This is a genomic window from Streptomyces sp. NPDC004051, from assembly GCF_053604275.1.
The window spans coordinates 168,009-222,188 of record NZ_JBSGHG010000005.1 but is presented as its reverse complement, the minus strand read 5'-3'; the positions used below and the strand labels follow the sequence as shown (position 1 = coordinate 222,188).

Annotated in this window: 57 protein-coding genes and 1 riboswitch (2 of these 58 running past the window's edge); of the genes, 25 read left to right on the top strand and 32 right to left on the bottom strand. The window is 72.9% G+C overall.

Translation table 11 applies throughout. The features are described 5' to 3' along the window. The 5 genes from ACWEQO_RS09305 to ACWEQO_RS09285 form a co-directional block, all read right to left on the bottom strand. On the bottom strand, positions 1–134 hold the 5' end (the start) of the coding sequence (locus ACWEQO_RS09305; protein ID WP_452980712.1) for a class IV adenylate cyclase. It extends 454 nt beyond the left edge of the window; only the first 134 of its 588 coding nucleotides appear in the window; its start codon is at positions 132–134; the stop codon falls past the left edge of the window. A gap of 11 nt (positions 135–145) precedes the next feature. Beyond that, entirely contained in the window at positions 146–808 is a 663-nt protein-coding gene (locus ACWEQO_RS09300; RefSeq protein WP_452980709.1) for a class I SAM-dependent methyltransferase, read from the bottom strand. Further along, entirely contained in the window at positions 726–1,367 is a 642-nt protein-coding gene (locus tag ACWEQO_RS09295) for an AAA family ATPase (RefSeq protein WP_452980706.1), read from the bottom strand. The genes ACWEQO_RS09300 and ACWEQO_RS09295 overlap by 83 nt, the downstream gene beginning before the upstream one ends. Next, a complete protein-coding gene (locus tag ACWEQO_RS09290) occupies positions 1,360–2,262 on the bottom strand; it encodes a radical SAM protein (protein ID WP_452980703.1) in 903 nt (300 codons plus the stop codon). Before ACWEQO_RS09290 ends, ACWEQO_RS09295 begins: the two co-directional genes overlap by 8 nt. A gap of 106 nt (positions 2,263–2,368) precedes the next feature. Further along, positions 2,369–3,061, bottom strand: a complete 693-nt coding sequence (locus tag ACWEQO_RS09285) for an HAD family hydrolase (RefSeq protein ID WP_452980700.1) — start codon at positions 3,059–3,061, stop codon at positions 2,369–2,371. Positions 3,062–3,156: 95 nt separating this feature from the next. Here ACWEQO_RS09285 and ACWEQO_RS09280 point away from each other — a divergent pair, with 95 nt between their 5' ends. Continuing rightward, a complete protein-coding gene (locus tag ACWEQO_RS09280; protein ID WP_452980697.1) occupies positions 3,157–3,930 on the top strand; it encodes an XRE family transcriptional regulator in 774 nt (257 codons plus the stop codon). Continuing rightward, the gene (locus ACWEQO_RS09275; protein WP_452980694.1) at positions 3,917–4,384 is read left to right on the top strand and encodes an NUDIX hydrolase; all 468 of its coding nucleotides are present in this window, start codon (positions 3,917–3,919) and stop codon (positions 4,382–4,384) included. Before ACWEQO_RS09280 ends, ACWEQO_RS09275 begins: the two co-directional genes overlap by 14 nt. Here the strand turns inward: ACWEQO_RS09275 and ACWEQO_RS09270 are convergent. Next, entirely contained in the window at positions 4,372–4,935 is a 564-nt protein-coding gene (locus tag ACWEQO_RS09270; RefSeq protein WP_452980691.1) for an HD domain-containing protein, read from the bottom strand. The genes ACWEQO_RS09275 and ACWEQO_RS09270 overlap by 13 nt on opposite strands. Before the next feature lie 659 nt (positions 4,936–5,594). Further along, a complete protein-coding gene (locus ACWEQO_RS09265) occupies positions 5,595–6,677 on the bottom strand; it encodes a YeiH family protein (RefSeq protein ID WP_452980688.1) in 1,083 nt (360 codons plus the stop codon). A gap of 71 nt (positions 6,678–6,748) precedes the next feature. Between ACWEQO_RS09265 and ACWEQO_RS09260 the strand changes: the two genes are divergently transcribed. Both ACWEQO_RS09260 and ACWEQO_RS09255 read left to right on the top strand, forming a co-directional pair. After that, the gene (locus tag ACWEQO_RS09260; protein WP_452980685.1) at positions 6,749–7,741 is read left to right on the top strand and encodes a LysR substrate-binding domain-containing protein; all 993 of its coding nucleotides are present in this window, start codon (positions 6,749–6,751) and stop codon (positions 7,739–7,741) included. 453 nt (positions 7,742–8,194) lie between these two features. Then, positions 8,195–8,506 carry a hypothetical protein gene (locus tag ACWEQO_RS09255; protein WP_361451044.1) on the top strand — a complete coding sequence of 104 codons (312 nt, stop codon included), beginning with the start codon at positions 8,195–8,197 and terminating at the stop codon, positions 8,504–8,506. A 98-nt stretch (positions 8,507–8,604) separates the two neighbouring features. Here the strand turns inward: ACWEQO_RS09255 and ACWEQO_RS09250 are convergent, their stop codons facing one another. Together ACWEQO_RS09250 and ACWEQO_RS09245 are read right to left on the bottom strand one after the other, a co-directional pair. Then, complete coding sequence (locus ACWEQO_RS09250) at positions 8,605–9,585, bottom strand: aminoglycoside phosphotransferase family protein (RefSeq protein ID WP_452980681.1); 981 nt, start codon at positions 9,583–9,585, stop codon at positions 8,605–8,607. A 13-nt stretch (positions 9,586–9,598) separates the two neighbouring features. Next, complete coding sequence (locus ACWEQO_RS09245) at positions 9,599–10,573, bottom strand: zinc-binding dehydrogenase (protein ID WP_452980678.1); 975 nt, start codon at positions 10,571–10,573, stop codon at positions 9,599–9,601. A gap of 276 nt (positions 10,574–10,849) precedes the next feature. On the opposite strand from ACWEQO_RS09245, the gene ACWEQO_RS09240 reads away from it, so the two are divergent. Beyond that, the gene (locus ACWEQO_RS09240) at positions 10,850–11,545 is read left to right on the top strand and encodes a pentapeptide repeat-containing protein (RefSeq protein WP_452980675.1); all 696 of its coding nucleotides are present in this window, start codon (positions 10,850–10,852) and stop codon (positions 11,543–11,545) included. Between the two features lie 29 nt (positions 11,546–11,574). On the opposite strand, the gene ACWEQO_RS09235 is transcribed toward ACWEQO_RS09240, so the two are convergent. Next, the gene (locus ACWEQO_RS09235) at positions 11,575–12,075 is read right to left on the bottom strand and encodes a hypothetical protein (RefSeq protein ID WP_452980768.1); all 501 of its coding nucleotides are present in this window, start codon (positions 12,073–12,075) and stop codon (positions 11,575–11,577) included. A gap of 182 nt (positions 12,076–12,257) precedes the next feature. Next, positions 12,258–12,833 carry a TerD family protein gene (locus ACWEQO_RS09230; RefSeq protein WP_109379289.1) on the bottom strand — a complete coding sequence of 192 codons (576 nt, stop codon included), beginning with the start codon at positions 12,831–12,833 and terminating at the stop codon, positions 12,258–12,260. A 180-nt stretch (positions 12,834–13,013) separates the two neighbouring features. Between ACWEQO_RS09230 and arfB the strand changes: the two genes are divergently transcribed. Continuing rightward, positions 13,014–13,451 (top strand): alternative ribosome rescue aminoacyl-tRNA hydrolase ArfB, encoded by a 438-nt coding sequence (arfB, locus tag ACWEQO_RS09225; RefSeq protein WP_361451057.1) that lies wholly within the window; start codon positions 13,014–13,016, stop codon positions 13,449–13,451. A gap of 35 nt (positions 13,452–13,486) precedes the next feature. On the opposite strand, the gene ACWEQO_RS09220 is transcribed toward arfB, so the two are convergent. Together ACWEQO_RS09220 and ACWEQO_RS09215 are read right to left on the bottom strand one after the other, a co-directional pair. Further along, positions 13,487–13,960, bottom strand: coding sequence for a GNAT family N-acetyltransferase (locus tag ACWEQO_RS09220; protein ID WP_361451060.1), 474 nt, complete (start codon positions 13,958–13,960; stop codon positions 13,487–13,489). Positions 13,961–14,031: 71 nt separating this feature from the next. Then, the gene (locus ACWEQO_RS09215; protein ID WP_452980765.1) at positions 14,032–14,523 is read right to left on the bottom strand and encodes a flavin reductase family protein; all 492 of its coding nucleotides are present in this window, start codon (positions 14,521–14,523) and stop codon (positions 14,032–14,034) included. A 468-nt stretch (positions 14,524–14,991) separates the two neighbouring features. On the opposite strand from ACWEQO_RS09215, the gene cdgB reads away from it, so the two are divergent. Continuing rightward, complete coding sequence (gene cdgB / locus ACWEQO_RS09210) at positions 14,992–16,692, top strand: diguanylate cyclase CdgB (RefSeq protein WP_361451066.1); 1,701 nt, start codon at positions 14,992–14,994, stop codon at positions 16,690–16,692. Between the two features lie 117 nt (positions 16,693–16,809). Then, complete coding sequence (locus ACWEQO_RS09205; RefSeq protein ID WP_452980670.1) at positions 16,810–17,748, top strand: CBM35 domain-containing protein; 939 nt, start codon at positions 16,810–16,812, stop codon at positions 17,746–17,748. 91 nt (positions 17,749–17,839) lie between these two features. Here ACWEQO_RS09205 and ACWEQO_RS09200 read toward each other — a convergent pair whose 3' ends face one another. The 3 genes from ACWEQO_RS09200 to ACWEQO_RS09190 all read right to left on the bottom strand — a co-directional run bounded on the left by ACWEQO_RS09200 (position 17,840) and on the right by ACWEQO_RS09190 (position 21,037). Further along, complete coding sequence (locus ACWEQO_RS09200) at positions 17,840–18,769, bottom strand: 1-phosphofructokinase family hexose kinase (protein ID WP_452980667.1); 930 nt, start codon at positions 18,767–18,769, stop codon at positions 17,840–17,842. 148 nt (positions 18,770–18,917) lie between these two features. Then, positions 18,918–20,090: an N-acetylglucosamine-6-phosphate deacetylase gene (nagA, locus tag ACWEQO_RS09195; protein WP_452980664.1), complete on the bottom strand. Its 1,173-nt coding sequence runs from the start codon at positions 20,088–20,090 to the stop codon at positions 18,918–18,920. Further along, the gene (locus ACWEQO_RS09190; RefSeq protein WP_452980762.1) at positions 20,090–21,037 is read right to left on the bottom strand and encodes an ROK family protein; all 948 of its coding nucleotides are present in this window, start codon (positions 21,035–21,037) and stop codon (positions 20,090–20,092) included. Before ACWEQO_RS09190 ends, nagA begins: the two co-directional genes overlap by 1 nt. A gap of 170 nt (positions 21,038–21,207) precedes the next feature. Here ACWEQO_RS09190 and ACWEQO_RS09185 point away from each other — a divergent pair, with 170 nt between their 5' ends. Together ACWEQO_RS09185 and ACWEQO_RS09180 are read left to right on the top strand one after the other, a co-directional pair. Further along, entirely contained in the window at positions 21,208–22,476 is a 1,269-nt protein-coding gene (locus tag ACWEQO_RS09185) for an extracellular solute-binding protein (protein ID WP_361451396.1), read from the top strand. 63 nt (positions 22,477–22,539) lie between these two features. After that, positions 22,540–22,773, top strand: a complete 234-nt coding sequence (locus ACWEQO_RS09180; protein WP_361451081.1) for a DUF3263 domain-containing protein — start codon at positions 22,540–22,542, stop codon at positions 22,771–22,773. Between the two features lie 506 nt (positions 22,774–23,279). Here the strand turns inward: ACWEQO_RS09180 and otsB are convergent. From otsB to ACWEQO_RS09165, 3 genes are all read right to left on the bottom strand, one after another. Beyond that, positions 23,280–24,185: a trehalose-phosphatase gene (gene otsB / locus ACWEQO_RS09175; protein ID WP_452980660.1), complete on the bottom strand. Its 906-nt coding sequence runs from the start codon at positions 24,183–24,185 to the stop codon at positions 23,280–23,282. 84 nt (positions 24,186–24,269) lie between these two features. Continuing rightward, the gene (locus tag ACWEQO_RS09170; RefSeq protein WP_452980657.1) at positions 24,270–25,676 is read right to left on the bottom strand and encodes an alpha,alpha-trehalose-phosphate synthase (UDP-forming); all 1,407 of its coding nucleotides are present in this window, start codon (positions 25,674–25,676) and stop codon (positions 24,270–24,272) included. Between the two features lie 92 nt (positions 25,677–25,768). Continuing rightward, positions 25,769–26,743 (bottom strand): glucosyl-3-phosphoglycerate synthase, encoded by a 975-nt coding sequence (locus tag ACWEQO_RS09165; protein WP_361451090.1) that lies wholly within the window; start codon positions 26,741–26,743, stop codon positions 25,769–25,771. A 199-nt stretch (positions 26,744–26,942) separates the two neighbouring features. Next, a riboswitch (SAM riboswitch) is annotated at positions 26,943–27,144 on the top strand. Between the two features lie 18 nt (positions 27,145–27,162). Here ACWEQO_RS09165 and thrC point away from each other — a divergent pair. From thrC to ACWEQO_RS09140, 5 genes are all read left to right on the top strand, one after another. Next, positions 27,163–28,479, top strand: coding sequence for a threonine synthase (gene thrC / locus ACWEQO_RS09160; RefSeq protein ID WP_452980654.1), 1,317 nt, complete (start codon positions 27,163–27,165; stop codon positions 28,477–28,479). Between the two features lie 188 nt (positions 28,480–28,667). Beyond that, positions 28,668–28,943: a MoaD/ThiS family protein gene (locus tag ACWEQO_RS09155; protein WP_361451095.1), complete on the top strand. Its 276-nt coding sequence runs from the start codon at positions 28,668–28,670 to the stop codon at positions 28,941–28,943. 430 nt (positions 28,944–29,373) lie between these two features. Further along, the gene (locus tag ACWEQO_RS09150) at positions 29,374–29,577 is read left to right on the top strand and encodes a cold-shock protein (RefSeq protein ID WP_004929928.1); all 204 of its coding nucleotides are present in this window, start codon (positions 29,374–29,376) and stop codon (positions 29,575–29,577) included. 427 nt (positions 29,578–30,004) lie between these two features. Next, positions 30,005–31,627, top strand: coding sequence for a chaperonin GroEL (gene groL / locus ACWEQO_RS09145; RefSeq protein ID WP_202278356.1), 1,623 nt, complete (start codon positions 30,005–30,007; stop codon positions 31,625–31,627). 269 nt (positions 31,628–31,896) lie between these two features. Then, entirely contained in the window at positions 31,897–33,027 is a 1,131-nt protein-coding gene (locus ACWEQO_RS09140) for an NADH:flavin oxidoreductase (RefSeq protein WP_361451098.1), read from the top strand. A gap of 61 nt (positions 33,028–33,088) precedes the next feature. Here the strand turns inward: ACWEQO_RS09140 and ACWEQO_RS09135 are convergent, their stop codons facing one another. The 3 genes from ACWEQO_RS09135 to ACWEQO_RS09125 all read right to left on the bottom strand — a co-directional run bounded on the left by ACWEQO_RS09135 (position 33,089) and on the right by ACWEQO_RS09125 (position 35,629). Next, a complete protein-coding gene (locus ACWEQO_RS09135) occupies positions 33,089–33,658 on the bottom strand; it encodes a hypothetical protein (protein WP_452980650.1) in 570 nt (189 codons plus the stop codon). A 41-nt stretch (positions 33,659–33,699) separates the two neighbouring features. Continuing rightward, complete coding sequence (gene murQ, locus ACWEQO_RS09130; protein ID WP_452980647.1) at positions 33,700–34,641, bottom strand: N-acetylmuramic acid 6-phosphate etherase; 942 nt, start codon at positions 34,639–34,641, stop codon at positions 33,700–33,702. Positions 34,642–34,720: 79 nt separating this feature from the next. Beyond that, positions 34,721–35,629: a MurR/RpiR family transcriptional regulator gene (locus ACWEQO_RS09125; RefSeq protein WP_361451107.1), complete on the bottom strand. Its 909-nt coding sequence runs from the start codon at positions 35,627–35,629 to the stop codon at positions 34,721–34,723. A 55-nt stretch (positions 35,630–35,684) separates the two neighbouring features. On the opposite strand from ACWEQO_RS09125, the gene ACWEQO_RS09120 reads away from it, so the two are divergent. Together ACWEQO_RS09120 and ACWEQO_RS09115 are read left to right on the top strand one after the other, a co-directional pair. Then, the gene (locus ACWEQO_RS09120; RefSeq protein ID WP_452980644.1) at positions 35,685–36,089 is read left to right on the top strand and encodes a hypothetical protein; all 405 of its coding nucleotides are present in this window, start codon (positions 35,685–35,687) and stop codon (positions 36,087–36,089) included. Then, the gene (locus ACWEQO_RS09115) at positions 36,086–36,409 is read left to right on the top strand and encodes a DUF4031 domain-containing protein (RefSeq protein WP_452980641.1); all 324 of its coding nucleotides are present in this window, start codon (positions 36,086–36,088) and stop codon (positions 36,407–36,409) included. Before ACWEQO_RS09120 ends, ACWEQO_RS09115 begins: the two co-directional genes overlap by 4 nt. Here ACWEQO_RS09115 and ACWEQO_RS09110 read toward each other — a convergent pair. Together ACWEQO_RS09110 and ACWEQO_RS09105 are read right to left on the bottom strand one after the other, a co-directional pair. Then, entirely contained in the window at positions 36,391–37,458 is a 1,068-nt protein-coding gene (locus ACWEQO_RS09110; RefSeq protein WP_452980638.1) for a GNAT family N-acetyltransferase, read from the bottom strand. The two genes, ACWEQO_RS09115 and ACWEQO_RS09110, sit on opposite strands and share 19 nt — an antisense overlap. A gap of 10 nt (positions 37,459–37,468) precedes the next feature. Next, positions 37,469–38,131 (bottom strand): HD domain-containing protein, encoded by a 663-nt coding sequence (locus ACWEQO_RS09105; RefSeq protein WP_452980635.1) that lies wholly within the window; start codon positions 38,129–38,131, stop codon positions 37,469–37,471. A gap of 239 nt (positions 38,132–38,370) precedes the next feature. Here ACWEQO_RS09105 and ACWEQO_RS09100 point away from each other — a divergent pair, with 239 nt between their 5' ends. Together ACWEQO_RS09100 and ACWEQO_RS09095 are read left to right on the top strand one after the other, a co-directional pair. Further along, on the top strand, positions 38,371–39,249 hold the full coding sequence (locus ACWEQO_RS09100) for an alpha/beta hydrolase (RefSeq protein ID WP_452980632.1): 879 nt from the start codon (positions 38,371–38,373) through the stop codon (positions 39,247–39,249). Positions 39,250–39,289: 40 nt separating this feature from the next. After that, positions 39,290–39,970: a maleylpyruvate isomerase family mycothiol-dependent enzyme gene (locus ACWEQO_RS09095; protein WP_452980629.1), complete on the top strand. Its 681-nt coding sequence runs from the start codon at positions 39,290–39,292 to the stop codon at positions 39,968–39,970. A 142-nt stretch (positions 39,971–40,112) separates the two neighbouring features. On the opposite strand, the gene ACWEQO_RS09090 is transcribed toward ACWEQO_RS09095, so the two are convergent. Both ACWEQO_RS09090 and ACWEQO_RS09085 read right to left on the bottom strand, forming a co-directional pair. Then, complete coding sequence (locus ACWEQO_RS09090; RefSeq protein WP_452980627.1) at positions 40,113–40,652, bottom strand: hypothetical protein; 540 nt, start codon at positions 40,650–40,652, stop codon at positions 40,113–40,115. Beyond that, entirely contained in the window at positions 40,649–40,897 is a 249-nt protein-coding gene (locus ACWEQO_RS09085) for a helix-turn-helix transcriptional regulator (protein ID WP_452980624.1), read from the bottom strand. Before ACWEQO_RS09085 ends, ACWEQO_RS09090 begins: the two co-directional genes overlap by 4 nt. Positions 40,898–41,053: 156 nt before the next feature. Between ACWEQO_RS09085 and ACWEQO_RS09080 the strand changes: the two genes are divergently transcribed. Beyond that, positions 41,054–41,752: a copper homeostasis protein CutC gene (locus ACWEQO_RS09080; protein ID WP_452980621.1), complete on the top strand. Its 699-nt coding sequence runs from the start codon at positions 41,054–41,056 to the stop codon at positions 41,750–41,752. A gap of 20 nt (positions 41,753–41,772) precedes the next feature. On the opposite strand, the gene ACWEQO_RS09075 is transcribed toward ACWEQO_RS09080, so the two are convergent. Continuing rightward, positions 41,773–43,869, bottom strand: a complete 2,097-nt coding sequence (locus tag ACWEQO_RS09075; RefSeq protein WP_452980618.1) for a HelD family protein — start codon at positions 43,867–43,869, stop codon at positions 41,773–41,775. Positions 43,870–44,217: 348 nt separating this feature from the next. Here ACWEQO_RS09075 and ACWEQO_RS09070 point away from each other — a divergent pair, with 348 nt between their 5' ends. Next, on the top strand, positions 44,218–44,421 hold the full coding sequence (locus ACWEQO_RS09070; RefSeq protein ID WP_361451128.1) for a hypothetical protein: 204 nt from the start codon (positions 44,218–44,220) through the stop codon (positions 44,419–44,421). Here the strand turns inward: ACWEQO_RS09070 and ACWEQO_RS09065 are convergent, their stop codons facing one another. Continuing rightward, complete coding sequence (locus ACWEQO_RS09065; RefSeq protein ID WP_452980615.1) at positions 44,422–46,209, bottom strand: alpha/beta hydrolase; 1,788 nt, start codon at positions 46,207–46,209, stop codon at positions 44,422–44,424. 282 nt (positions 46,210–46,491) lie between these two features. Between ACWEQO_RS09065 and ACWEQO_RS09060 the strand changes: the two genes are divergently transcribed. Then, positions 46,492–46,779 carry a hypothetical protein gene (locus ACWEQO_RS09060; RefSeq protein WP_452980612.1) on the top strand — a complete coding sequence of 96 codons (288 nt, stop codon included), beginning with the start codon at positions 46,492–46,494 and terminating at the stop codon, positions 46,777–46,779. Positions 46,780–46,821: 42 nt separating this feature from the next. Here ACWEQO_RS09060 and ACWEQO_RS09055 read toward each other — a convergent pair whose 3' ends face one another. Then, positions 46,822–48,465, bottom strand: coding sequence for a DNA repair helicase XPB (locus tag ACWEQO_RS09055; protein ID WP_361451136.1), 1,644 nt, complete (start codon positions 48,463–48,465; stop codon positions 46,822–46,824). Positions 48,466–48,569: 104 nt separating this feature from the next. Continuing rightward, positions 48,570–51,200 carry a helicase-associated domain-containing protein gene (locus tag ACWEQO_RS09050; protein WP_452980609.1) on the bottom strand — a complete coding sequence of 877 codons (2,631 nt, stop codon included), beginning with the start codon at positions 51,198–51,200 and terminating at the stop codon, positions 48,570–48,572. A gap of 119 nt (positions 51,201–51,319) precedes the next feature. Between ACWEQO_RS09050 and ACWEQO_RS09045 the strand changes: the two genes are divergently transcribed. After that, positions 51,320–52,375 carry a hypothetical protein gene (locus ACWEQO_RS09045; protein WP_452980606.1) on the top strand — a complete coding sequence of 352 codons (1,056 nt, stop codon included), beginning with the start codon at positions 51,320–51,322 and terminating at the stop codon, positions 52,373–52,375. A gap of 31 nt (positions 52,376–52,406) precedes the next feature. After that, positions 52,407–53,063, top strand: coding sequence for an HAD family hydrolase (locus tag ACWEQO_RS09040; RefSeq protein WP_452980603.1), 657 nt, complete (start codon positions 52,407–52,409; stop codon positions 53,061–53,063). 243 nt (positions 53,064–53,306) lie between these two features. Here ACWEQO_RS09040 and ACWEQO_RS09035 read toward each other — a convergent pair whose 3' ends face one another. Beyond that, positions 53,307–53,555 carry a hypothetical protein gene (locus tag ACWEQO_RS09035; protein WP_361451148.1) on the bottom strand — a complete coding sequence of 83 codons (249 nt, stop codon included), beginning with the start codon at positions 53,553–53,555 and terminating at the stop codon, positions 53,307–53,309. Between the two features lie 163 nt (positions 53,556–53,718). Between ACWEQO_RS09035 and ACWEQO_RS09030 the strand changes: the two genes are divergently transcribed. After that, complete coding sequence (locus tag ACWEQO_RS09030) at positions 53,719–54,102, top strand: cold-shock protein (protein WP_279335316.1); 384 nt, start codon at positions 53,719–53,721, stop codon at positions 54,100–54,102. A 55-nt stretch (positions 54,103–54,157) separates the two neighbouring features. Here ACWEQO_RS09030 and ACWEQO_RS09025 read toward each other — a convergent pair whose 3' ends face one another. Then, positions 54,158–54,180, bottom strand: partial view of a 1,4-dihydroxy-6-naphthoate synthase gene (locus ACWEQO_RS09025; protein ID WP_361451152.1) — the final stretch only. Its footprint extends 829 nt past the window's final position; 23 of the gene's 852 nt are visible here — the last part of the coding sequence; its start codon lies off the right edge, out of view — the gene reads right to left on this strand; the stop codon is at positions 54,158–54,160.

The window sequence follows — 54,180 nt, the reverse complement described above, 5'->3', positions numbered from 1 at the left end:
AGGGAGTCGTTCTCGAAGATCTTGCGGGTGAGGAGGGTGCGGGGGAGCGCCTGGACGGCGCCGAGGGCGGTCAGCTTGATCTGGAGGCCGGCGGCGTCGACGGCCAGGAACTTCGCCTCGTACTCGTGCTTCATGGGTTCTTCTCTCAGAAGTGGTCGGTGAGAGTGGACGTTCGGGCTGCCATGAGCAGGCCCATGCGGTGGATGTGGTCGTGCAGCCGGCCGACATGGGGTCGCTCGGTGAACTCGCTCGTGCGCAGGGTGAGCAGGACCTCCCAGTCGCCGAGGAAGTGAGGGAGCAGGCGCTCGGGGGAGGTGTAGTGCTCGGTCATGTGGTGACGTCTTTCGACGGGCATCATGAACTCCGCGCCGAACACACCGCCCGGGCGGACCAGGCGTTGCATGCGGTCGACGAACTCGGCGAGCGGGCGGTGGTGGTTGGCACTGTAGTGCCACGAGCAGCTCGTCCAGACCGCCTCACACTGCAGGCCCAGAGGCTCACCGTCGAGGAAGTCGTCCTCAACGACCTGTACGCGGTCCCGGAGTTCTTCGAGCTTCAGTCGATCGATCAGGCCCAGCGCGTGTGCATGGCTGTCACCCGGGAGGCGGACATCCCCTCCGTGCAGGGCGAGCGCGTCGCGCTCGATGGCGACGACGTGGTAGCCGGTGGCGGCGAGGGGCAGGACGAACTTGCCGTCGCTGGCGCCGACGACCGCGACGGTGGCGTCAGGGGCGACGTGTTCCCGCAGTGTGGCGAGGAACTGGGGGAAGAAGGTCAGGGTGTGCTCCCACAGGCTCTGTGTCTGCATGGGAGTGCGCTCCTTGCGTATCGGTGGCGGTGATCACACGGAGGACCTCTTCGGGGCTGCACCCCGTGGTGTCGATGCGACGCATAGGGAACGAGGCGTAGGCGTCCGTCACCCGGTCCGTAGCGGTCTCGATCAGTGCGTCCCACCACGAGGCCGGCTTGTTCCGCCCAGCGAGGCGGCGCTGCCGTTCGTCGTCGGCGCAGACGAGGTGGTAGGTGACGGGTAGCGGCAGCCAGCTCGGCAGGGTGACACCGAGCCGGGCGCCCAGGGCCCGGTGGCTGGCGAGGCACCGGGCGAAGTAGCTCTCGACGACGACCGGGACGCCGGCGTCTAGGTGCTGCTGGATCTCCTCGGCCGCGGTGAACAGTGCGGAGAGGTAGAGGCACATCCGTGCCTCGACGTTCGTCCGCTCGTCCACCGCGTGTCTGAGGGGCTGGTAGAGGGCCGGGACGGTGGGGACGAGGACGGCCTGGCGGGCGGCAGCCAGCATCGGCGCCAGGGTGGACTTGCCGGTGCCCCGTAAGCCCTCCAGGCTCTCGAAGAGCGGGTGATCAGGCACGGGCGTACACCACGTCCGGCACCGCGAGGGCGAGTTCATCCGTGGCCGAGGGCTTGTGGATGATGAGTCCCGTCGCCTTCTCGTACCAGAAGGCGTGCGAGTCCTTGCCCACGGCCTTGCAGGACATGGTCAGCGCACCGCGCGGATCGGCCTCGATCCGGTCGATCTCGCGGGGCCCACCAGATGGTGCGCAGACCTGTGGGGCGCCGTGCTCGGACAGGTCCTCGTCGACGATCACCTCCAGGGGCAGGTCGGCCGACGCGAGCTCCTCGCGGAGCCGACCGTAGGCGGAGGCGGCGGTGACCAGCAGTTCGGGGTGGTCGGCGGCGTTGCCGACCGCCCGCAGGTGGTGGAGCTTGAGTTGCCGGACCCCGAGCTGCGCCAGGACGCCGGCGAGGGGGAGGACCTCGTCGATGTTCCGCGAGGTGACGGTCATGGTCGCGCCCGTCGGAACGCCGAGGTCCCGGGCGAGACTGAGCGAGTTGAGGGCGCTGCGGTAACTGCCCTGCCTGCGGATGCCGTCGTTGGTCGATCCGATGCCCTCCAGCGAGACCCGGAGCAGGTCCAGGTGCGGAGCGATCTCGGTCAGACGTCGCTCGATCCGGTAGCCGTTGGTGCAGATCTCGACGCGCTGGTCCAGCTCCTCCTTGGCGTGGCGGACCACCTGTGCGAGGTCCCGGTGGACGAACGGCTCTCCGCCGAGCAGGGTGACGGCCTGCGTGCCGTACTCGTCCCGCATCAGGGTGAGGAGACTGACGGCTTCCTCGGCGGTGAAGGCGTCGGCGTACTGAAGCCGCTCGCCGTGGAAGCAGTGCAGGCACGTGAAGTTGCAGCGGTAGAGCAGCTGCAGGTACAGCATTCGGATCTTCCTGATCCCGGTGACTTCCCCGATCACATCGGCTCCTTCGGCTGACTGCCTGTTGGGAGCCCTGATAGTGGCTTTCTGCCTGGGGACCTCGTCACCGCGTTCAGGGACGGCCCGAGGACGTCCTGGGACGTTTTCAGTGACCTGCGAAAGACTCCAGGATGCCTAGAACGCGCTTCGTGTCCGACAGGTCGGGCAGGACGTCAGCGGCGCCGGCGGCGGTCAGTTCCTCCGGCCTGTGGATGCCGGAGGCGACGGCGACGAGCCCGGAGCCCGTGGTCAGGGCCGCTTCCACGTCACGAGGAGTGTCCCCCACCAGGACGGTGGGGACGCCAGCCGGAACGCCGCGAAGCCGCTGCACGCGCTCGCGGGCGACAGCGACCAGCTCAGGGCGGAGCTCGGCGTCAGCTCCGTAGGCACCCACAGGCAGGTCCAGTAGCGAGTCGAGGCCGAACGCAGCCAGCTTCACACGGGCGTTGGCGGCGATGTTGCCGGTCAGGACGGAGGAGACCCAACCGCTCTTGACAGAGGCGGCCTTCAGCGCCTCATGGACGCCGGGCAAGGCCGTGCCGCGCCTGCGCAGATCATCCAGCCGCGCTTCCCCCGCCTGGGCGAGCGCGGATTCGATGGAGTGCCACTCAGGTACGGGCAGTCCGTCGCGGACGAACATGTCACGCATGATCAGTCGATCCGTACGTCCCTCGGTACGCGCCGGCTCCGTAGGCTCCCGTCCCGAGAGGGCCGAGAAGGCAGCGGCGTAGATCTCCTTGCTCACCCCCGCGTTCTCGATGAGGGTGTGGTCGATGTCCCACAGGACGATGAGCTCCATGGCGCCAGAGTAGGCAGTCGGTGGGGTTGCGCTTCAACGGCTGCGTCCCAAAACGTCCTTGCGCGATCATGCGCTGCACCGCTTCGATGGTTGCTGTGAACGACCGACTGCGTACTGTGCTCGGCCAACGTGGTGTCTCGCCGGATTCTCTTGCCGAGGTCTGCGAGGTGGATCCCAAAACGGTGAGCCGGTGGCTGGGCGGGCGGGTTCCCCATGCCCGGCACCGCTTCCGCGTCGCGCTGCACCTGCGCGTGGAGGAGACCTTCCTCTGGCCCGCCTCATCCAAGGGCTCCGGCCGACCGCGGGACGGGTTAGGCACCGAGCTGGTCGGCACCTACCAGAACCGGGCCAGTGTGCCCCGGGACGTCTGGCTCTCGCTGTTGCGAGAGGCCCAGCAGGAGGTCAGCGTCCTCGTCTTCTCCGGCACCTTCTTCGCCCAGTCCAACCCCCACGTCGCCAAGATGCTCTCCGAACGTGCCACCGAGGGAGTGCGGGTGCGCCTGTGCTTCGGCGACCCGGACGGGCAGGCAGTCTCCATCCGGGGCCGCGAGGAGGGAATTGGCGACACCCTCGCCGCCAAGATCCGCGCCTCGCTGACGTACTACCGCCCGCTGCTGGGGGAGGCCGGGTGCACCGTACGGCTCCACGACACCACGCTCTACACGTCCATGTTCCGCTACGACGACAACCTGCTCGTCAATCCCCACATCTGGGGACAACCGGCCAGCGCCAACCCCCTGCTCCACCTCAAGAGGGCAGACGGCACAGGGTGGTTCGACAACTACGCTCAGAGCTTCGACGCCGTCTGGGCCGCCGCGCGGCCATGGACACCGGACCCGGAGAGGACCGCCGCCCATGGGCAGGACTGAGTACTACAACGACCCGGCCGCCCCGAAGGCGAACACCCTCATCCCGGCCAGCAACCTGCTCGTCGTCGACGAGGCCGGCGCCATCCTCCTCCAGCGCCGCCGCGACACCGGCCAGTGGGCACTCCCCGGCGGAGCCCAGGACATCGGCGAAACCGCGGCCGAGTGCGCCGTACGCGAGTGCCTGGAGGAGACCGGCATCATCGCCGAGATCACCGGCTTCCTCGGCGTCTACACCAACCCCAACCACATCGTCGCCTACACCGACGGCGAGATCCGCCAGCAGTACGAGAACACCTACATCGGTCGCCCCGTCGGCGGAGCGCCCACGGTCAACGACGAAGCCGACGGAGTCCGCTTCGTTCAGCCGACCGACCTGGACCAGTACGACATCCATCCCAGCATGCGCCAGCAGATCGGCGACTACCTCGCCGGCACCTACCCCTACCTCGGCTGAGCCGCCAGCGCGGCCTCGATCCTCTCGACCGAGGAGAAGATCTCCGGTGCCGCCCGCCGGATGAACCGCCCAACCATGCTGTCCGCGCCATAGCGGCCGACGATCTCCGCGACCCGGTCCTGCGCACTGGTCTGGGCGCCGTCGGGCGTCGTCGTCATGTCGCAGTACACGAGGGCGTCCACCAGCAACGGTTCCTCCAGCAACGGAAACTCCGACGCCAACTCGTCCCGCAATCCGCGCTCCTCGGCCTCCAACAGGGCAAAAGAGTGGTTTGCGACCAGCCGCACCAGCCGCTCATCGGCCCCATGCTCGTCACGGAGGAACCTTGCCCCGTCCAGCGGGTGGAACCCGGTCACAGCCAGCCGAGGTGCGTACCCGACGTCGTGCAGTGTGGCGGCGGCGATGAGCAGGTCGGCGTCCTTGCCAAGGAGCCGCCCGAGCTCTGTAGCCCGGCTCGCGACTCCCCGGCTGTGTGCCCACCGGAGGGGAAGCGTCTTGCCGAGTTCCGTCTCCGCGACGCATTCCGCCCAACTGGGCGTGATCTTGTCCATGGTCGATTACATGCCCGACTGGAGCGAGTGTCAGTCCCCGTACCCCACGCCCTGCGCTCGTAGAGCGCCCCGCTTTGCGTGAGCGCTGCGTGAGCGGAAGGGGTAGCACCAGGGCGGACCAGGCGTCACGATGATCAAGGGTGTAACCCCCTGAACAGCGGAAACGGGATTCGGCGGCACCGCCTGACATCATCCGGGATGATCTTGCAGGCCCTTGTAATGCGTAGGTCGTCGGTTCGAATCCGACAGGGGGCTCCGGAAAAGGCCAGGTCGCATAGCCCGCGACCTGGCCTTTTGTGGTGCTCGGGGTATGACGCGTCACACGGCCCGGGTACCTCGAGAGGGCTTGCGTGAGCATCGCATGACGTCCTGTTTGTTGCTAAGTGGGCGTTTGGTTCTTTGGTGTCGGTTTGGCTTGGGGCAGGTGCCACGCGGGGTGCGGCACGCTCTGGTCGTCGTGCCGGCGCTGACCGCGTGCGCGGTTCTGGCCGGAGCGACTTCCCTGCCGGCGGTGGGTGAGTGGATCGCCGACTCCCCGCCGTCCGTCCTGGAGCGTCTCGGCGTACGGCCGGGAGCGCGTGGTCCCGGGGCAGTGGGTGCGTGGGTACGAGGCCACTCATCGACCCTGACGAGGGGGCGTGTGGCGCTGTGACGGGCCCTCAGGTCGTCAGCATGACCCCGGCGTACGCTGCCGCCGCGACGACCAGCCACGAACCCAGGCCGAGCAGCGCCATCCGCGGGCCGCCGGAACGGGCCAGGGTCGGCAGGTGCACGGCGCTGCCGAGGCCGAGCAGGGCGGCGGCCAGCAGCAGTTCCTGCACGGTGTCCGCGGCGTCGAGCACTCCGCTGCCGAGCAGTCCGGTGCTGCGCAGTACGACCATCGCCAGGAATCCCACGACGAACAGGGGCAGCAGGGCGGGCCGGCGACCGTCGCCGTCCACGGGGCGCCCGGCGTTCTTGCGGCGGCGGCTCAGCGCCACTCCCGCGACCAGCGGCGCCAGCATCGCGACCCGGATCAGCTTGACCAGGACCCCCTCGGTCAGCGCCTGCGGCCCGGCGGTCCGGGCGGTGGCGACGACCTGCCCGACATCGTGCACGCCGGCGCCGACCCAGCGCCCGAACTCCGTCGTGTCCAGGTCGAGCGGGGTCTTGAGCAGCGGCAGTACGGCGATGGCGAGCGTGCCGCAGAGCGTCACGAGGGCGACCGACGAGGCGACCTCCGCCTCGTGCCGCTTGTCGCCCTTGTCCTTGCCGAGCACGCCGCTGACCGCGCCGATCGCGGAGGCGCCGCAGATCGAGTAGCCGGTGGCGACGAGCAGCGACAGGTCGTCGGAGAGGCCGAGCCCGCGGCCCAGCCACTTCGTCCCGAAGAACGTGACCAGGACGACGCCGACCACCATGACCAGGGCTTGCCAGCCGAGTCCGAGCACGTCGCCGAGACTCAGTTTCAGGCCGAGCAGCACGATGCCGAGCCGCATCAGCCGCTTGCCCGCCATGGACAGGCCGGGCCGGGCGGCACCGCGTACGAGAGGAGCGACTCCTGGCAGATGCGCCGCGACGACGCCGAGCACGACGGCCGCGGTGAGCACCGGCACGGCGGGCACCAGCGCGTGCACCCCGAAGGCCGCCGCCACACCGGTGGCGGCGAGCGCGAGGCCCGGCACGACGCCTTCTTTGCGCGGGGCGGCGGGGGGCGAGGTGCGGCGCACGGACGTGCGGCGTTCGGGGCCGGAGAGAACCATGATTTTCAGCGTGCGCCGGGTGGGCGGCGCCCACTAGACGCGATCTTTTGGGCAGGTCATAGGGTTTTCCTATGACTCCTGAGTCCTCCGACGCGCATCCGCGACCGCTCCCCGACCTGCATGCCCTGCAACTGCTGGTCTGCGTCGCCGAGACCGGGAGCCTGGGGCGGGCTGCCGTGCGGCTGCGCATCAGCCAGCCCTCCGCGAGCGCCCGGATGCGCACGCTGGAGCGGCGCCTGGGCCTGCGGCTGCTCGACCGCTCCACCTCGGGCTCCCGGCTCACCCCGGCCGGTGCCGTGGTCGGCGACTGGGCGCGCTCCTTGCTCGAACAGGCCGAGGCGCTGGTCGAGGGCGCCGCCGCGCTGCGATCCCGGCAGGACCACCGGCTCCTGGTGACCGCGAGCCTGACCATCGCTGAGGAACTGATGCCGGGCTGGCTGGTCGCGCTGCGCGAGGAGGAGCCCGACACCCACGTCGGGCTCACCGTCACCAACAGCTCAGGGGTGATCGAGGCGCTGCGCCGCAGGAGCTGCGACCTGGGCTTCGTCGAGGGCCCCTGGGTGCCGGACGACCTGCACCGCACCGTGGTCGGCCGGGACCGCCTCGCCGTGGTCGTGGCCCCCGGTCACCCCTGGGCCCGGCGCCGCCGCCCGCTGAGCGGCCGCGAACTCGCCGACACCCCGCTGCTGCTGCGCGAGCCCGGCTCCGGCAGCCGCGAAACTCTGGAGAAGGCGCTGCGCCCGTACGACGGTGTGGCCGTGCCGGTCCTCGAACTGGGCTCCACCGCGCCCCTGCGCAGCGCGGTCATCCGGGGCATGGCCCCCGCGGTGCTCTCCGCGCTGGCCGTTCACGAGGACGTGGACCACGGCCGCCTGGTCGAGGTCGAGGTCGACCCGGCGGTCCCGCTGCGCAGGCTGCTGCACGCCGTGTGGCTCAAAGGCCGTGAACTGCCGGAGGCGGCACTGAGACTGCTTGGGGTGGCACGGTCGGCCCAGGGGCGCTCTTCGAGCATCTGCTTGACGTACAAGGGCGGTTCTGCGCTCCCGGGGTCCTCTTCCGTGTGAACCGATCGCGCGGTCGCGCAGTGCGGCGGAGCCCTGGGGCGGCCCCGTGCCGCAGCCCGTTCGTGCAGGGCGGGGAGAGCCGGCCGGATTGCGTGAGCGGACGGGGCGGCACAGGGCGGACCCGGCGTCACATCGATCAAGGTTGCAGGCCTTCGTGATGCGTAGGTCGTCGATTCGAATCCGGCAGGGGGCTCCCCTGGGAACCCCATGTCAGAAAGGTTTCGCCTGGGGTTCTTCACTTTGGGGGCGGGCTCGTCCTTCACGTACCGGTGGGTCCGGCTGAGCCGGGTGTGCCGCAGGATCTCCATGACGGTCGGCGGGTCCACACCGAGTTCGTTCAGGATCGTGCCGGCGGGGAGTCGCACCCCGCCGGAAGCGCGTGGACGCGGACTGCGATGGGTGTCATGATCACGCCGGTGTCCGGAGGGGGTCCGGCGCGTCGGGAGGGGAACCATGGGGCTTTATCTCGCCATACCTTCTGTGGTGGTGGCGTTGCTCATCGCTGCTTCGGGTGTGGCGGCGGTCACCCGCGGCTGGGTGCTCCCCTGGAACCGGCGTCGGGTTCGCCGCGTTCGCCTCTACGGCTGGGGTCAGTTGGTGATGGCCTCCGGTCTGTGCTGTCAGGTGGTCTTCGGGCTGGTGATCAGGGGCCCGAGCGTCCGGGCGTGGGGGGCCATGTCCGGCATCGCGCTTCTGATGACCGGCTGCATCGTGATGATGGTGAGCCAGTTCGGGGGCGGCCGGCAGGGCAGCGGCAAGCCGTGAGGAGGCCGACCGAAGCCACGTGCTGATTCCAGGAGCTGCCAAGGGGCCGGCGGGCGGTGGCGGAGTCGGCCGGCGGGCCTTCACGATCCGGGCCGTGGTCACCCCGTCGCGCAGTCGTTTCGCCCGCTCGGTGATTCCGGGGTCGGTGTCGGCGTCGGGGTGGTGGGTGCGCGCCGTGGGGGACGGCGGTGCAGGCGGTGGGCGATCTCGAGGTCGAGGGGGGACGGGGGGCGGCCGTTCTCGGTGTGCCACAGGCAGTTCTGGAGCAGGCGGGCGTGGGTCCAGGCGCGGGCCCGGTCGCGGTCCAGGCCGAGGACGTCGGTGAGCGCGTCGAAGCGCCAGGCGGTGTCGGCGGGGTGGTCGGCGTCGAAGCGGTTGGCCAGGGCGGGCCAGAGGTCGAAGCCGGGATCGCCCGCCAAGGGCTTGGGGTCGATGGCGAGCCAGGGGGCGCGGTCGGCGGCCAGGACGTTGTCGTAGTGCAGGTCCCAGTGCAGGAGGCGGTCGCCCGGTTCGTCCGCCACCTCCCGCAGGGCCGCGGCGCAGTCGGCGAGGGTGCGGCGGACGGCCGGGTCCGGGGTGCGGGCCAGGGCTCCGGGAGTCCGCTCCAGCAGGGCGTGCGCGATGTCGCCGAGGCGGCGCAGGCCGGCCGGGGCGGGGGCGGAGGTGAGGTGTGCCAGGAGGCGGGCGATGACCAGGAGGGCCTCGCGGACGTCGGGCAGGTGGGCCAGTGTCCGGGCGGGGTCGAGGCGTTCCAGGAGCATGGTGCCGGTGGAGGCGTCGTGGTCCAGCAGGCGGACGGCTCCGTCGCCGTTCCAGGTGCGCAGGGCGACGGGCTCGCCCTCGGTCTCCTCGTCCGGGATCTGGAGCTTCAGTACGGCCGGTGTGCCGTCCGCGCGGTCGACGGGGAGGACCAGGGCGCTCACGCCGTGCATCGGCGCGCCGGTGATCCGCAGGTCCCAGCGGTCCAGGAAGGCGGCGGTCAGCCCGGGCAGCCCGGAGACGAAGGCGCGGCCCGCCTCGCCGTTGAACTTCTCCTGTGCCGCCGCGAGTTCCTCGGGTACGTGGATCACGGTGGGCACGATAGCGCGGCGCTCACGGCTCCAGGACGACCTTTCCGGTCGTGCCCCGGCTCTCCAGGGCGCGGTGGGCGGTGGCGGCCTCGGCGAGGGGGAAACGGTGGACGGCGGGGGTGAGCCGGCCCTCGGCGGCTTCGGTGAGGGCGCGCAGTTCGAGGGTGCGTACGGGGTCGGCGCCGCCGGCCCTGCGCATCATCTCGGGGCCGAGGACGTTGAGGGAGACGCCGTCGACGAGGTAGGGGTCGGTGCTGTCGAGGCCCTGGGCGGACCAGCCGAAGACGACGTGGCGGCCGCCGGGGGCGAGGAGGGCGACCGCCGCGCGGGCGGTGTCGCCGCCGACGCCGTCGTAGACGAGGGTGATCCTGCCCTGGTGGGCGGAGAGCCGTCCGGGCCAGGCCGGGTCGGTGTAGTCGACGGCGAGGTCGGCGCCGTTCGCCGCCACGCGGGCGGTCTTCCCGGGGCCGCCGGCGAGGCCGATGACGGTGGCGCCGGCGTTCTTGGCGTACTGGACGAGGAGGGTGCCGATGCCGCCGGCCGCGGCGGGGACGAGGACCACGTCGCCGGGGCCGGGCTCGGCGAACTGCACGATGCCCATGACCGTGCGGCCGGTGCCGATCATGGCGACGGCCTGGGCGAAGTCGAGGCGCTCGGGGATCTCGTGGAGCCGGCCGGCGTCGGTGACGGCGAGTTCCGCGTAGCCGCCGGGGGCGAAGCCGAGGTGGGCGACGACGCGCCTGCCGAGCCAGTCGGTCGGCGTGCCGTCGCCCAACGCGTCCACCACTCCGGCGACTTCGCGGCCGGGGACGGTGGGCAGGGTCGTCGGGGCGGGCGCGGGTCCCTGGTGGCCCTGCCGCAGCGCGGTGTCCAGGAGGTGGACTCCGGCGGCCCGGACGGCGATACGGACCTGGCCGGGGCCGGGGCGCGGGTCCTCGACCTGTTCGTGGACGAGGTTCTCGGCCGGGCCGAAGGCGTACAGACGGATGGCGTGCATGAGGCCCCCAGGGGTGCGGTGCGGCTTCGACAGCGTCCCCACTGTTCAACCTCGAGTTCGCTTGAGGTCAAGTTCGCGGCGGCCCGGTCGACGGTGATGCGGTGCATGGCCGGGGTCTCCCTCGCGCGGGGTCGCGCCTGCTGGATCGGGGGATCGGGGGATCGGGGGGTGGGTCGGGTGGTTCGTGGCTACCACGGCCCGGGGTCCCGGGATGTGACATGTGCGGGGTTCTCGCAGGTCGGGGGAATTGTCGGTGGTGGAGTGCAGGATGGGCGCATGGTGAGGAGAGCGGTGGGTGGTGCGGGGGCGAGGGGCAGGGCGGGGGTGAGGGCGGCGCGGCGGCCGGAGGTGCGGCTGCCGGTGCTGGAGAGGTACGAGGGGGGTGGGCTGGAGCCGGACGGGGACTACGACGGGCTGGAGTTCCGGGAGCTGGACCTCTCGGGGGAGGACGGCGCGGGGGCGCGGTTCATGGACTGCGCGGTGACGGGGTGCGCGCTGGACGAGGCCCGGCTGTCCCGGGCCAGGGTGCTGGACTCGGTCCTCGCCGAGGTGCGGGGTGTGGGTACGGACCTCACGGGGGCGACCCTGCGCGACGTCGAGGTGACGGACGCGCGACTCGGGGGGACCCAGCTGCACGGGGCGGTGCTGGAGCGGGTCCTGGTCCGGGGCGGGAAGATCGACTTCCTGAACCTGCGGTCCGCGCGGCTCAGGGACGTCGTCTTCGAGGGCTGTGTCCTGGTCGAGCCGGACTTCGGCGGGGCGAGGCTGGAGCGGGTGGAGTTCGTGGACTGCGCGCTGAAGGGCGTGGATCTCAGCGGGGTCACCCTGACGGACGTCGATCTGCGCGGTGCCGCTTCGCTGGAGATCGCCCGGGGGGTGGACAGGCTGGCGGGGGCGGTGATCAGTACGGGGCAGCTGCTGGATCTGGCGCCGGTGCTGGCGGGGGAGTTGGGGATCCGGGTGGAGGGCTGAGAAGGCAGGGGAGGGAGGGGCGCGGTGGGTCAGTCCAGGCGGGGGTAACGGGCCTGGAGGGTCCAGACGGCCGGGTTCTCGCCGAGGTCCTCGTGCAGATCGGTCAGGTCGGCGAGCAGGTCGTGCAGGAAGTCGCGGGCCTCGCGGCGGAGTTCGGTGTGGGAGAAGGTCAGGGGCGGCTCCGAGGCCGGCAGCCACTCGGCCTCGATGTCCACCCATCCGAAGCGGCGCTCGAAGAGCAGCCGGTCGGTGGACTCGGTGAAGTCCAGCTCCGCCCACTGGGGGCGGGAGGCGCGGGAGCCCGCCGGATCCTGGTCGATCCGTTCCACGATGTCGCAGAGCGCCCATGCGAAGTCGAGCACCGGCACCCATCCCCAGGCTGTGGACAGTTCCCGGTCCGACTCGGTGTCGGCGAGGTAGACGTCGCCGCAGAAGAGGTCGTGGCGCAGGGCGTGGACGTCCACGCGGCGGTAGTCGGTCTGCGGGGGGTCGGGGAAGCGGTTGGAGAGGGCGTAGCCGATGTCGAGCACGGAGGTGATGGTGTCACGACGGGCGCGGTGTTCCACCCGACGGTCCCCGGGCGGGGGCGGCCCACGGGCCGGCGCACCGCCCGGGACGGGCCGGAGCCCCCGGCCGGTGCGGTTCGCGATGCCGTGGTGCGGTGCGCGAAGTGCCGGGCGGCCGAGGGCTCCGAGGGGCTGCGGGGCGTCCGTCAGACGTTCACGCCGAAGTCCTGGGCGATGCCCGTCAGGCCCGACGCGTAGCCCTGGCCGACGGCGCGGAACTTCCACTCGGCGCCGTTGCGGTACAGCTCGCCGAAGACCATGGCGGTCTCGGTGGCCGCGTCCTCCGACAGGTCGTAGCGGGCGATCTCGGTACCGCCGGCCTGGTTGACGATGCGGATGTAGGCGTTGCGCACCTGTCCGAAGTTCTGCGAGCGGTTCTCGGCGTCGTAGATCGAGACCGGGAAGACGATCTTGTCGATGTCGGCGGGCAGGGCGGCGAGGTTGACGTTGATGGCCTCGTCGTCGCCGGCGCCCTCACCGGTGCGGTTGTCGCCGGTGTGGACGATGGTGTTGTCCGGAGTCTGCTTGTTGTTGAAGAAGACGAAGTGACTGTCGGAGTAGACCTTGCCCTGCGGGTTGACCGCGATCGCGGAGGCGTCGAGGTCGAAGTCCGTGCCGGTGGTGGTGCGGACGTCCCAGCCGAGACCCACGGTGACGGCGGACAGGCCCGGAGCCTCCTTGGTGAGCGAGACGTTGCCACCCTTGGACAGGCTTACAGCCATTGTTGGGAGTCCCTTCCCTCGTGTACGTACGGCTACGAAGCTACAGCTACCCCCTTGAACGCGAGAGGGGGACGCGAGGTTCCAAGTCGCTTTACTTTCTTTACCGAGATGACCGGGGTGACAAGGGTGACCGGGACGACAGGGATAACCGGGTGACGTGGACCGGTCAGAGGCGGGAACATGTACGGCATGTCCGGTCCCTATGTCATCCGTGGCTCCGTCTCCCTGCCCGAGGCCGAGCTGATGTGGCGTTTCTCCAGGTCCTCGGGGCCGGGCGGGCAGCATGTGAACACCAGTGACTCGCAGGTGGAACTCCGCTTCGACCTCGCCGCCACCGACGCGCTGCCCGAGGTGTGGAAGCAGCGGGCGCTGGAGCGGCTGGCGGGGCGGCTGTCCGGCGGCGTCGTCACCGTCCGGGCCTCCGAGCACCGCTCCCAGTGGCGCAACCGCGAGGCCGCCGCCGTACGCCTCGCCGCGCTCCTCGCCGAGGCCACCGCGCCCCCGCCCAGGCCCCGCAAGCCGACCCGCATCCCGCGCGGCATCAACGAACGCAGGCTGCGGGAGAAGAAGCAGCGCTCGGAGACGAAACGGGGGCGCTCCGCGCGGGACTGGCACTGACCCACGGGGCGGGGCGGGGCCGGGACCGTCGGCCGTCAGGCCAGGTCCAGCACTCCGACCGTCTCGCCCTCGACGACCTCCCCGTTCTCGCGGAAGCCCAGGCCGAGGTAGAAGCCCTCCGGGCCGCGCTCGCCGGGGTGCCAGGTGACGTAGAGGTCCTCGCCGCCCCGGGCGCGGATCTCCGCGGCCACCGACTCCACGGCGAAACGGCCGTAGCCCTTGCCCTGTTCCTCGGCGGCGATGTTCAGCCGCCACAGGCCCGAACGGATGACGCTGCCACCGTCCTCGTGCCAGTCGGCGTCGAGGAAGGCCATCAGGAAGCCGACCGCGCGGTCACCGTCCATGATCAGGCGGGGCCAGGCGGAGCCGGGGTGGACGTACGCCTCGGCGAGGGACTTCACGACCGGGGCGACCGCGAACTCCTGGTCGGGGCGGACGCGTATGCCGAGGGCGGCGTCGAGGTTCTTCGGGGTGATCTCTTCGAGGCGGGGCGCTGTGGTCTTCGTCACCCGGGCAGGGTAGATGCGCGACTTCCGTTCGGTAGAGGGGTTTTCCGGTCCGGGAAGTGCCCGGGGCGCGCTCAGGCCAGGTGGCGGTAGCGGCCTCGGAAGTAGGTCAGGGGGCCGCCGTCGGTGCTGGGCAGGTTCGCCGCCAGGACGCGGCCGATCACCAGAGTGTGGTCGCCGGCCGGCACCCGCTGCTCGGTGCGGCACTCCAGGGTCGCCAGGGCGCCGCCCACCAGCGGGGCACCGCTGTGCTCGCCCCGTATGTACGGGATGTCGGCGAAGAGGAGGCGGTCGCTGATGCGGCCCTTCATCGAGAAGCGGCCCGCGATGTGCCGCTGGCTCTCGGACAGCACGGAGACCGACCACAGCGGCTGCTCGTCGAGCAGGTCGTCCATGCGGGAGCCCTCGCGCAGGCTGACCAGCACCAGGGGCGGGTCCAGGGAGACCGACAGGAACGCCGTCGCCGTCATGCCCACGTCCTCGCCGAGCGGCGCCCGCGGGTCGTCCGGGTCCAGCGGTGGCTCCTGCGCGGTCACCAGGACCACGCCGGCGGCCAGGCGGGACATGGCGGCACGGAACTCGTCGTTGCTCACCCCCTCAGCATGCCGGGCGGCGGGCGCGGGCGGCGGGAGCGAGGGGGACGTGGGGGACGTGGGGGGCGAGGGGGGTACGGAAGTGTTCGGCACACCGGAAACGCTAATCTCCGCTCCGTACGCACCGCATCGGACCCCGGCCCGAGCGGGGACCTAGGACCAGCGGCGGAGCGCAGTGCGGTCGCCCGCGGAGCGCGCCGGGGAACCCCGCGAAAAGGGGGCGAAGTTCGCGCTCGGCACCTTCGGTGAATTCGCGGGGAAACCCCGGAAAGGCCTCTCAATTGTTCACGTTTGGTTGTGACTTGAGTCACAAGGGGAGATAATTGTTGACCCTGTGTACCGGGTGGGCAGCAGGCTGTGATTCAGTGGCGGGGATACTGCCAGGACGATACGTCGATGAGATCGCTTGATCCGCCGCGAGGTCCCGGGGGGAGGGTGAGCATGGAAACCGATTCTGAGCCCTACGTCCGTCTTGCCTCACTGCGGCAACTGCACCAGGCCATGGCCGCCATGAACTCGGCCCGCAGCCTGGCCGACACCCTGCAGACCGTCGCCGACGGCGTCGTCGACGCCCTCGGGTACGAACTGGCCTGTGTCAACCTCGTGCGCCCCGACGGCGACCTGGTCGTGGCGGCCTTCTCGGGCAACGCCGCCGCCGAAGCCCTCATCATCGGCCGGGCCGGCTCACGGGAGTCCTGGGAGCGCCGCCTCTCCATGGGCGAGGCCTGGGGCGACCTGATCTTCATACCGCACACCGAGGGCTGGGTCCTCGACGACGACGACGTCCCGCAGTGGTACACCGACGGGCCCGCCCCCCGCTTCGAGGACGAGTGGCACCCCTCCGACCGGCTCTTCGCCCCGATGTACGCGCCCGGCCCGCAGGGCGGCGAGACCTGCGGCGAGCTGATCGGCGTGCTCTCCGTGGACCGCCCGCGCAACGGCCGGCTGCCCGGCGCCTGGGGCCGCGAAGCGCTCCAGATGTACGCCTTCCAGGCCGCCATCGCGATCAGCAACGCCCGGCTGCGCTCCAACATGCAGCGCGCCCTGGTCCGCCTGGAGCGTGAGCAGCAGGCCCTGCGGGCCAGTGAGGAAAGCTTCCGCCAGGCCTTCGAGTACGCCCCCTCCGGCATGGCCGTCGCGGAGCTGGGCGGCGACCAGCACGGCCGCATCCTGCGCACCAACGACGCGCTGTGCCGGCTGCTCGGCCGCCCCGCCTCCGCGATGCGCCGCTACTCCTTCTCCGACCTCGTGCACCCCGAGGACATCGGCACGCTGCTGCGGACCTCTGCCGAGGGCGGCCGCGCCGAACTGCGGCTGGCCCGCAGGGACGGCACCTACCTCTGGGTGTCCCTGCGCAACTCCGTCGTCGCCGACGCCGCCGACGGGCCGCGCTTCCTGCTCACCCACGTCGAGGACATCGAGGAGCGCAAGCGCCGCGAGCTGCACCTCGCCCACCGCGCCTCCCACGACTCCCTCACCGGCCTGCCGAACTCCGCCGAGCTGCGTGCCCGGCTCTCCGCCCGTCTGTGCCGGCAGCGCCCGCAGGGCGTCCTGCCCGCCGCCGTCGCCGACTCGCTGGCCGCCTTCGAGTCCTTCGAGCCCTTCGACTCCCAGGACGCCGCCCACGGCCCGCCCGTCTTCGACCGGGGCCACGACTTCGACTTCCCGCCCGAGGCCGACACGTTCGAGGGCTACGACCACCATGTGCACGCCATCGCCCCCGACGAGGACCGCGACGACGGCGCCAAGGGCCTCGCGGTGCTCTTCTGCGACCTCGACGGTTTCAAGTCGATCAACGACCGGTTCGGGCACAACGCGGGTGACGCGGTCCTCATCGAGGTCGCCCGCCGGCTCAGCGACGGTGTCCGGGACGGCGACACGGTCGCCCGGCTCGGCGGCGACGAGTTCGTGATCCTCGCCAACGGGCTCGGCCGGGCCGACGCCCAGGACCTCGCCGTACGGCTGCGCAACGAGATCATCCAGCCCATCCGGGCCGAGGGGCGGGCCGTGCGGGTGGGCGCCAGCTTCGGCATCGGATGGGCACACTGCGGCATGACCGCGGACGAGGTGTTGAAATCCGCTGACGAACGGATGTACGTCGAGAAACGATCTCGTCCCAAACAGCACCGGCGTGCGGGATGAACCGCAGCTCAGTGAGTTGAGGCGGCCGGAGTCACCCGATCGGGTCACCGGGTGGGGGTAGGCTCGCCTATCTCACCACTCGTACCGCCACCGATCCGCAGCTAGGAGCACCAAGGGATGACGCCCGGCAACAACGGCGCGAGCACGCCCGAGGACGACGACCCGTTCGGCTACCTCTACGCCGACGGGCAGGCCAACGGAGCCCAGCCGCCGTCCGGGGGTTACGGCTACCCGAACTCGGTCAACCGGGTGCGGCCGGTCGGGACCCGCCAGTACGGCCAGCAGGCCCCCGCTCCGCAGGCCCCGCAGCAGCAGGGCGCCTACGGCCAGCCGGCCGCGCACTACGCGGCACCGGAGACGCTGCCGGGCGGCTCCGGCGGCCAGCAGTCCCGCAGCGGGCACGGCGGCGGTGGCGGCCGGGGCCGCGGCCCGAACACCAAGGGCCTGCTCATCGGCGCCGTCGCGGTGGTCGCCGCGGTGGTCGTCGGCATCAGCATCGCCATGCTCAGCGGCGACGACAAGGACGACAAGGGCGACAACCAGGCGGACTCGACGCCGACCCAGTCCCAGCAAAGCTCCGAGCCGAGCCCGTCGGCGAGCAGCGACGGCGGTGACGAGGAGGAAGCGGCCGAACTGCCGACCATCGACGCGAAGGCGCTCCGCCTGGGCGAGGGGATGACCACGGCCTCCGACATCAAGGGCGCGAAGGCCGACGGCGGCGTCTATGTGGCGGGCTTCGACAAGGTGGGTACGAAGGTCACCTGGACCGTCAACGGCATCAAGGAAGGCACCTACCGGTTCTACGTGCGCTACAGCACGCCGGGCGAGGACACCAACGCGACCGTGGTGGTCAACGGCGAGGCCTCGACCCGTCCGCTGGACATGAGGAACTTCGGCGAGACACCCAAGGGTGACTGGGAAAAGGGCTGGAAGGACACCTGGGCCAACGTGAACCTGGCCGACGGCACGAACACCATCGAGCTCGCCTGCAACGAGGGCAACCAGTGCAACGCCATCCTCGACCAGTTCTGGCTGACGGAGGAACCGCCGAGCTGACCGGGTGAGACAGCCGGCCACGGGAAACGCCTGTGGCCGGCTGGTGGTCGAGAGGGCTGAAAGGACAGCGCCGCCGCTTCGTCGGCGTGCCTCAGGCCGCGCTGGCCTCTCCGGTGATCGTCACCCGGCCGAGCAGCTCCTCGTAGGTCCCCCGGTCGAACTCGCCCGCCGCCGGTGCCAGGACCGTCGCCGCCGACAACGCGACCGCTCGGGCGAGGCGGTCCGGCCAGGGGAGGGCGGTGACCAGGCCCGAGAGCAGGCCCGCGACGGCCGAGTCGCCGGCACCGGTCGGGTTGCCGTGCAGGGCGGCCGGTGGCGCCGCGCGCCAGTGGCCCTCCGAGGTCACCGCGAGCAGCCCCTGCGGGCCGAGGGAGGCGACCACCGCGCCGGCGCCGCGGCGGCGGGCGTCCTGGGTGGCGCGCGACGGCTCGTGGGAGCCGGTGAGTTCGGCCAGTTCCTCGGCGTTGGGCTTGAGGATGTCGGGGCGGCCCGCGACCCCGCGGCGCAGGGCCGCACCGCTGGTGTCGAGGAGGACGGGCACCCCGGCGGCGCGGGCGGTGCGGGCCAGCCCGGCGTAGGCGCCGACCGGGACGCCCGGGGGCAGGCTGCCGCACAGGGCCACCGCCGAGGCGCCGGCCAGCAGGTCCTCGTAGACCTCCTGGAAGGCGTTCCACTCGGCGGCGGAGACGGTGGGGCCGGGCTCGTCGAGCCGGGTGGTGGCGCCGGAGCGTTCGTCGACCACGGCGACGGTGCGCCGGGTCGTGCCGGAGACCGGGACCAGCGCGTCCACCAGGCCCGGCACGGGGGCGAGCCGATCCCGCAGGAGCCGGCCGGTGAGGCCGCCCGCGAAGCCGGTGACCGTCACCTCGTGGCCGAGGGCGGCGAGCACTCGGGCCACGTTGACGCCCTTGCCGCCGGGGCGTTCGATCACCTCGGTGACCCGGTGGGAGGCGTGCGGGCGCAGGGCCGGTACGCGGTAGGTGATGTCGAGAGCGGTGTTCAGCGTGACCGTGAGGATCACCGGGCCGACCTCCCCCTTGGCTACGTCTGGCGTTCGCCGTCTGCTGTGCGTTCCGGGGGTTCCGGAACGCCGGGGTCCTGATCATGCCAAACGGAGGGCGGTCGGCCCACCCCTGAGACCGGCCGCCGGTCCCCGGCCGGTGGACGGATCAGCCCAGTCGGGGATCGACCACCCATTCACCCCGGCGCATCACGCCCTTGAGGGCGAACTCCGCGTCGAGGACCACCAGATCGGCGTCCTTGCCGGGTTCCAGGGAGCCGATCCTGTCGTCCATGCCCAGCAGCCGGGCCGGGTTGGCGGACAGGGCCGCGACCGCGTGCTCCACGGGCAGCCCGTCGACGGTCACCGCGCGCTTGAGCGCCCGGTCCAGGGTGAGCGTCGAGCCCGCGATGGAGCCGCCCTCCACCAGACGGGCCACGCCGTCCTCGACCTCCACCTCCAGCGGGCCGAGCATGTAGCGGCCGTCGCCGAAACCGGCCGCGTCCATCGCGTCCGTGATGAACGCCACCCGCCCGGGGCCCGCGTGACGGAACGCCAGCCGGAGGGCGGCCGGGTGCAGATGAGTGCCGTCGTTGATCAGCTCGACCGTGACCCGCTCGTCCTCCAGGAGGGCGGCCACCGGGCCGGGGGCGCGGTGGCCGAGCGCCGGCATCGCGTTGAACAGGTGGGTGGCGACCGTGGCGCCCGCGTCGACGGCCGCCACGGTCTGCTCGTACGTCGCGTCGGTGTGGCCGACCGCCGCGATCACGCCGTGCTCGGCCAGCAGGCGTACGGAGTCGAGGCCGCCGGGCAGTTCGGTGGCGAGGGTGACCATCTTCGCGTGGCCGTGCGCCGCGTCGATCAGCTTGCGGACCTCCGCCGGGTCGGGGTCGCGCAGCAGTTCCTCGGAGTGCGCGCCCTTGCGGCACGGTGAGATGAACGGCCCCTCGAAGTGGACGCCGGCGATGTCGCCCTGCTCGGCCAGTTCCGCCAGCAGGCCCGCGCGGCGGGCGAGGAAGTCCAGGTCGCCGGTGACGGTCGAGGCGACCAGGGTGGTGGTGCCGTGCAGGCGGTGGGTGTGGATGCCCTGGAGGACCTCGTCGACCGTGCCGGAGGTGAAGGACGCGCCGCCGCCGCCGTGGTTGTGGAGGTCCACGAAGCCGGGGACCAGCCAGTGACCGGTCAGGTCGAGGGTCTCGGCGACGTTTTCAGGAGCGCCGGAGGGGGCGTTCGCGGGGGCCGTGGCGACGATGCGCGTGCCGTCGACAATTACGCGGCCGTCGTCCACGGTCCCGGTGGGCAGTACCACCCGGGCACCGGTGAGAACCTTCGTGGGGGCCATCAGGCGGTTACCTCCGAGGAGTCGTCCGAGGAAACGGGGGCGGTGACGGTGGCAGGGGTGGCGGCGCTGGTCTCGAGGAGGTCCCAGGCGAGGAGTCCCGCGCCCAGGCATCCGGCGGTGTCCCCGAGGGCGGCCGGGACCAGGGACGGCAGCTTCTGGAAGGTGACCCGCCGCCGGACCGCCTCCCGCAGGGGTGCGAACAAGGTTTCCCCTGCCTCGGCCAGCCCGCCACCGATGATCAGGGTGCGCGGGTCCAGCAGGGTGAGCGCGGTGACCAGTCCGTCGGCGAGGGCGTCGACGGCCTCCTGCCAGACCTCCCGGGCCCGTACGTCGCCGGACTCCACGGCCCGGGCGCAGTCGGCCGCGTCCGCGCCCGGGTCGCCGCAGGCCGCCGCCCAGGCCTCGCCGACCGCCGCCGCGGACGCGAACCGCTCCAGGCAGCCGCGCTGACCGCACGGGCAGGGGGCGCCCCCGGGCCGTACGACGATGTGGCCGATCTCTCCGGCGAAGCCGTGCGCGCCCGCCTCCACCCGGCCGTCGATGCCGATGGCACCCGCGATGCCGGTGCCCAGCGGGACGAACAGGAACCGGTCGGCGCCCCGGCCCGCCCCGACGCGGCCCTCGGCGAGCCCGCCGGTGCGGACGTCGTGGCCGAGGGCGACGGGGAGGCCGCCGAGCCGCTGGGCGAGCAGTGCGCGCAGCGGGACGTCGCGCCAGCCGAGGTTGGCGGAGTAGACGGCGACGCCCTCCGCCTCGTCGACGATGCCGGGGACGGCGAGGCCGGCGGCGGAGGCGGGTCCGCCGTAGTGCTCGACGCCATGGGCGTGGAGTTCGGCGGCGAAGCCGAGGATGCCGGCGACGACCGCGTCCGGGCCGCGGTTCCGGTCGGTGGCGCGGCGGGCCTGGTGCAGCAGCTCGCCGTCCGGTCCGACCAGGGCGGCTTTCATCCCGGTGCCGCCCACATCGAGGGCGATGACGTGTTTCACGTGGAACAGTGTGGCCCCGGGACCCGCAAGAGGTCTAGTCCACTTACTTGGTGTAGACCTTATTCCGAATATCGGACTACCGAAAAACCTTCGAACAGATGGCGCGGAGCGCCGGGTTGGGGCAGGAAGCAGTGCAGCGTCGGGGCTTGGCAAGGACGATCGCGGCGGTGTCCGCACTGGGACTGACGGGAGTCCTCGGCGGATGCGGTGCCGGCGGAGGCTCCTCCGACGTGACGCTGGAGCTGGTCGTCGCCGACTACGGCATCGACGGGGCCGACAGCTCCGAGAAGTACTGGGCCGCCCTGACGGAGCGGTACGAGACCGGGCACCCGGGCGTGAAGATCGACGTCAGCGTCCACTCCTGGAACGACGTCGACCGCGAGGTCAGGAAGAGGGTCGACGCGGGCGACCCGCCGGACATGGCCCAGATCGGCGCCTACGCCGACTACGCCGCCCAGGGCCTGCTCCACAAGGCCGACGACGTGCTCTCCATCCCCGTCCAGGCCGACTTCGTCCCGCAGCTGGCCGACGCGGGGCAGGTCAACGGCGTGCAGTACGGCATGCCGTTCGCCTCCTCCACGCGCGTGCTGTTCTACAACAAGACCCTGTTCGAGGAGGCCGGCCTCACCCCGCCGAAGACCTGGGACGACCTCGCGGCGAACGCCGAGGCGCTCAAGGCGAAGGGCGTGAAGTACCCCTACGCGCTGCCCCTCGGCCCGGAGGAGGCGCAGGCCGAGACCATGCAGTGGCTGCTCAGCGGCAAGGGTGGCTACACCGACTCCCTGGGCTCCTACACCTTCGACTCCGCGGAGAACACCGCGACCGTCACCTGGCTGAAGAACGAGCTGGTCGGCAAGGGCCTGACCGGCCCGGTGGCGCCCGGAAAGCTCGACCGCGCCGAGGCGTTCGCCGCCTTCGCCGACGGCGACGTCGGCATGCTGAACGGCCACCCCTCGCTGATCGGGATGGCCGAGGAGAAGGGCGTGGAGTTCGGCACCGTGCCGACGCCGGGGATCGACGGCGAGAGCCGGGCCACGCTCGGGGTCGCCGACTGGATGACGGCCTTCAAGAAGAACGGCCACGGCGACGAGATCGGCGAGTTCCTCGACTTCGTCTACAGCGAGAGGAACGTGCTCGACTTCTCCCGCGAGCACAGCCTGCTGCCGGTCACCGGCTCCGCGTCCCGGGCGATGGAGGGATCCGATCAGGACGAGGACCTCCGGCCCTTCCTCGACGAGCTGGCCACCTCGGAGCTCTACCCGGTCGGCACCACCTCCTGGGCCGCGGTCAGCGCGGCCGTCAAGCAGCAGATCGGCAAGGCGGTCGCCCCGGGCGGCAGCCCCAAGGGCGTGCTGGGCGGCCTCCAGGCGACCGCGACGCGCGCGGAGAGCTCACGTTAGGGGCCTTTCTCCCCGTGGCCCCGCCGGTGACCCGATGTCAGCGGCAGGGGCTACCGTCGGGGCATGGATGAGGAACGACTGGCCCGGCGCGAGCAGGACATCATCGCGCTGGAGCGCCGCGGCTTCCTCGGCCCCGGCGTGAAGGAACGGGCGATACGCGAGGAGCTGGGCCTGGCCCCGGTGCGCTACTACCAGCTCCTCAACGCCCTGCTCGACGACCCCCGCGCCCTGGCCCACGACCCGGTCACGGTGAACCGGCTCAGACGCGTCCGCGACTCCCGCCGCGCGCAACGCTGACCGCGGCCGACCGACCGGGCACCGGAGCCGATCCCGGCGGACGGGCCGGGCGGGCCGGGGACACCGGAGCGACACCGGGACGCGGAGGCGCGCTCGCCGGGGGCCGGGAGCCGTTCCCGGAGGCGTCCGCGAGCCCGAGCAGCCGACGGCGGACGTACTCGCGCACCGGGACATCCGGGCGGCACCGGGACGCCGGGGCGTGCCGAGGCGCGGAGGCGCGCCCGCCCGGCGGGCCGGGGTGCCGGGAGCCGCGCTCGGACGGGCCCGGGGCCGAGACGCCGGGCCCGCGCCCCGGGCCGGACGCCGGGGACACGCCAGTGGAGGGCGGGTCAGCTCGCGCACCGGGACATCCGGGCGGCACCGGGACGCCCGAGCGCACCGAGGCGCGGAGGCGCGCCCGCCCGGCGGGCCGGGGTGCCGGGAGCCGCGCTCGGACGGGCCCGGGGCCAAGACGCCGGGCCCGCGCTCGGGGCCGGACGCCGGGGGACACGCCAGTGGGGGGCGGGTCAGGCGGGGTGCAGGGACGAGGCCAGCGACCGGAGCAGGCGTACGACTCCGGCGGGGCCGTCGACCACCACGTCCGCGCGCTCCCTCAGCTCCGGGACCTCGTCGCTGCCGCTGCACACCAGCAGGCCGGGGACGCCCTCGGAGCGGAGCTCCTCGACGGCGGCGTAGGCGGGCAGGTCACCCAGGTCGTCCCCCGCGTAGAGGACCGACCCGGCGCCGATCTCACGGGCGTACTCCCGCAGGGCCACGCCCTTGTCCATCCCCGGCGGACGCAGCTCCAGGACCATGCGGCCGGGCTCCACGACCAGGCCGTGCCGGGCCGCCAGCTCGGTCAGCGGCCCGCGCAGCGCCTCGAAAGCGGCCTGGGGATCGGCGGCCCTGCGGGTGTGGACGGCCACCGCGCGGCCCTTCTCCTCGATCCGGACACCCCGGTCGGCGCCGGCCCGGTCGAGCAGCCCCGGCAGTTCCGCGCGGACACCGGCGACCCCGGGGTGCGGGGCGGGCGCGGTGGTGTCGCCGGTGGCGGCGTCCCAGCGTTCGGCGCCGTAGTGGCCGAGGACGACGAGGTGCTCCAGACCGGGGGCGTCCGCGAAGCCGCCGTGGCGCACCGCGACCTCGGGCGGCCGGCCCGTGACCACCGCCACGGAGGCCACCTCCGGGGCGAGCGCGGTGAGCGCGGGCACCGCCTCCGGGTGGGCGCGGGCCTGCTCAGGGTCGGGCACGATCGGCGAGAGCGTGCCGTCGAAGTCGAGGCCGATCAGCGCCTTCCCCGGCCGTGCGAGCAACGCGTCGAGCCCCTCCCGCCCGGCCCGCGTGGCGGGCGTCGGCAGGGGCTCCGCGGCGCTTCGGCCGGCGGTGTTCGCGTGCGTGGCATTCGGGTCCGTGGAATCCGTGTGACTGCCCATACCGTCAACCTATCCACGCCCACCCCGCCGCACGCCACCCCGACCGGCCCGTACAGGACAGGTCCCCTCGGGGGCCCGCCCGGTCTACGGCTCCTCGCGGAGGGCGTTCAGCTGGTCCAGGAACCACTGCTCCGGCGGCAGCGCGGTCGCCGCCGCGGCCAGGCGTTTGGCGCCTTCGGTCCGCTCCGCCGGGCCCATCGTGAGGGCCTCGTGCAGGGCGCGCGCCGTGTCGACCACGTCGTACGGGTTGACGGTGATCGCGTCCTCGCCCAGCTCCTCGTGCGCGCCCGCCTCCCGGGACAGCACCAGCGCGCAGCCCCCCTCGGCGAGGATCGGGATCTCCTTGGCGACCAGGTTCATGCCGTCCCGGATGGGGTTGACCAGCGCCACGTCGGCCAGCCGGTACGCGGCCAGCGAGCGTGCGAAGTCGTCCCTGACGTGCAGCACGACCGGGCGCCAGCCGGGCGTCCCGTACCGCTCGTTGATCTCCTCGGCGACCCGCCGCACCTCGGCGGTGTACTCGCGGTACACGGCCAGGTCCTGCCGGGACGGATAGGCGAAGGCGAGGTGCACCACCCGTTCGCGCCACTCGGGGCGGTCCTCGAGGAGCTGCCGGTACGCCAGCAGACCACGCACGATGTTCTTCGACAGCTCGGTCCGGTCCACCCGGACGACCGTCCGTCGCGCGGTGCCGTCGGGAGCCGTGCCGATCTCCTCGCGCAGTGTGACGAGCCGCTCCTCGACGTCCGCCTCCCGCGCGCGCCCGCGCAGGAAGTCCGCGTCGGCGCCCAGCCCGTGCACACCGATCCGGGTGCCGCCGAGCCCGCCCGCGAACCGCTCGCAGCACGCGGTGAACGCGTCCGCCCAGCGGTGGGTGAGGAAACCGAGCCGGTCCGCGCCCAGCATCCCGCGCAGCACCTGCCCGGCGATGTCGTCGGGCAGCATCCCGAAGTACTCCGGCGGAGCCCACGGGGTGTGCGAGAAGTGGCCGATGTGCAGGTCGGGGCGGAGCTCCCGGAGCATCCCCGGGACCAGCGTCAGGTGGTAGTCCTGCACCATCACCGCGGCCCCCTGCGCCGCCTCCTCGGCCAGCGCCTCGGCGAAGGCCCGGTTGTAGGCCTCGTAGGAGGCCCACTGCCGCCGGAACTCCGCGTCGAAGACGGGCTCCACCGGCGTCTGGTACAGCATGTGGTGCACGAACCACAGCACCGAGTTGGCGATGCCGTTGTACGCGTCGGCGTGCACGTCGGCCGGGATGTCCAGCATCCGCACGCCGTCCTCGCCGACCCCGCGCCGCACGGCCTCGCGGTCGCCGTCGGACAGCGCCGAGCAGACCCACAGCGATCCCGCGTCCGGCCCGATCGCCGACAGCCCGGACACCAGTCCGCCGCCGCCGCGTCCGGTCCGCAGCGAACCGTCCTCCTCCACCGTGTACGAAACGGGGCCGCGATTCGACGCGACCAGCACCCGGGCACCTTGCATGGAAGCCATACGCCTGAACCTAGCCCGCCTCCGAAACGCTCAAACGTGGCGGATCAGCCGTATACGGCTCGGTCGTTCCGGCCGGGGCGGGCCCGTCGCGCTCAGGCCACCCGGCGGGACCGGTACTCGGCGATCTCCGTCATCGGAGGCCGCTCCTCGGTGTCCACCGAGTGGGTACGGGGCTCGAAGGCGGTGCCGATCCGTTCGAACTGGGTGAGCGCGGGGCGGATCAGGTGGCCGCGGGCCAGGCGGAGCTGGGCGGTGCGGTAGATCGCGGCGGCCATGCGGCCGAGGGCCTGGCCGTCCTGGTGGCGGTGCCTGCGGACACCGACGTCGACCTGGGCCAGGGCGTCCAGCCCCACCAGGTGCAGGGCGTCGATCAGCATGCCCAGCTCCACGCCGTAGCCGACGGGGAAGGGCAGCCGTTCCAGGAGCGAGCGCCGGGCCGCGTACTCGCCGCCGAGCGGCTGGACGAAGCCGGCCAGCTGCGGCCAGTGCATGTTGAGCAAGGGGCGCGCCATCAACTCCGTGACCCGGCCGCCCTGACCGGCCGTGGCGGCGGCGCCGGCCGCGCTCCCCCCGGACACCGTGAAGGGGCGGTCGTACATCGCCTTCACCAGGTGGACGTCCGGCTCGGTGAGCAGCGGGCCGACGATGCCGGAGACGAAGTCGGCGGAGAACTCCCTGAGATCCGCGTCGACGAAGCAGACGATGTCCCCCCGGGTGACGAGCAGGGAGCGCCACAGCACCTCGCCCTTGCCGGGCACGGCGGGGAGGCGGGGCAGGATCGTGTCCCGGTGGACCACCGTCGCGCCCGCCGCCGCGGCCACCTCGGAGGTGCGGTCGGACGATCCGGAGTCCACGACCACGATCTCGTCGACCAGCGGGACCCGGAGCATCAAATCGCGCCGGACGATCCCGACGATGTCACCGACCGTCGCCTCCTCGTTGAGCGCGGGCAGGACCACGCTCACCGTCCGGCCCGTGGCGCGCTTCGCGGCCAGGACGCGGTGCAGCGGGCGGTCGGCCACGGACCAGGAGCGGTCGGCCAGCCAGCGCTCGACTTCTTCCAGCACGGTCTGCGGCTCCTCACTTCTGTGATCCATACACCTGACACCCGTTGATCCATCTCGCGGTTCGGACGCGCACTCTCCGTCGTCCGAGCCGTCGGTTACAGTCTTGAACAACGCGGACGCCCCTTGCACACCGGGGGTCACGACCCCCCTCGCGTCCGCGGCGCACGACCGCGCCACCGCACGACACACAATCGAATACAGCTCATCCAGAGGGGCAGAGGGATACGGCCCGATGAAGCCCCGGCAACCCTCCAGCCGGTTCTCGTGGATCACCGTCGACCGACGATCACAGCGGAACACCGATCGTTGATCGCCGACCGCTGATCGTCCACGCGAGGCTCCCGGCTAGGGAAGGTGCCAAGTCCGTCTCACGGCGAAACACGTCGTGAGGAAGATGAGGAGAAAGGGCCTCGCCTCACATGGCTGTGCAGACCGTCGCAAACACCACCGGATCCCCCGCCGAGTCCGTCGACGGACCGGCCGAGCCCTCTGTCGATCTCGGTCCCGCCGCCGCGCTGTCCTGCCGCGAATGCGGCCACCGCGTCCCCCTCGGCCCCGTCTTCGCGTGCGAGGAGTGCTTCGGCCCGCTGGAGATCGCCTACGACTTCTCGGGCCACGACACCGAGGAACTCCGCCGGCGCATCGAGTCGGGCCCCGCGAACATCTGGCGCTACGCGCCCCTGCTGCCCGTCCCCGCCGACGTGGCGACCAGGCCGAACATCAACCCCGGCTGGACCCAGCTCGTCCAGGCCGACCGCCTCGCCCGCGAACTCGGCGTCACCGGCGGCCTGTACGTCAAGGACGACTCCGGCAACCCGACCCACTCCTTCAAGGACCGGGTCGTCGCCCAGGCCCTGGAGGCCGCCCGCGCCTTCGGTTTCACCACCCTGTCCTGCTCCTCCACGGGCAACCTCGCCGGTGCCGTCGGCGCCGCCGCCGCCCGCGCCGGCCTGCGCTCCTGCGTGTTCATCCCGCACGACCTGGAGCAGGGCAAGGTCGTCATGGCCGCCGTCTATGGCGGTGAACTCGTCGGCATCGAGGGCAACTACGACGACGTGAACCGTTTCTGCTCCGAGCTGATCGGCGACCCGGCCGGCGAGGGCTGGGGCTTCGTCAACGTCAACCTGCGGCCGTACTACGCCGAGGGCTCCAAGACCCTCGCGTACGAGATCTGCGAGCAGCTCGGCTGGCGGCTGCCCGACCAGCTCGTCGTCCCCATAGCCTCCGGCTCGCAGCTCACCAAGATCGACAAGGGGCTGCAGGAGCTGATCCGGCTCGGCCTCGTCGAGGACAGGCCGTACAAGATCTTCGGCGCGCAGGCCGAGGGCTGCTCGCCGGTGTCGACCGCGTACAAGGCGGGCCACGACGTGGTCCGGCCGCAGAAGCCGAAGACCATCGCCAAGTCGCTCGCCATCGGCAACCCGGCCGACGGCCCGTACGTCCTGGACATCGCGCGCCGCACCGGCGGCGCGGTGGAGGACGTGACGGACGAGCAGGTCGTGGAGGCCATCCGGCTGCTCGCCCGGACCGAGGGCATCTTCGCCGAGACCGCGGGCGGCGTGACCGTCGGCGTCACGAAGAAGCTGATCGAGAACGGCCTCCTGGACCCGTCCCTGACCACCGTCGTCCTCAACACCGGTGACGGTCTCAAGACCCTGGACGCGGTGGCCGACACCGGCCTGACCGCCACCATCCGCCCCAGCCTCGAGTCGTTCCGAGAGGCCGGCCTCGCCTGACCCCTCCTCCTCGGAGTCCCGAGGAGGCCGGTGGTCGCCCGCGGGGCGTCGTGCCGCACGGCCGACCGCCCCGGGGCGCACCCGGGCCGCGACCCCGCACCGGCTCACCGGCCGACACCACGGGCCGGCACCGCCGACCCGGCGGACCGCACGCAGAGTATTCACATCGTCACTGGAGGTCGAGTCGCATGAGCGTGACCGTTCGCATCCCCACCATCCTGCGCACCTACACCGGCGGCAGGGCCGAGGTGGACGCCGAGGGGGCGACCCTCGGCGACGTCATCGCCGACCTGGAGAAGAACCATGCCGGGATCTCCGCCCGGGTCCTGGACGACCAGGGCAAGCTGCGCCGTTTCGTCAACGTCTACGTCAACGACGACGACGTCCGCTTCGAGCAGGGCCTGGAGACGGTGACCCCGGACGGCGCCGGTGTGTCGATCATCCCGGCCGTCGCAGGCGGCTGATCATTACCCTCGGTAACCGATGTGACCGAGTGTTTGTCGTATTGCCCCCTCCGCGAGAGAAGCGGAGGGGGCAATTCCATGGGATTGGGCGCGATAGAGTTGGGGAACACGGTCCCGGCTCCCCGTTCTGGAACCGTCAATTCCTGCCGCGCACCCGACTGGATGCAGCCAAAATCCAGGCCACCTCTGCGGCATTTGCGGCCTTCGTCCGGCCTGGCTTGCCCTGGAATCAGGTGAATTCCCCCCACATTCCGGACTGGCGGCGTCCAGATTTCTCGTCCGATTGACCTGTTGCAGAGGGCAGTTGGACGGATACATTCGGCCGCGGTCGACGCGTTCCGGCGCACGCCCCCAATCGTTGGGGGGTGAGGTCTGACCCGGATCCGCGAGGTGTGGATCTGTGCAAGGGCCAGTAATAGGGGAGTTAGGCATGGCTCAGGGCACCGTCAAGTGGTTCAACGCGGAGAAGGGGTACGGCTTCATCGCGGTCGACGGTGGTGCGGATGTTTTCGTCCACTACAGCGCGATCCAGATGGACGGCTACCGCACCCTCGAAGAAGGCCAGCGGGTCGAGTTCGAGATCTCGCAGGGCCAGAAGGGCCCTCAGGCCGACATGGTCCGTCTCAGCGCCTGAACGCGCTAGCACCGCAAGAATTTCCTGCCGGCGAAGGGTCCGCACCCCTGGGGTGCGGACCCTTCGCCATGCCGGGAGCCGGGCGGCGACCGGCGCCGGAACCGGCCGCGCACGGCCGTCCCCGGCACCGGTCGCGCTGTTCGCGCGCGGCTGACTCCCCGGCCGTCCCCCGGAAGGCGCTTGCGCCCACCCGTCACCCGACCACCACCCCTCATCGGTCCCGCTTCGCGGGAGCGCCTTGCACTCGAGGGGGTCGAGTGCTAATCATTGGCGTTAGCACTCTGAAGGTGAGAGTGACAACGTAAGGACCGGGTCGGTGAGGCCCGCAGGCCGGTGGGGCAAGGAACCACCGGTTCTGTGAGCCGTCCGTCGCGGGCGCGGGCGCGGTCCGAAGTAATCACCCCCAGTCCTGGAGGGACCACTTCACATGGCCAAGATCATCGCGTTCGACGAGGAGGCGCGGCGCGGCCTCGAGCGCGGCATGAACCAGCTCGCGGACGCCGTCAAGGTGACGCTCGGCCCCAAGGGCCGCAACGTCGTCCTCGAGAAGAAGTGGGGCGCCCCCACGATCACCAACGACGGTGTGTCCATCGCCAAGGAGATCGAGCTCGAGGACCCGTACGAGAAGATCGGCGCCGAGCTGGTCAAGGAAGTCGCCAAGAAGACGGACGACGTCGCCGGCGACGGTACGACCACCGCGACCGTCCTCGCCCAGGCCCTGGTCAAGGAGGGCCTGCGCAACGTAGCCGCCGGCGCCAACCCGATGGCCCTCAAGCGCGGTATCGAGAAGGCCGTCGAGGCCGTCTCCGGTGCCCTGCTGGAGCAGGCGAAGGACGTCGAGACCAAGGAGCAGATCGCCTCCACGGCCTCCATCTCCGCCGCCGACACCCAGATCGGCGAGCTCATCGCCGAGGCCATGGACAAGGTCGGCAAGGAAGGCGTCATCACCGTCGAGGAGTCCCAGACCTTCGGTCTGGAGCTGGAGCTCACCGAGGGTATGCGCTTCGACAAGGGCTACATCTCGGCGTACTTCGCCACCGACATGGAGCGTATGGAGGCGTCGCTCGACGACCCGTACATCCTGATCGCCAACTCCAAGATCGGCAACGTCAAGGACCTGCTGCCGCTCCTGGAGAAGGTCATGCAGTCGGGCAAGCCGCTGCTGATCATCGCCGAGGACGTCGAGGGCGAGGCCCTGTCGACCCTGGTCGTCAACAAGATCCGCGGCACCTTCAAGTCCGTCGCCGTCAAGGCCCCGGGCTTCGGCGACCGCCGCAAGGCGATGCTCAACGACATCGCCATCCTCACGGGCGGCGAGGTCATCTCCGAGGAGGTCGGCCTCAAGCTGGAGAACACCGGCCTCGAGCTGCTCGGCAAGGCCCGCAAGGTCGTCATCACCAAGGACGAGACCACCATCGTCGACGGTGCCGGCTCCTCGGAGCAGGTCCAGGGCCGCGTGAACCAGATCCGCGCCGAGATCGAGAACAGCGACTCGGACTACGACCGCGAGAAGCTGCAGGAGCGCCTGGCGAAGCTCGCCGGCGGTGTCGCGGTCATCAAGGCCGGCGCCGCCACCGAGGTCGAGCTCAAGGAGCGCAAGCACCGCATCGAGGACGCCGTCCGCAACGCGAAGGCGGCCGTCGAGGAGGGCATCGTCGCCGGTGGTGGCGTGGCCCTGCTCCAGGCCTCCCAGGTGTTCGAGAAGCTGGAGCTCGAGGGTGACGAGGCGACCGGCGCCAACGCCGTGAAGCTCGCGCTCGAGGCCCCGCTGAAGCAGATCGCCGTCAACGCCGGCCTCGAGGGCGGCGTCGTGGTGGAGAAGGTGCGCAACCTGACCCCGGGTCACGGCCTGAACGCCGCGACCGGCGACTACGTCGACCTGGTCAAGGAAGGCATCATCGACCCGGCCAAGGTGACGCGCTCCGCGCTGCAGAACGCCGCGTCGATCGCCGCGCTGTTCCTCACCACCGAGGCCGTCATCGCCGACAAGCCGGAGAAGGCCGCCGCGGCCGCTCCGGGCGGCATGCCGGGCGGTGACATGGACTTCTGAGCCTGACTCACCTCAGGTTCGGACCCGGTCCGTCAGTACCGAGGGCGGCGTCCCCTGCTTCGGCAGGGGGCGCCGCCCTCGGGCGTTTCCGCGTTTCCGCGAGCGGGGCCCGGTCACGGGGCGGTGCTTGGACCTCGGGGCGGGTGTGGTCGGCGTCACAGGTGAGCGTGCCGGGAAGCGGAATGCCTTCAGGGGCTTGGTGGTTGGGGGTGTAGTGCGATTGATGCACGCGCACATACCGACTGGTACATCCAACGAGGAGCCCCCACATGACCGTCACCGCCTCCACCACCGCCGCCCGGGCCGCGGAGATCCTGTCCCGGCCGGTCTCGATCAACGGCCTCACCGTGCCGAACCGCATCGCGATGGCGCCGATGACCCGGATGTTCTCGCCGGGCGGTGTCCCCGGTGAGGACGTGGTGTCGTACTACGCCCGGAGGGCCGCCGCCGGTGTCGGACTGATCGTCACCGAGGGCACCTACGTGGGCCACGAGTCGGCCGGACAGAGCGACCGGGTGCCGCGGTTCCACGGCGAGGAGCAGCTGGCCGGCTGGGCGAAGGTCGCCGAGGCGGTGCACGCGGCGGGCGGCACGATCGTGCCGCAGCTGTGGCACATCGGGATGGTCCGCGAGCAGGGGCAGGCGCCGTACCCGGACGCCCCGGCGATCGGCCCGTCCGGCGTGCGCACCGACGGCACCGAGGGCACCGGCAAGGCCATGACGCAGGCCGACATCGACGCGGTGGTCGAGGCGTTCGCGCAGGCCGCCGCGGACGCCGAGCGCATCGGCTTCGACGGCGTGGAGCTGCACGGCGCCCACGGCTACCTGATCGACCAGTTCCTGTGGGCGGGCACCAACCGCCGTACCGACGCCTACGGCGGCGACCCGGTGGCGCGGGCGAAGTTCGCGACGGAGATCGTCGCGGCGGTCCGTGAGCGGGTCTCGCCCGGGTTCCCGGTCCTCTTCCGGTACTCCCAGTGGAAGCAGGACGCCTACGACTCCCGTCTCGCCGAGACCCCCGAGGAGCTGGAGGCGATCCTCGCCCCGCTCGCGGCGGCCGGCGTCGACGCCTTCCACGCCTCCACCCGCCGTCACTGGCTCCCGGAGTTCGAGGGCTCGGACCTGAACCTGGCCGGCTGGACGAAGAAGCTGACCGGCAGGCCCGCCATCACGGTCGGTTCGGTCGGCCTGAACGGGGACTTCCAGGACGCGTTCCGCGGGAAGGGCGCCGAACTGGGCAGCCTCGACAACCTGCTCGACCGGCTGGAGCGCGACGAGTTCGACCTCGTCGCCGTGGGACGTGCGGTGCTCCAGGACCCGGACTGGGCGGCGAAGGTCCTCGGCGGGCGCTTCGACGAGCTCGAGCCGTACGACGCGGCCTCGCTGCGGACGCTGAGCTGAACTGAACTGAGCTGAGCCGCGCCGCGGGCGGTTCCGGTGCGTGGCCTGCGGGCCCCGTCGGCTACAGGTCGCGCATCGGCTCGATGTCGTGCCGGACCGGCGTCCCCCACACGCGCAGCACCTCGTAGTCGGTGAACTCGTGCACCACCCGGTACGCCGTGGCGGGCCGGGGCCCGCGCTGCTGCGCCGCGATGTACAGCTCGGCCTCGCGCCGGTCCCGGCGCGGGGTGCCGCACAGCTGCCACGCCTGACCGTTCCACAGCTCCGGCAGCCAGCGCTGCTGCGGCCGGGGGCGGTCGCCGTGCATCCCGTACCGGGACGGGACGGGCTCGGTGGGCGGCTGCTGGGGCGCCGGGCCGTTGAACTCGGCGCGCCGGGCGGTGCGGCGCCGGGTCTCGCACAGCAGGCACAGGTCGGGGGCGCTCTTGTCGACCGGCCCGGTCGGGTGCTCGGGGCAGCGGGTGCTGGGCGCGGCCGTCTCGACGCTCTCGTCCAGCCGGTCCAGCGCGCGCTTCAGGTCGGCCCGCACCTCGTGCAGCTTGGCGTCCGGCGTGTCGGCGCCCAGCGCCTCGCCGTGCTCGCCGAGGACGCGCAGGGCGCGGCCCAGGGCGGTGAGCTGCGCGTGGTTCATGGTTCGTCTCCGTGTGGGGGGTGAGGCCAGTATCCCAGCCGTCACGAGCGGCCGGCCGCGGCCGCCAGCGCCGCGCGCAGGTGGCCGTCGGCCTCGGCGAGGAGACGGGTGGCCGTCGGGCCGTCCACGTCGGCGAGCAGGACCAGGACGGCGTGCTTGACCTCGCCGTCCGTGGCGGCCAGGGCGCGTTCGATGTCGGCGTCCGCCGCGCCGGTCGCGAGGGCGACGATACGGCGGGAGCGGGCGCGCAGCTTCTCGTTGGAGGCGCGGACGTCGACCATCAGGTTCCCGTACGTCTTGCCCAGCCGGATCATCGTGATCGTCGAGATCATGTTCAGGACGAGTTTCTGGGCGGTGCCGGCCTTGAGGCGGGTGGAGCCGGTGAGGAGTTCCGGGCCGACGACCACCTCGATGCCGTGCTCGGCCGCAGCGGCGAGCGGACTGTTCGCGTTGCAGGCGAGGCCCACGGTCAGCGCGCCCCGCTCGCGGGCACGGGTGACGGCGCCGACGGCGTACGGGGTGCGCCCGGAGGCGGAGACGCCGACCACCGAGTCGTCGGCGGTCAGCCCCAGCGCGGCCAGGTCGGAGACGGCCAGCTCCGCCGAGTCCTCGGCGCCCTCGACCGAGGACACCACGGCGCCGGGGCCGCCCGCGATCAGGCCGACGACCCGGGCGGGGTCGGTGTTGAAGGTCGGCGGGCACTCGGAGGCGTCCAGGACGCCGAGCCGGCCGGCGGTGCCCGCGCCCGCGTAGACCAGCCGGCCGCCCCGGGCCATCCGGTCGGCGACGGCGTCGATCGCGGCGGCGATCCGCGGCAGCTGCTCGGCCACGGCGCCGGCCACGATGGCGTCCTCGCCGTTCATCAGCCGGGCGATGTCCAGGGTGGGCAGCCGGTCGACGTCCGCCAGCTCCGGACGGAACGCCTCGGTGGTCAGGGTCTCCAACTCGGCGCGGAGACCACGGGGTTCGGGCGCGTCGGTCATGGAACGGTTCTCTCCGGTGGTCTGTGTCCGGTGGTCTGTGTGCGGTGGGCTGTGTCCGGCGGTCCGTGGGAGGCGTCCGCTACCGCGGGCCGCTCCGGTGCCGGTGGGCCAGGGCCTCGTACGACGCGGACAGGGCGGGGGCCGCCGACTCGTAGGTGCGCTGGGCGATGCCGACGAACAGGCAGTCGACCACCAGGAGCTGACTGGTCCGGGACGACATCGCGGCCGGGCGCAGCTCGCTCTCGCGGGCCGTGGACGTGGTCAGGACGTGGTCGGCGTACTGGGTGACGGGGCCGTTCGGCCGGCCGGTCACCGCGATCGTCGTCGCCCCGTGCTCGAAGGCCACCCGCAGCGGTTCGATGACGTCCCCGGTCGACCCGGAGTGCGTGATCGCGACGGCCACGTCACCGGCGCGCAGCTGCACCGCGTTGGTGACGGCGAGGTGCGGATCGCCGGGGGCGTGGGCTATCAGGCCTATGCGCAGCAGCTTCTGGGTGAGGTCCTGGGCGACCAGGCCGGAGGCGCCGATGCCGTACACGTCCGTCCGGCGGGCGCCGGCCAGTGCCGCGACGGCCGCGCCGAGCTGGACGGTGTCCAGTCCGGCCGCGGTGTCGGCGAGGGTCTGCTGTTCGTCGTGGGCGAGCTTGGCGACGACGTCGGCGATGGGGTCGTCCACCGCGATGTCGGTCGTGATGGAGGGCGCGCGGCCGGACTGCTGCTGGGCGGCGAGCCCGGCGAGGGCGAGCCGCAGGTCGCGGTAGCCGGGGTAGCCGAGCAGGCGGGCGGTGCGGACGACGGTGGCCTCGCTGGTGCCGGTGAGCTCGGCGAGGCCGGTGACCGTGAGGGCGGCGCAGCCGGCCGGGTCGCCCGCGACGGCCTCGGCGACCCGCTGCATGGAACGGGTCATCGAGGGGGCCAGCGTGCGCACCTTGGCCGCGAGGGCGGCGGGGGCGGGCGGAGCGAAAATTTCCTTCACATCCTGGGTCACTCCTGAAAGATATTTTCGTTTCGGTGGTGCGGTCAAGGGTGCGCACAATGGGGGCATGGCCCCCCATGACGATCCCGACGACCCCTCCGTCGCCCCTGTCGGTTCCCTGGAGCAGGCGTTGCACGCGGCCCGCGCGCTGGTGCTCGCGGACCTGGTCGCGCACGAGGTCGCCGAGGCGGACGTCGTCTCGCTCGTCGAGGAGTCCGTCGCGCACCGCCGCTGGTGGGTCGAACAGTGGCCGGAGGGCGCCGGGTTCCTCGCCGGTCTGGTCGCCCAGGACGTGCAGGACGCCCTGCTGGAGCGGTACGGCCGCTGGCCGCTGTGCCCGGTGTGCGGCTCCGGCGACCCGCACGCGCTGGAGGTGGAGCCGGAACTCGGCCCCGACCCGCACTGGGTGTGCCACCTGGCGGGCGTGAAGGTCGCGGCGGTCGGCTCGCTGGGCGGGGCGGCCTCGACGTGACCCTGTACATCGATCCGCCCACCTGGCCGGGACACGGCCGCCTCTGGTCCCACCTGGTCAGCGACGTCTCCTACGACGAACTGCACGCCTTCGCCGCCGCCCTCGGCGTCCCCCGCCGCGCCTTCGAACGCGACCACTACGACATCCCCGAGCACCGGTACCCGGACGTCGTGCTCGCCGGGGCGGTGGAGGTCAGCAGCCGCGAGGTGGTGCGGCTGTTGTACGGGGCGGGGCTGCGGGTGCGCAAGAGCACGGTGCGCGACGCCGCGGTGCGCGCCGGCGTGGTGCGCGTCGGCGAGGTTCAGCGGCGCAGTTCGTAGACGTACTCGCCCTCGGGTTCGGCGACCCGGGTGAATCCGGCGCGGGTGACGACGTTCTGCGAGGGCGTGTTGGCGCGGTCGACGACGGCGGTGACGGTCCGTACGCCGTCCTGCGCGAGCGCCCACGCCGACAGCGCGCGCAGCGCCTCGGTGGCGTAGCCGTGACCGCGGGCGCCTTCGACGAGGTCGTAGCCGATCTCCACCCGGCCGTCCCCGTCCGGAACGCGGTGGAACCCCATGGCGCCCACCGCGAGGTCGTCCTCCCGCCGGACCAGCACGTACATGGTCCACTCCGGGTGGAAGGTCCCTTCCTCGTACTGCTCGACCATCAACCCGGCCCCCACCCGGGTCCCGTCGGCGGGAGCGGAACCGACCCACGCGAAGCCGCCGTCACCGCCCGTACTCAGGTCGGCGGCGGTCGCGGGCGTGACGCCCTCCAGGTCGAGCCGCTCGCTGCGGAGCACCGGATTGTTGCTCCAGCGCCACTGACCGACGGGCTCGCGCCCCGGCAGGTCGCCGCGCCCGGTCGCCCACAGCAGGGTCTGCCAGGGGGCGGGACCCGGCCGGACGTGCGGGAAGATCCGGGTGAGGACGAACGAGGCGAGTTCGGTGGGTGGTTCGTACCGTACGCCCAGGCCCTCGGTGATGTCGTGGGTGTGCAGCAGCACCTCGGCCACGCCCATCGCGGCGAAGCCCTCGCGGTTCGCGTGCCGGAAGGGGTACGGGTGGAAGGCGCGGACCGCGCGCGGGGTGGTGCGGATCGCGGCGGCGAGCAGAGCGCCGGTCGTCCCGATCACGGTCAGGAGAGCGGTGTTGTCGGTGCCGTCGTCCGGAGCGATCTCGAAGGGCACGTACGCGTCCTGCGCGCGGCCGGCCAACTGGCCGGCGTACGCGATGAGGTCGGAGGCGATGTGCACGGCCGTCGCGCGGCAGTCCCACTCCAGCCGTCCGGCCCGTACCCCCTCCCACTTCCGTCCCCGGACCGCTGCCAGCGCCGCCACGCAGTCCGCGACGGCTTCCTCCACCTGTTCCGCTCCCGAGGCACGCATGCAGGGCAGGCTATGAGGGCGGCGGCGCCGGGGTCGACAGCATTTCCAGCTCGCCGCCGATGTTGTACCGGGCCGTGGCCTCCCAGTGCTCCTGCCCGCGAGGGGTGTGGAACAGGCGGGGCAGGGCCAGGAGTCGGCGCAGGACGGCGGCGCGGCCCTCGCGGAAGGCGTCGTTCGGCACGAAGTGGTACTCCGCGCGGACGGCGGCGGTGTAGACGGCGTACGCCGACGGGGGCGAGGCGAGGACCGCCAGGTCGGCGTCGCACAGCACCTGACCGTCACGGTCGTCCTCGGCCGGGTCGTGCGTGACGGTGAGCCGCACCAGCCGCGCCACCTCGGCGGTCTTCGCCTCCGCCACCCCGGCCTCGGCCAGCGCCCGCTCGGCGAGCCGCGCGGACCGCTCCTCGTTCTCGGAGCGGTCGGGCAGGTACACGGCGTCGTGGAACCAGGCCGCGAGCCGCACGACGTCCGGGTCCTCCGCGTGCGCCGCCAGCTCGTCGACGTGATCGAGTACGGCGGTGAGGTGGCCGAGCGTGTGGTAGTGCCGCTGCGGCTCCTGCCAGCGGGCGATCAGGTGGTCGGCGTAGGGCGCCGGATCGGGCCCGCCCCCGGGACCCCGGGCCCCCTCCAGAGCACGGGCGAAACGGGCGCGCAGGACGTCGGTGTCGGCCATACGGCCATTCTTGCCGACCTGATGGATCGCGGGAGCTTCGCCGCAGAGCTCCGGCTCGGCTCGTGCCGTGAAGCACCGGACGCGGTCGCGCCGTGCCCTGCGGCTCTCGGGGCACGCCCTCCGCACAAGCGGAAGAAACGATTACGGGTAGTGCGGGCGATCTTCCGCTGGGTAGTGTGAAGCGCCGGAGTGCGAACACCCGTCCGCACGCGCCGCCGACGCGAAGGAGCCCGGAAGAAGTGAGCAGTCAGGTGCAACCGACGTTCGTACTGGTCCACGGAGCCTTCGCGAACTCCTTCTCCTTCGCGCCGCTGCAGGCCGAACTCGGCCTGCTCGGGCACCGTTCGGTCGCCGTCGACCTGCCGGGCCACGGCTTCGCGGCGACCTACACCCGCGCCTACCAGGCGCCGCAGGATCCCGAAGGGCTCGCCACCGCGCCCGGTGCGATCAAGGGCGTCACGCTCGCCGACAACGCCGCGCACCTGATCGGGGTCCTGGAGCGGGCCAGGCGGAACGGCCCGGTGATCCTCGTCTCCCACAGCCGCGGCGGCGCCACGGCCACGGCCGCGGCCAACGCGCGGCCCGACCTGATCGACCGCCTCGTCTACGTCGCGGCCTGGTGCCCGGTCGCGCTCGACGTCGGCGACTACTACGCCGAGCCGGAGATGGCCACGGTCGACGCCGCCTCCCTGGGCCTGGCGATGGCCGGGAACCCCGCCGAACTCGGCCTGCTCCGCGTCAACTTCCGCACCGCGGACCCGGCCGCCCTCGCGGCGCTCAAGGCGGCCATCCTCGCCGACGGCACCGACGAGGAGTTCCTGACCTTCCTCAGCACCTTCCAGCCCGACGAGAACCTGGACGTCGGCACCTCCGCCGACCGGGCGCAGGCGGCGACCTGGGGCCGCATCCCGAAGACCTTCGTCCGCCTGGCCGACGACGCGAGCATGCCGCTCGCCCTGCAGGACCGGCTGATCCGCGAGGGAGACGAGCTGACGCCGGACAACCCGTACGACGTCCGCACCCTCCCGGGCAGTCACCTGAAGTGGCTGGTCGATCCGGCGCCGGCGGCCCGGCTCCTGGGCGAACTCGCCACGCTCCCGGCCCCCTCCGCGGAGTGACTGCCCTCCTGCGGGCGGAGTCGCCACTAGCGTGGTCGGCATGACGACTCCTGCGGATGTGCAGAACGTACGAGACCCCGAACTCCCCGGGCGGCTGCTGACCGTCGAGCGGGATGTGCTGATCCCGCTGCTGCGGCAGAGGCCCGACGCGGACTTCGCGGTGCCGGTGGCGGCGTGTCCGGGGTGGACGGTGCGGGACGTGCTGGCGCACTGTTCGGCCGCGTTCACGCGGGTGCTGGAGGGCCGGTTCGAGAAGGGGGTCTTCTCGCCCGCGTCCAACGACCGGGACATCGCCGAGCGGGCCGAGTGGAGCAACCGGCGCGTCGTGGACGAGCTGGAGCGCGGCATGACCGAGGCCGGGCCGGTGATCGCGAAGGCGGGCGGGGCGCTGGACGTCCTCGCGCTGGGCGAGTGGGTGCACGCGGGGGACGTGCGCGAGGCGTTCGGGGAGCCCGGCGCGTACGCGGGCGCGGGGCTGCCGTCCGCGTTCTCCCTGCTGGCCTACGTGACCGGCCGGAGGGAGCACCTTCCGCTGCACGCCGACCTCGACGACGTGGACGAGCCCCTGCGGCTGGGCGACACCTCGGGCCGACGGCCCCCGGCGCGGTACATCGGGGACGGGCCGACGCTGGTGCGGCTGTACGCGGGACGGCCGGTGGACGGGGCCTCGTACGAGCTGGCCGGGGCGGCGGCCGCGGAGCTGAACATCTTCGGGAAGTGAGCCGGAACGCCTTTGCTGAGCGGGCTGAGCTGGCTGAGCGGGCGGATCGGGCGGATCGGGCGGATCGGGCGGATCGGTAAGGCGGCCCGGCCGCTGCCCGATGCCCTCGAGGGGCGGGGCGGCGGCCGGGGCGGCGGGCCCGTCAGGCCGCCGCGGGGCCGTCGTCCTCGGCCGGCTCGTCCCGAGCCGTCAGGCCGGCCACCCACAGCGGCATCAGCCAGTGCACCACGAGGACGGAGACGAGTACCACTGTCGCGGGCGCCGCGGGGAGACCGCCGTCGGCGGCCCTCGCGGTCCACAGGCCGGCGGCGACCACGGTGCCGACGAGGAAGAGGGTCATCGCCTGGTGGGCGCGGGCCCGTACCCGGGCGCGTTCGGCGGACTGGCGCTCGTCCAAAGCCCGTTCGCGCAGTTCGAGCAGGCCGCGGGTGGCCCCGTTGATCGCCCCGGTCGCGACCGCCCACGGCAGCAGCAGCGCCCCCGTGACGACGGCCGCCCAGAGCGGTTTCTCCTGCGCGAGGGAGAAGAAGGCCATGAGCCCGCCGACGGCCGCGGTCAGCACCAGGTGTGCGGTGACGACCAGGCGTCGGCGGGCGGCCGTGGCGTACAGCGGCCGGCCTCGGGGATCGTTCATGATCCGCAGCATGCGGTGGTCGTGGCGCGTCAACGGCGTGGTCGTCATGGCGTCTTCCTCCCGTAGATCTCATCCGTGAGCGGCCGGAACGGTTCCAGTGAGAACAGCGCCTCCACCGGCAGTTCGAAGAACTTCGCGATCCTCAGCGCCAGGTCGAGGCTCGGGTTGTACTGCCCCCGCTCGATGTAGCCGATGGTCTGGTAGTGCGCCCCCACCGCCTCGGCCAAGTGCTGCCGGGACACCTTCCGCTCGGCGCGCACCATGGCCAGTCTGTTGTGCACCTGCTCGCTCATGTATAAGAAGTACTACAAGTTGAGTGAAGGGTGCAACGTTCCGCAGCACTTCTGTGGACGGTGTGGAGCCCGGTGAGCGAGCGTAGGGTTGAAATGGACTAGACCTGTAGTCGCCGTTTGGCGTCGCCGCACCGATGAACCGAGGAATGGGGTCCCATGAGCGAGCGTGCAGTCCTGGAGGTGATCGCCCTCGACGTCGAGGACGCCGTCGCCGCGCAGGCCGGGGGCGCGGACCGGCTCGAGCTGGTCACCGACATGGCCGCCGACGGGCTCACCCCGTCCGCCCGCACCGTCGCCGCCGTGCGCGCGGCCGTCGACATCCCGCCGCGGGTGATGCTGCGGCTGGCGGACGGGTTCGCCGCGGGCGACCTCGGCCGGCTGGTGGACACGGCACGGGAGATGCGGGACGCGGGGGCGCAGGAGTTCGTCCTCGGGTTCCTGGACGCGGACGGCGGTGTGGACCTGGACGCGGTGGAGCGGGTGGTCGGCGCGCTGGACGGCTGCCGCTGGACCTTCCACCGCGCCATCGACCGCGCCGCCGACCGCGACGCCCTGCGCAAGCAGCTCGACGGGCTGCCCGGTCTCGACGCCTACCTCACGGCCGGCGCGCCCGGCGGGGTGGCCGACGGGCTGCCGACGCTGCTCACCGAGGCCCGGCGGGGAGGGCGGGGCGAACCCGGGTACGAGCAGCAGCTGCTCGTGGGCGGCGGGCTGCGGCTGGAGCAGGTGCCCACCCTGCTCGGCGCCGGGATCCGTGCCTTCCACATCGGCGGCGCGGCCCGGCCGGACGGGTGGGACGGACCCGTCTCGGCGGAGGCCGTCGCCGAGTGGCGCCGGGTGGTGGACGGGGGCTGACACCGGCCCCGCGGCCCGGCTCAGTGCGGCAGCAACTGCTCCGGCAGCGGGGCCGCGTGGGTCACGATCAGGCCCGAGACCGCACGGGTCAGGGCGACGTACAGGCGGCGCAGACCGGTGCGTTCGTCGGGCTCGGCGTCGACCACGGCGCGCGGCTCGTCCAGGACCACGTAGTCGTACTCCAGGCCCTTCGCCAGGGACGCCGGGACCAGGGTGAGCCGGGTGTCGTGCGTCGTCTCCTCGCCGGGCGCGACGTGTCCGAGGCCTGCCGCGGTGAGCTCCCGGGCCAGTTCCGGGATGCGGGCGTCCGCGGCGATCAGGCCGACCGAACCCTCGCGGTCCAGCAACTCCCGACAGGCCGACACCACTTCGCCGCTTCCGGTGACCGGACGGACCTCGAAGAAGCCCGGGTTGTCGCGGATCGACGCCACCGGGGTCAGCCCCGGCGCGATGTGCGGGAGCAGCCGGGAGGCGTACGCGATCACGTCCGTCGGAACGCGGAAACCGGCCGTCAACTCCTCGATCAAGGCGTCCCGTTTGCCCAGGTGGGTCAGCGCCTCCTCCCAACTCCGGGTCGCCCACGGCGTGGTGCCCTGCGCCAGGTCGCCGAGGACGGTCGCCGAGCCGGTGGTGCAGCGCCGGCCCACCGCCCGGTACTGCATGGGGGAGAGGTCCTGCGCCTCGTCGAGCACCACGTGCCCGAGGGAGGGGGTGCGCCGGATCAGGTCGGTGGCCTCGTCGATCAGCACCGCGTCGGCCGCCGACCACTTCGCGGACCGCACCGACCGCGCCGGCTTCGTCCAGAGGATCGCCTTCTGCTCGTCCTCGTCCAGCAGTCCGGCCGCGTGCTCGGCCAGGAAATCCGGGTCCGCCAGCAGGCGCAGGACGAGTTTCGCCGGGTCGACGGCCGGCCAGACCGCCTTCACCGCGGCCTTCACCGCGCTGGTGCGGGCCACCGTGTCCTGCACCCTGTCGTCCGGCGCCTCCCCGGCGCGCTCCATCCGCACCAGCACGGCGTGCGCGACGCGCTGCGGGAGGGCCTCGCGGGCGGCGCCGTAGCGGATGTCGCGGTCGAGCAACTGGCGGACGATCTCCTCCAGTTCGTACGCCGGCACCCGCCAGCGGCGTGAGCCGCGCACGACGACGACCGGTTCGGTGGGCATCGTCACGTGCGAGTGGAGGGCCCGGCGCAGGACCTCGGCCATCCTGGCGTCGCCCTTGACGAGCGCGGCCCGCGCGTCGTCCGTTCCGCGCACCTCGACATGGGCCACCAGGTCGTCCACCGTCGCCTGCCCGACCGCCAGTTCGCCCAGCGCGGGCAGCACCTGCTCGATGTAGTGCAGGAAGGACCGGTTCGGCCCGACCACCAGCGTGCCGGTGCGGGCCAGCCGCTCGCGGTGGGCGTACAGGAGGTACGCCACCCGGTGCAGGCCGACGGCGGTCTTCCCGGTGCCGGGGCCGCCCTGCACACAGACGCTGCCCGACAGGCCGGACCGTACGATCTCGTCCTGCTCGGGCTGGATGGTGGCGACGATGTCCCGCATCGGGCCGACGCGCGGGCGCTCGATCTCCCGCTGGAGCAGCCTGCTGGTGACGGCGGCCTCGGTCGGGTCGGACAGGTGCTCGTCCTCGTACGCCGTGAGGTCGCCGCCGGTGTAGCCGAAACGGCGGCGCAGCGCGAGGTCCATCGGGTCCTTCTTGGACGCCCGGTAGAACGACTGCGAGACCGGCGCCCGCCAGTCGATCACCATCGGGTCGCCGTCGGCGTCGTGCACGTGGCGGCGCCCGACGTAGAAGCGCTCGCCCTCGGCCCCTTCCGCCCCTTCTACGCCCGGGGCATGCAGGTGGTCGAGCCGGCCGAAGAACAGCGGGGTGTCGCTGAGGTCGGCCAGCGCCTTGACGCGCTCCGTCATCTGCCGTTCCAGGATCTGCGCGTTGACCCAGTTCGCGGTGACGTTGCTCAGGTCGAGGGCCTCGACGTCCGCGCGCATGGCCCGCAGGGCGGTACGGGACGCGGCGAGGTGGGCCCGCTCGCGGTCCAGCGGGTCGGTACCGGCGGGCTCGGGGGTGGGCGCAGGCGTGGGGGTGGGCGTGGGTTCGGGGACGTGCGCGGGCACGGGGTTGCCTCCGGCGGGTGCTGACGGTGATGCCGCGTGATCACGGCATGGCTGACCGGCCGGTTTCCGTCCGGGCGGTGGCGCTCCGGTGAGGGAGGCGGGGAGCTCCCCGGACAACGCTGACAACGCTGACAACGCTGACAGCGCGGCCGGGGCGAGCGGAGGATTCTAGTCGGCCGCGCTGTCCGGGGCGAACGGTTTCCCTCCCGGCCGTACCCCTCAGGGGTTCTCGGGGTTCCGGGTCCTCCTCGCAGGGGAGGCCCCCCGCCTCAGGGGGGACCGGGCGGGAGGCGAAGTCGGGCCCGGGGACCGATGCTCCGAACGGGCGATCGGGCGCACCCTGGACACATGAGCGCAGCGACCTTCACCCCAGGCAGCCGAGCCGGTGGCCAGGGCCCTCCGCGCCGCGGCGCCACCGCCACCGGCTCCGTCCACCACTCCCCGCACCGTCTCGGCAACGCCCTGCGCGCCGTCAGGGTCTTCGCCGAGGCCTTCTTCTCGGTCACCGTCCTCGGCGAGTACAACGAGGAGGCCGGCGTCCGCCGCCGCTGATCAGGTACGCGGCGGAAGCAGGCCCTCGACGACCTCCAGGGGCCAGACGCCGTACGGCGCCGGCAGCGGCCCGTCCGGAGCCGCGGCCCGCGGCAGGCCTCCGGCAGGCGTCCCGGCCTGCGCCCGCAGCGGTTCCGACGGCGACGGCGCCTCGGCCGGCGGGGCGAACGGCGGGAGGTCCTGGGCGCAGCGCGCGTCCTTCGGCGGCAGCGCGCCGGTGAGGAAGTACCGCACCACGTGCCGTCCCACGCACGCACTCGGGTTGTCCAGCGCGGTGTGCCCGTACCCGTCCAGCGTCAGCAGCCGCGCGTCGCCCAGTTCCCCGACCATGTTCCGGGCCGCCCGGTACGGGGTGGAGGGGTCGTGGGTCGTGTTCACCACCAGCACCGGGTGGGCGGTCGCCCGGTCCCACGGGCCGGTGTAGGGGTCGGCCGCCCTGGCCGGCCACGTGGCGCACGGCTCGTTGGCCCACACCCACCAGTGGGCCAGCTCCCCGGCCTCCGCCACCGCCCGCCGCTCCAGCTCGGGGTAGCGCAGTGGCGACCGCGGGTTGGGGCTCTCCGCGCACATCACCGCGAGCGACTGCTCGAAGCCCGGGTAGGGCACCGGGACGTCCGTCGGGACACTCGGGGCCAGGAGGGGCCGGCCGGACCACAGCGCCTCCAGCAGGTCCGCGACACCGGTCCAGCCGGGGTGCACGGTGTAGAGCCCGCCGCGCACCTCGCTCACGGCCCTCGCGTACGTCCGGTCACCGGCCGGCCGGGCGGCGAGGCGCCGTATCAGGGTGTCGTACTTGTCGCGGGTGGCCGCCGGGGTGCCCGCCGAGAAGACGCAGCTGGTCACCGGGGCACGCCCGCAGTGGTCGAGGAACTGCGCCAGCGTGTCGGCCGAACCGAGGTGGGAGCCGAGCCGCAGGAACGTGCTCAGCTCCCCGGCCCCACCCGCCGTGCCGCCCTCGCCCAGCCAGGCGAGCGGGTTCACGTTCCCGTCCAGGACGAGCCGCCCGGCCCGCTCGGGGAACAGGTTCGCGTAGGTCGCGCCGAGCAGCGTGCCGTACGAGACGCCCCAGTACCGCAGCTGCTCCTCGCCCACCGCCGCGCGCAGCAGGTCCAGGTCGCGGGCGGTGTCGGCGGTCGAGATGTGGCGCAGCAGGTCCGGATCGCGCTGCTCGCACTGCTTCGCCAGGTCGGCGTAGGCGGCGGCGTACGCCTGCTGCTCGCGCTCGCCCACCGGGAACGGCGGGAGCTTCGACTGCCAGGCGACGGCCTCCTCGGCGGTGTCGAAGCAGCGTACGGCCGTGCTCTGGCCGACCCCGCGCGGGTCCCAGCTGACGATGTCGTAGCGGTCCCGCAGTTCGGCCGGGAACTTGCCGTACAGCTGCGGCAGTCCCACGGTGCCCGGGCCGCCCGGGCCGCCGGGGTTGAAGAACAGCGTGCCCACCCGCTTCTCCGGCGCGGCGGCGCGGTGTCTGATCACCGCCAGCTCGAGGGTGCGGTCCCCGGGGCGGGTGTGGTCCAGGGGCACGGTCGCCGTCGCGCACTCGAACCCGGTCTGTGCGACGTTCGGGCAGTCCTGCCAGCGCAGCGCCACCCCGCCGTGACCGCCGTCGCCGCCACCACCACCACCGCTGCCGCTGCCGCCGCCGTCAGCCCCGCTCGGTCCGCCCGCGGACGCCGGGCCGACCGCCCCGAGCAGCAGGATCAGTGCCCCGGCCGCCGCACCGGCGGCTCGGGTGAGGGGCGTCCGGATGGCGGTGGCAGTGGCGGTGGCAGTGGCGGTCCGTGGCATGGGCAGGCCCTTCCCTCGCGGCGACCGGGAGTCGGGCCCGCGGCGACGGACCCGCTGTCATACCATCGGCGGCCCGTCGACCGGGCAACCGACACGCGTCCGATCGGGTGCCGAAGTGAGTGACCCGCCCCTTTCCGTCCGAGTACGCGCGCCGAGGCGCGGGCGCCGGTCACACGGCTCGACCGGCGCCATGAGCCACGACTCCTCCGCCCCCCTGCCGCCCCGGTGCTCCACCCGGCCGACCGGGACCGCCGGGCCTGGGTGGCGCCCACTGTCGCGACCGTGCTCCTGACGTTCCCGGGGCCGGTGGCGCTGCTGGTGGGAACGATGCCCCCGATGGCGACCGACGGCTGTGGCCCCGACGACTGCTCGCAGGCCCTGACGACCGCCCTGGACGTGATCCTCCGGGCGATGCCCCTCGGCGGCGTCCTCACCTCCGGCGCCTGGCTCACGTCCTGGCTGCCGCCCTGGAGCACCCGCTGGACGCCCCTGCGCATCGCGGCGGCCTTCCTCTCCCCGGCGCCGCCGCTGTTCGTTGTCCTGCCGGTGTGCGACCTCCCCAAGGGGTGACGCCCCCGGGGACGAGGCTCCGGGGCGCGCGCTCAGCTCTGCTCAGCTCTCCGCGAGGAGTTCGTCCGCGTCGACGATGCGGTAGGCGTAGCCCTGTTCCGCCAGGAAGCGCTGGCGGTGGGCCGCGAAGTCCTGGTCGATGGTGTCGCGGGCGACCACGGAGTAGAAGTGCGCCTGGTGGCCGTCCGCCTTGGGCCGCAGCACCCGGCCCAGTCGCTGGGCCTCCTCCTGCCGGGACCCGAAGGTGCCCGACACCTGGACGGCGACCGTGGCCTCCGGCAGGTCGACCGAGAAGTTGGCGACCTTGGACACCACCAGCACGCCGATCTCGCCCTGCCGGAACGCCTCGAACAGCTTCTCCCGCTGCGCGTTCGACGTGTCGCCCTTGATCACCGGAGCGTTCAGGTGTTCGCCCAGCTCGTCCAGCTGGTCGATGTACTGCCCGATGACGAGGATCTGCTGCCCCGCGAAGCGGCGCACGATCGCCTCCGTCACCTTCCGCTTGGTGGCGGTCGTCGCGCAGAAGCGGTACTTCTCCTCGGTCTCCGCCGTCGCGTACGCGATCCGTTCGGATTCGGTGAGGTTGACCCGGACCTCCACGCAGTCGGCGGGCGCGATGTAGCCCTGCGCCTCGATCTCCTTCCACGGCGCGTCGAACCGCTTCGGGCCGATGAGGGAGAACACGTCCGACTCGCGGCCGTCCTCGCGGACGAGGGTCGCGGTCAGACCCAGGCGCCGGCGGGCCTGGAGGTCGGCGGTGAACTTGAAGACGGGGGCGGGCAGCAGGTGCACCTCGTCGTAGAGGATCAGGCCCCAGTCCCGGGAGTCGAAGAGTTCCAGGTGGGGGTAGACGCCCTTCCGGCGGGTCGTCAGCACCTGGTAGGTGGCGATGGTGACGGGACGGATCTCCTTCTTCGTCCCGCTGTACTCGCCGATCTCGTCCTCGGTCAGCGAGGTCCGCCTCACCAGCTCGTGCTTCCACTGCCGGGCCGAGACGGTGTTGGTGACCAGGATCAGCGTGGTCGACTTCGCCTGCGCCATCGAACCGGCGCCGACCAGCGTCTTGCCCGCGCCGCAGGGCAGGACGACCACACCGGAGCCGCCGTGCCAGAAGTTCTCCACGGCCTGCTTCTGGTACGGGCGCAGCGCCCACCCGTCCTCGACCAGCTCGATGGGGTGCGCCTCGCCGTCCACGTACCCGGCGAGGTCCTCGGCGGGCCAGCCCAGCTTCAGCAGCGTCTGCTTGATCTGCCCGCGCTCCGAGGGGTGCACGGCGACGGTGTCCGGGTCGATGCGGGCGCCGACCAGCGGGGCGATCCGCCTGGAGCGCAGCACCTCCTCCAGCACGGGCCGGTCGGTGCTGGTGAGGACGAGACCGTGCGCCGGGTGCTTGAGCAGGCTGAGCCGGCCGTAGCGGTCCATCGTCTCGGCGATGTCGACGAGCAGCGCGTGCGGCACCGGGTAGCGGCTGTACTGCACCAGCGCGTCCACCACCTGCTCGGCGTCATGGCCGGCGGCCCGCGCGTTCCACAGGCCGAGCGGGGTCACCCGGTAGGTGTGGATGTGCTCCGGGGCCCGCTCCAGTTCGGCGAAGGGCGCGATGGCGCGACGGCAGTCGTCCGCCTGCTCGTGGTCGACTTCCAGGAGAAGCGTCTTGTCGGACTGGACGATGAGCGGACCATTCACGCGCGGCTGCCTTTCTGCGACGGGCTCGGCACGGGCACTGCACGGACACAGCTCGGCCAAACGTCCAGTTTGCCTGATCGCCGGTGTCCGCCGGCGGGTCGGGCTCAGCTTTCCCCGTGGGCCGGTCCCCCGTCGGCCGGTTCGGCGTCCGCCAGTTCCGCGACGCCCGTGATCCGGTGCAGCGGATAGGTGCGGACCTCGTCGGCGGTGTGGTCGTACGCCGTGACGAAGCCGCCCTCGACCCGGACCGGGGCGATGACGCGCTGGCTGGCGGCGCCCTCGGCGTTGACGTAGCCGATCCACAGCGCCTCACCGGTGAGGACGGCGGCCTGCACGGTGGCGAGGGTCTCCGCGGACCCGGTGCGCGGCAGCTCGCCGCCCCCGCGCCCGGCCCCGGCCGCTTGCCGCTCCCCGTCCCGGGACCTGCGGGGGGCGGTGGCGGCGAGGTCACCCGCCCGTACGGCCCGGATCGCCGCCGTGAGCAGGGTGTCGTCGGGCACCGGCGGCCCCTCCGGAACCGGCTCGGGCGGGGTGCGCGGCGGGGTGCGGCGGGCGTGGGCGCGGGTGATCAGGACATCGCCCTCGGCGGACTCGGCGGCCGGGGCGAACCCCATCCGGCGCAGCCCCTCCAGCAGGCCGGCCGGGTCGGCCCGCGCGGCCAGCACGGTCGGCGCGAGACGGCGCAGACCCAGCCCGGCGGCCCGCTTGTCGGCGAGGATCTCGTTCAGCACCGCCTCGTCGTCGCAGCGTACGTACGCGGAGGCCGCGCCCACCCGCAGGTGCCCGTGCCGGCGGGCCACGTCGTCGATCAGATACGCCAGCGGCTGCGGCACCGGTGTGCGGGAGTGCGCCGCGAGGAAGGCGTGCAGGTCGGCGGCGGTCCGTCCGGCGTCCAGGGCACGGCGTACCGAGCCCGGGGTGAACCGGTAGACGGTCGCCCCGCCCTTCGATTCCACGTCCGCGAGCACGTCCAGCATGTCCGCGAGCGGCCGGCGCAGCGGGCCCGGCGCGACGGCCGTCAGGTCGGCCTGGAGCAGGACGTGGTCCAGCGGTTCGGGCAGCAGCGGTGCCAGCAGCCGGGCGGCCGCGGCGGCGTTCCTCGCCCCGGCGGGGGAGGACCCGCCGGGGGAGAGGGGGCCCGGCGGCGGGACCGGCCGGTGGTGGACCGGCAACCGGTCGCCCGGCCCCGGGGGCTCCGGTTCGGCCGAGTGGGCCGGACGGGCCGGTTTCGGCGCGGGCAGCCCGAGCAGCGCCCGCCCGTGGGCCGACAGCGCCCCCCGGCCGGTGATCCCCAGCATCTCCGCCTCGGTGAGCGTCCACCGGGCGAGCCGGGAGCGCAGGTCCTCGCCGTCACCGTCACCGTCGGCGGTGCGCGGCGGGCGCTCCCACCGCAGCCGCGCCCACACCGACTCGGCCACCGGAGCCGCCCCCTCCGGAAGCCCCGCCAGCAGCGCCAGCACCCGGTGCCGCACCTCGGGCGCCGCCGACCGGTCGAGCCCCGGACCGAGCGCCGCCACCGTGTGGTCCTTCGCGTCCCGCCCGCCGACCAGTCCCGGGGTCCGGGTCGCCGCCAGCCACGCCGTGGCCAGCGCCGTCCAGCGCTCGGCGGCGGGCCGCTCCAGCCAGGTGTCGTACGCCGGGGTCGCCGCGTACCGCTCGTCGGCCTCCCCGTCGGAGGCCAGCAACCCCGCCGCATAGGCCAGTTCGACCCAGAACGCGGCGACCGGCTCGGGCACGTCCAGGGCGACGGCGGTCCGCTTCAGGTCCCGCACACTCAGCCCGCCGGACCGCAGCACCGCCGGACCGCCCTCGTCCCAGTCCTTCAGCAGCTCCTCGACGGCCGCCAGCGCCGTGTACGCCTGCCCGGCCGCCGCCGCGTCCACCACCTGTGGACGGTGCGCGGCCGCGGGTACGGGTTCGACGGGTGGCGGCACCGGCTCGGTCACCCGGTGCGCCCGCCCGCCCCGCAGATGCAGCGCCACCTCACGCGGCAGCACGACCGTCCCGGGCGCCGTCGGCAGCAGCAGCCCCCGGTCCAGCAGCAGCCGCAGCCGGGGCGCCGGATCGGCGGTGACCTGGCCGTAGGGCGGCCCCCACACCAGCCGCTCCAGCACCTCCGTCGACTCGGGCGGCACCTCGGCGAGCAGCGCCGACATCCGTGCCCGGTCCGTGAACAGCCCGGTCAGGGCGGCCACCGCGGAGACCGAGTCATGGGTGGACGGCAGTCCGGCCGCCGTGACGATCTCCTGGATCCGCCCCGGGGACATCCCGGCCGTCGCCTCCCGCACGGTCGGGCCGAGACCGGTCGGCGAGGGGTGCTGCGCGGAGGGGGAGAGCAGCTCACGGGCCGTACGGACCAGCCGCAGCCGGTCGTCGCCGCCCCACACCAGCGCCTGTTCGCGCAGCGTCCGCACGGCGTGCGGCAGCGCGGCGGACACCGCCGGGTCGCCCTCGTCGCCGGCCAGCAGCCCGAGCAGCTCGTCGTACGGCGCCGGATCGGCCGCCACGGCCAGCGCCTGGGCGGTCTGCAGCGCGAACCGGTCCAGCCGCTCCAGGGCCCGCACCACCGAGGCCCGGGTCCCGGCCCGGGTGGCGAGCTGGGTGAGGTCGGTGGGCACGGGCGTGACGAGGTCGGGTCGGCTGCGCAGAAGCGCGGCGAGCCCGGCGTCGTCCCGTCCCCGGAGCGCCTCCGCGAGGGATCGGGGGGCCGCCGCGGGCTTCTCCTCGGTGCTCATCCGCCTCACGGTAGCGGGTGGCTACGCCGGTGGGGTGCGCGGAGTTGGGTCGGCCGCCCGGACTCGCGGTACCGTCGTCCGACGTCGTGTACCAACGCATCCGCCCCGGAGGGCACTTCGTGGGTATCGAGAGTGACCAGGTCGTCTACGAGTACCTGAGCCGCGTCGGTGACGTGGCGCAGCAGCGGCAGCTGCCGTCGGCGACCCGGATGGGGCTGGTCGCCCGGTTGCGTGACGAGATCGACCGGCGCCGGGCGAGGTCCGCGGTCGACTCCCCGGCCGCCGTGCGCCGCATCATCTCCCGCATGGGCACCCCGGACGAGGTCGTGGCGGCGGCCGCGGACCCCTCCGGGGCGGCGGGGGCGGCCGGGTCCGGCGGCGCGGTTCCCCGGCCGGAGGGGGGGACCGGGCCCACCGAGGGCGAACCCGCACCGCCGCCCGCCGCGGTCCCCGCCCAGCGGGGCGGGCGCGCGCGGGACGTCCTGCGCCGCGCCGTCCCCCGCCCCCGCCCGCCCGGGAACCCGCACCCCGCGCCCGCCTCCGGCGTGCCGTCCCCGCCGCACCGGGCCGGTACGGACGAACTCGGGGACAGCGCCGGCCGGCCCGACTGGTGGCGGGTGGACGACAGCCCCTTCGGCGTCGGCGACGAGGTCACCGGTTTCGTCGGCGGCGTGGAGATCCCCGAACTGCTCAAACCCCCGCCGTCGAAGGAACCGGCCGGGGCGGCGGGCCCGGCCGGGACGGCTCCCGCGCCGCCCGTCGTCGAAGCCGGAAACGGAGCCGAGGCCGGGACCGGCACCGGATCCGTCCGGCGCCGGCTCCCGCGCCTCCCGTCCGGCCGCTGGAGCAACCCCCTGCTCCTGGCCGCCGCGGGCCTGCTGGTCGCGGGCGCCGTCCTGGGCAACTGGTTCGCCCTGTTCCTCGGCTGGGTCATCGCCTACGCCTCCCGCCGCCTCACCCGGGCCGAGATCAAGTGGGCGGTCGTCGTCCTGCCGGGCCTCGCGATCGCGGGCGGGATCGTCTGGCTCTGGGGCCGGACCGAGGAACGCTGGGGCGCCCCCATCGCCGACGGCACCATGAACGACGCCGTCTCCGAGACCTGGCCCTGGGTGGTCCGGGCCGCGGCGGTCGCCTCGGCCCTGTTCCTCACCTGGCGCTCCCAACGCCCCCGCTGACCTCGCAGGAGTCGCAGGCACAATGGCGGGCATGGCCTCCACGACCCCGCTCCCGTCCGCGTCGTTCCCGTCCGCGCGGCTCACCGTCGGCTTCGACCTCGACATGACGCTCATCGACTCCCGGCCGGGCATCCGCGCCTGCTACCTGGCGCTGGCCGAGCGGACCGGCACCCCCATAGACGCCGATCTCGTCGTCACCCGGCTGGGGCCGCCGCTGGAGGACGAACTGATCAACTGGTTCCCGGCCGAGCGGGTCGAGGAGGCGGCGGACCTGTACCGGGCGATGTACCCGACGTACGCCATAGCCCCCACGCCGGCGCTGCCCGGCGCCCGCGACGCCATGGCGGCCGTGCGGGAGGCGGGCGGGCAGGCGATCGTCGTCACCGCGAAGCACGAGCCCAACGCCAAGCTGCACCTCGCCCACCTCGGCATCGAACCGGACGCGGTGATCGGCGACCTGTGGGCCGAGCAGAAGGCGACGGCGCTGCGCGAGCACGACGCGGGCGTGTACGTCGGCGACCATGTGGGTGATGTGCGCGGCGCGCGGACCGCCGGAGCACTGGCGGTCGCGGTCGCCAGCGGCCCGTGCGACCCGGCGGAGCTGCGCGCGGCGGGCGCGGACGTCGTCCTCGCCGACCTGACCGAGTTCCCCCGCTGGTTCGCGGACCACCGCGCGGCGCGCCCCTGACGGCTCACCGCCGGGGCGTGCCCGACAGGGCCGGTGCCGGGCGTGCGCCGGGACGGAGTCGCCGCCGGGCGCGGGCCCGGCGGCTGATCGCCGGGCGTGGGGCCGGTGTCCGGTGCCTGCCTGACGGGGGCACCGCCCGGCGCGCGTCCTGGCGGGGTGCTGCCCGGCGAGGGCCTGATGGCTCGGTGCGCGGCGCCGCGGCGCGCCCGCGGCGGCCGACCGCGCGACACGCGCCCGACGGGGTCACTGCCCGGCGCGCGCCCGGCGGCGGCCCGCCGCGGCCGAGCGGAGCACTCCCGCGCCGGCCATCAGGAATCCGACCCCCATGAGCATGCTCAGTACGAACATGTACGTCGGAAAGGGCTCCGTACCGAGGAACAACGGGGCCACCGTGACCAGAGTGGCCACGGCGCCGATGATGAAGACGACGCCGCCTGCCCGGACCAGGCCGTCGCCGGGCGCCGCGGAACTCGCTTGGGTTTTGTCAGCCACCGGACCAGGGTAGTTCCTGGCCGGAGGGAACTACCGGGCGACGTCTTGTCACCCGCCCGAAGACCATTAGCCTTGGTAGCGGTGGGTCACCAGGACCTGCCCGAGCGTCATCGAGAGCTGTTCCAGAAGCGGTTTCCCGACGAGTACGAGGACGAGGACGGACGTGCCCACCGGCAAAGTCAAGTGGTTCAACAGTGAGAAGGGCTTCGGCTTCCTCTCCCGCGACGACGGCGGTGACGTCTTCGTCCATTCCTCGGTCCTCCCCGCCGGAGTCGAGACACTGAAGCCGGGCCAGCGGGTGGAGTTCGGCGTGGTCGCCGGGCAGCGAGGCGACCAGGCCCTGTCCCTGACCGTCATCGACCCGACCCCGTCGGTCGCGGCCGCCCAGCGCAAGAAGCCCGACGAGCTGGCCTCCATCGTCCAGGACCTGACGACCCTGCTGGAGAACCTCGCGCCGAACCTGGAGAAGGGCCGCTACCCGGACCGCACCTCCGGGAAGCAGATCGCCGGCCTGCTCCGCGCGGTCGCCGACCAGCTGGACGTCTGATCCGGCCGGCCGGCACCGGTGTCCGCACCCACCCCCACCCCCACGCCGGTACGGGTCAGGGGAACCGCAGGGCGTCCG

Excerpts from the sequence above, each read along its gene's own strand:
- ACWEQO_RS09170 (WP_452980657.1), bottom strand. The coding sequence starts at position 25,676 with ATGGCTTCCATGCAAGGTGCCCGGGTGCTGGTCGCGTCGAATCGCGGC.
- ACWEQO_RS09065 (WP_452980615.1), bottom strand. The coding sequence starts at position 46,209 with ATGCCACGGACCGCCACTGCCACCGCCACTGCCACCGCCATCCGGACG.
- groL (WP_202278356.1), top strand. The coding sequence starts at position 30,005 with ATGGCCAAGATCATCGCGTTCGACGAGGAGGCGCGGCGCGGCCTCGAG.
- ACWEQO_RS09245 (WP_452980678.1), bottom strand. The coding sequence starts at position 10,573 with ATGCACGCCATCCGTCTGTACGCCTTCGGCCCGGCCGAGAACCTCGTC.
- ACWEQO_RS09105 (WP_452980635.1), bottom strand. The coding sequence starts at position 38,131 with ATGGCCGACACCGACGTCCTGCGCGCCCGTTTCGCCCGTGCTCTGGAG.
- ACWEQO_RS09275 (WP_452980694.1), top strand. The coding sequence starts at position 3,917 with ATGGGCAGGACTGAGTACTACAACGACCCGGCCGCCCCGAAGGCGAAC.
- ACWEQO_RS09190 (WP_452980762.1), bottom strand. The coding sequence starts at position 21,037 with ATGAAAGCCGCCCTGGTCGGACCGGACGGCGAGCTGCTGCACCAGGCC.
- ACWEQO_RS09260 (WP_452980685.1), top strand. The coding sequence starts at position 6,749 with ATGACTCCTGAGTCCTCCGACGCGCATCCGCGACCGCTCCCCGACCTG.
- ACWEQO_RS09230 (WP_109379289.1), bottom strand. The coding sequence starts at position 12,833 with ATGGCTGTAAGCCTGTCCAAGGGTGGCAACGTCTCGCTCACCAAGGAG.
- otsB (WP_452980660.1), bottom strand. The coding sequence starts at position 24,185 with ATGGGCAGTCACACGGATTCCACGGACCCGAATGCCACGCACGCGAAC.
- ACWEQO_RS09110 (WP_452980638.1), bottom strand. The coding sequence starts at position 37,458 with ATGCGTGCCTCGGGAGCGGAACAGGTGGAGGAAGCCGTCGCGGACTGC.
- cdgB (WP_361451066.1), top strand. The coding sequence starts at position 14,992 with ATGGAAACCGATTCTGAGCCCTACGTCCGTCTTGCCTCACTGCGGCAA.
- nagA (WP_452980664.1), bottom strand. The coding sequence starts at position 20,090 with ATGGCCCCCACGAAGGTTCTCACCGGTGCCCGGGTGGTACTGCCCACC.
- ACWEQO_RS09155 (WP_361451095.1), top strand. The coding sequence starts at position 28,668 with ATGAGCGTGACCGTTCGCATCCCCACCATCCTGCGCACCTACACCGGC.
- ACWEQO_RS09150 (WP_004929928.1), top strand. The coding sequence starts at position 29,374 with ATGGCTCAGGGCACCGTCAAGTGGTTCAACGCGGAGAAGGGGTACGGC.
- ACWEQO_RS09180 (WP_361451081.1), top strand. The coding sequence starts at position 22,540 with ATGGATGAGGAACGACTGGCCCGGCGCGAGCAGGACATCATCGCGCTG.
- ACWEQO_RS09080 (WP_452980621.1), top strand. The coding sequence starts at position 41,054 with ATGAGCGAGCGTGCAGTCCTGGAGGTGATCGCCCTCGACGTCGAGGAC.
- ACWEQO_RS09255 (WP_361451044.1), top strand. The coding sequence starts at position 8,195 with ATGGGGCTTTATCTCGCCATACCTTCTGTGGTGGTGGCGTTGCTCATC.
- ACWEQO_RS09040 (WP_452980603.1), top strand. The coding sequence starts at position 52,407 with ATGGCCTCCACGACCCCGCTCCCGTCCGCGTCGTTCCCGTCCGCGCGG.
- ACWEQO_RS09050 (WP_452980609.1), bottom strand. The coding sequence starts at position 51,200 with ATGAGCACCGAGGAGAAGCCCGCGGCGGCCCCCCGATCCCTCGCGGAG.
- ACWEQO_RS09135 (WP_452980650.1), bottom strand. The coding sequence starts at position 33,658 with ATGAACCACGCGCAGCTCACCGCCCTGGGCCGCGCCCTGCGCGTCCTC.
- ACWEQO_RS09265 (WP_452980688.1), bottom strand. The coding sequence starts at position 6,677 with ATGGTTCTCTCCGGCCCCGAACGCCGCACGTCCGTGCGCCGCACCTCG.
- thrC (WP_452980654.1), top strand. The coding sequence starts at position 27,163 with ATGGCTGTGCAGACCGTCGCAAACACCACCGGATCCCCCGCCGAGTCC.
- ACWEQO_RS09070 (WP_361451128.1), top strand. The coding sequence starts at position 44,218 with ATGAGCGCAGCGACCTTCACCCCAGGCAGCCGAGCCGGTGGCCAGGGC.
- ACWEQO_RS09085 (WP_452980624.1), bottom strand. The coding sequence starts at position 40,897 with ATGAGCGAGCAGGTGCACAACAGACTGGCCATGGTGCGCGCCGAGCGG.
- murQ (WP_452980647.1), bottom strand. The coding sequence starts at position 34,641 with ATGACCGACGCGCCCGAACCCCGTGGTCTCCGCGCCGAGTTGGAGACC.
- arfB (WP_361451057.1), top strand. The coding sequence starts at position 13,014 with ATGTACGGCATGTCCGGTCCCTATGTCATCCGTGGCTCCGTCTCCCTG.
- ACWEQO_RS09215 (WP_452980765.1), bottom strand. The coding sequence starts at position 14,523 with ATGTCCCGCCTGGCCGCCGGCGTGGTCCTGGTGACCGCGCAGGAGCCA.
- ACWEQO_RS09120 (WP_452980644.1), top strand. The coding sequence starts at position 35,685 with ATGGCCCCCCATGACGATCCCGACGACCCCTCCGTCGCCCCTGTCGGT.
- ACWEQO_RS09090 (WP_452980627.1), bottom strand. The coding sequence starts at position 40,652 with ATGACGACCACGCCGTTGACGCGCCACGACCACCGCATGCTGCGGATC.
- ACWEQO_RS09270 (WP_452980691.1), bottom strand. The coding sequence starts at position 4,935 with ATGGACAAGATCACGCCCAGTTGGGCGGAATGCGTCGCGGAGACGGAA.
- ACWEQO_RS09240 (WP_452980675.1), top strand. The coding sequence starts at position 10,850 with ATGGTGAGGAGAGCGGTGGGTGGTGCGGGGGCGAGGGGCAGGGCGGGG.
- ACWEQO_RS09285 (WP_452980700.1), bottom strand. The coding sequence starts at position 3,061 with ATGGAGCTCATCGTCCTGTGGGACATCGACCACACCCTCATCGAGAAC.
- ACWEQO_RS09095 (WP_452980629.1), top strand. The coding sequence starts at position 39,290 with ATGACGACTCCTGCGGATGTGCAGAACGTACGAGACCCCGAACTCCCC.
- ACWEQO_RS09205 (WP_452980670.1), top strand. The coding sequence starts at position 16,810 with ATGACGCCCGGCAACAACGGCGCGAGCACGCCCGAGGACGACGACCCG.
- ACWEQO_RS09300 (WP_452980709.1), bottom strand. The coding sequence starts at position 808 with ATGCAGACACAGAGCCTGTGGGAGCACACCCTGACCTTCTTCCCCCAG.
- ACWEQO_RS09140 (WP_361451098.1), top strand. The coding sequence starts at position 31,897 with ATGACCGTCACCGCCTCCACCACCGCCGCCCGGGCCGCGGAGATCCTG.